The sequence below is a fragment of the Zoogloea oryzae genome (assembly GCF_030161255.1).
Lineage (GTDB): Bacteria > Pseudomonadota > Gammaproteobacteria > Burkholderiales > Rhodocyclaceae > Zoogloea > Zoogloea oryzae.
Genome location: NZ_BSPX01000007.1, coordinates 1 through 57,671 on the forward strand (window position 1 = coordinate 1; position 57,671 = coordinate 57,671).

The following is a 57,671-nucleotide window of genomic DNA, read 5'->3' on the forward strand; positions in this document are numbered from 1 at the left end:
GGCGGGCGACGTGCTCGCCGTCCAGCGCGTCGCGCGGCATCGGCTGGAGCGCGCCGACCTGCTCGCCCGCATCCCGCCCATGCTGGGCCTGATGGCCACCATCATTCCCCTCGGGCCGGGCCTCGCCGCGCTGGGGCAGGGCAACCCGGGCGAGCTGGCGAGCGCCGTCACCGTGGCCTTCGACGCCACCGTGCTGGGCCTGGTGGCCGGCATTGGCGGGCTGGTGGTGGGCAAGCTGCGCCGCCGCTGGTACGAGGAGCTGCTGGAAGGCATGGAGGAGGCGGAATGAAGGCCGCAAACGTCCCGCGCCGCCGCCTGCGCCTGTATTCCAGGCTCGACGCCCGCTTCGACGACCGGGACGAAGACCCGCGCGCAAGTTTGGTCAACCTTGTTGACGTAATGCTGGTGTTTGCCTGCGGCCTGCTGGCCGCCGTTGCCGCCAACACCCAGGGCGCCCTCAGCCAGCCCAAGCCGGTGGACAAGGGCCGCAGCATCGAACGGCCCGCCGACGGCGCCGGCCAGGCCGGCGCCGGCATGGACCGGGTCGGCGAGGTCTTCCGCGACCCGAAGACCGGCCAGCTGATCCTCATCGAGCCGGCCGCGCCGGCATCCCGCTAACGTTTTCCTGTGAGATTGCCCATGAAACACCCGTTTCGTCCGCGTACGCTGGCCGCCTGCCTGGCGGCCGCGCTGCCGAGCCTCGCCGCCGCCACCGAAACCACCTTGCCCGAAGTCACCGTCGGCAGCCGTCGGGGCGATCTCGTCGGCGTGGCCGATGCGGCCTCCGAAGGCACCATCGACGCCCGCCGGCTCGCCACCCGTCCGCTGCTGCGCCCGGCCGAGGCGCTGGAGACCGTGCCCGGGCTGGTCGTCACCCAGCACTCGGGCGACGGCAAGGCCAACCAGTATTTCCTGCGGGGTTTCAACCTCGACCACGGCAGCGACTTCGCCACCTTCGTGGCCGGCATGCCGGTGAACATGCCCAGCCACGCCCACGGCCAGGGCTACATGGACCTCAACTTCCTGATCCCCGAGCTCATCGCCGGCCTCCGCTTCCGCAAGGGCGTGTATGCCGCCGAGGACGGCGACTTTGCCACCGCCGGCGCGGCGCGCATCGACTACCAGCGCCAGCTGGCGGCCCCCTTCGTGGAGATTGGCGCGGGCCAGAACGGCTACCGCCGCCTGCTCGCCGCCGGTAGCCGGCCGGTGGGCGAGCTGCAGCTGCTGGCGGCGTTCGAGGCCTCGGGCAACGACGGCCCGTGGGAGCAGCCCGAGAACCTCGCCCGGCGCAACGCGGTGCTGCGCCTCTCCGAAGGCTCGGCCGCCAACGGCTTCGCCCTCACCGCGATGAGCTACACGGCGCGCTGGACGGCCACCGAGCACGTGCCGGCGCGAGCCATCGACAGCGGCGAGATCGGCCGTTTCGGCGCCCTGTCGCCCAACGATGGCGGCACCACCCATCGCCACAGCCTGTCGGCCGAGTGGGCGCGGCCCGATGCCGACGGGGCCAGCCGGGCTGGCGTTTACGTGATCGACTACGGGCTCAACCTGTTCTCGGCGCCGTCCGGTTTCATCAACGGGCCGGCCGGCGACCAGCACGAGCAGGCCGACCGGCGCCTCGTGTGGGGCGGCCAGGCCAGCCGCAGCTGGTTCCTCGGCCCGGCGCTGAAGGATTCGGAGCTCACCGCCGGCCTCCAGTGGCGCCAGGACCGCATCCGCAGCGTCGGCCTGTATTCCACGGAAGACCGCCAGCGCAGCGCCACCGTGCGCCAGGACAAGATCACCGAGACCGCCGCGGCGCTGTTCGTCGAGGCGCGCACCCAGTGGCAGCCCTGGCTGCGCAGCACCCTAGGCCTGCGGCACGACGAGGTGGATGCTCGCGTCACCGCCACCGGCGGCGAGTTCAACCTCGCCAACGGCGGCAAGGCCCGCGCCGGTCAGACCAGCCCCAAGCTGGGCGTGGTGCTGGGCCCCTTCGCGCTGCCCGCGCCCACCGAGTTCTACGCCAACTGGGGGCAGGGCTTCCACAGCAACGATGCCCGCGGCGCCACCAGCACCACCAATCCGGCCGACGGCAGCGCGATCAGCCGGGTGCCGCTGCTGGTGCGCGCCCGGGGCGCCGAGCTGGGCCTGCGCAGCACGCCGCTGCCGGGCTGGCAGACCAGCGTGTCGGTGTGGCAGATGGCGCTGGCCTCCGAGCTGGTGTTCATCGGCGACGAGGGCGTCACCGAGCCCAAGGGCGCGTCGCGCCGCCACGGGCTGGAGTGGTCCAACGAGCTGGCGCTGCCCGCCGGGATCAGCGTCGATACGTCGCTGGCCCTGTCGCAGGCGCGCTTCCGCGAGGCCAATCCGGACAACGGCGGCACCCGCGTGCCCAACGCGATCCCGGTGGTGGCGTCGGTGGGGGCGGCGCTGGACCCCGGCGGACGCTGGTTTGCCGGCGCGCGCCTGCGCTACCTGGGCGCCTATCCGCTCGAAGAGACCGGGCGCGAGAAATCCACGCCCTTCTGGATGGCCAACCTGCGGGTCGGCTATCGGCTGGCGCCCGGCAGCCAGCTCTCCCTCGACGTGCTCAACCTGTTCGACCGCAAGGCCAACGACATCGAATACTGGGGCGGCGCCTGCACCCGCAGCGAATCGGCCAGCGGCGCTTGCGGTGGCGGCATCGACGGCCGGCTGGTGCATCCGCTGGAGCCGCGCACCCTGCGGCTGGCGCTCAGGATCGGGTTCTGAGCGGGCGAACGAAAAAAATACAAATCGCCACACTTGAAATGCGCCACACCCGACCCTATTATTAGCACTCGTCGGCGGTGAGTGCTAACAGCCTTCCGCCACCCCGATGCCAGTACCCGATTGCTGGCCAAGTTTTTTTCTGGCGGGCTCCGGCCCGGATTGAACCAAGCAGGAGATCTCTACATGAAAATCCGTCCCTTGCATGATCGCGTGATCGTCAAGCGTGTTGAAGCTGAGCGCACCACCTCCAGCGGCATCGTCATCCCCGACTCCGCCGGCGAGAAGCCCGATCAGGGCGAAGTGCTGGCTGTCGGCAACGGCAAGATCCTCGAGAGCGGCGAAGTGCGCAAGATGGATGTCAAGGTTGGCGACCGCGTCCTGTTCGGCAAGTACGCTGGCCAGACCGTCAAGGTCGATGGTCAGGAACTGCTGGTGATGCGCGAAGAAGACATCATGGGCGTGCTGGAGGCCTGAGCCTCGCCGTCTGCGTCTTTCAACCTCATTTAAAGAATTCCGGAGAAACACACAATGGCAGCTAAAGAAGTCAAGTTTGGCGATTCCGCCCGTGCCCGCATGGTCGAAGGCATCAACGTCCTGGCCGACGCGGTCAAGGTGACCCTGGGCCCGAAGGGCCGCAACGTGGTGCTCGAGCGCTCCTTCGGCGCCCCGACCGTCACCAAGGACGGCGTCTCCGTCGCCAAGGAAATCGAACTGAAGGACAAGTTCGCCAACATGGGCGCCCAGATGGTCAAGGAAGTCGCTTCCAAGACCTCCGACATCGCCGGTGACGGCACCACCACCGCCACCGTGCTGGCCCAGTCCATCGTCCGCGAAGGCATGAAGTTCGTCGCCGCCGGCATGAACCCGATGGACCTGAAGCGCGGCATCGACAAGGCTGTCGTCGCCACCCTGGAAGAGCTGAAGAAGCTCTCCAAGCCCTGCTCCACCAACAAGGAAATCGCCCAGGTCGGCTCCATCTCCGCCAACAGCGATTCCTCCATCGGCGACATCATCGCCAACGCGATGGAAAAGGTCGGCAAGGAAGGCGTCATCACCGTTGAAGACGGCAAGTCCCTGCAGAACGAACTCGACGTCGTCGAAGGCATGCAGTTCGACCGCGGCTACCTGTCCCCGTACTTCATCAACAACCCCGACAAGCAGGTTGCCGTCCTCGACAACCCGTTCGTCCTGCTCTTCGACAAGAAGATCTCCAACATCCGTGACCTGCTGCCGGTGCTCGAGCAAGTCGCCAAGGCCGGCCGTCCGCTGCTGATCATCGCCGAAGACGTCGATGGCGAAGCCCTGGCCACCCTGGTTGTTAACAACATCCGCGGCATCCTCAAGACCTGCGCCGTCAAGGCTCCGGGCTTCGGCGACCGTCGCAAGGCCATGCTGGAAGACATCGCCGTCCTGACCGGCGGCCAGGTGATCGCCGAAGAAGTCGGCCTGACCCTCGAGAAGGCCACCCTGGAAGACCTGGGCCAGGCCAAGCGCATCGAAGTGGGCAAGGAAAACACCACCCTCATCGACGGCGCCGGCGTTGCCGAGCGCATCGAAGCCCGCGTCAAGCAGATCCGCGTCCAGATCGAGGAAGCCACCTCCGACTACGACCGCGAAAAGCTGCAGGAGCGTGTTGCCAAGCTGGCTGGCGGCGTTGCCGTCATCAAGGTTGGCGCCGCCACCGAAGTCGAAATGAAGGAAAAGAAGGCCCGTGTCGAAGACGCGCTGCACGCCACCCGTGCCGCCGTTGAAGAAGGCATCGTCCCCGGCGGCGGCGTCGCCCTGCTGCGTGCCCGCGCCAACCTGGCCGGCCTCAAGGGTGACAACCACGACCAGGACGCCGGCATCAAGATCGTGCTGCGCGCCATGGAGCAGCCCCTGCGTGAAATCGTCGCCAACGCTGGCGCCGAAGCTTCCGTGGTGGTGAACAAGGTCACCGAAGGCTCCGGCAACTTCGGCTACAACGCTGCTACCGATGTGTACGGCGACATGGTCGAAATGGGCGTGCTGGATCCGACCAAGGTCACCCGCACCGCGCTGCAGAACGCCGCCTCCGTGGCCGGCCTGATGCTCACCACCGACTGCATGGTTGCTGAACTGGCTGAAGACAAGCCGGCCGGCGGCATGCCCGACATGGGTGGCATGGGCGGTATGGGCGGCATGGGCATGGGCATGTAATTCGCCCCGCCCGGGCGCCTCGAATCCGGCCGGTCTCCGGCCGGAGCCGAACCCCGATCCCCGTCCTGCGGATTTCCGCAGGGCGGGGATTTGTATTTTGGGCGGCCGATCGGGCGCCTTGGGGCTGAGCCTGGTCAACGTGGGGCATCCTGCCCTGTGCTAGACTCGAACGGATTTGTATCGGAATTGGACGGCGGGAACGACTGGAGATGTCCGCAGGAGACGCGTGACAAACGCGTAAGCGGGCAATGGGAGGCCCGCGGTGCGCGGGTGCTGTGCCTTGCCCGTTGCGCATCAAAAAGACGGCGGGGGAGTGGCCCGTCGGGCGGCCCAATCCCCCGAGGCTTTGCCGCAGCTTGCGCCACGCCATCACCCCCGAGACCGAGTAAAAGGAGAACAGCGGTCGCACTATGCCGGTAGCCGCTTACTCAAAACTTACACCTCAGCTTCGAACAAAAAGACCATGCGGATTCTGTTGGCCGAGGACGACCTCATCATCGCGGACGGCCTGACCCGGGCGCTCAAGAAGGCCGGTTACGCCGTCGATCACGTGCCCAACGGCGCCGAAGCCGACGCCGCGCTGCTCGGGCAGAGCTTCGATCTGCTGATCCTTGATCTGGGGCTGCCCAAGCTGTCGGGCATCGAGGTGCTGCGGCGCCTGCGCAGCCGCAAATGCACGATGCCGGTGCTGATCCTCACCGCCCAGGACGGCGTCGAGGATCGCGTCCGCGGCCTGGATGCCGGCGCCGACGACTACCTCACCAAACCTTTCGCCCTGCCCGAACTCGAAGCCCGCGTGCGTGCACTCACCCGCCGCGGCACCGGCCAGGCCCGCTGCATCGAGTACGCCCGTCTTGCGTACGACCAGGCCGACCGGGTGGTGAAGATTGACGGTCAGGTGGTGGAGCTTTCCGCCCGCGAGGTCGGCCTGCTGGAGGTTCTGCTGCTGCGCGCCGGCCGGCTGGTGAGCAAGGAGCAGCTGGTGGATCACCTGTGCGGCTGGGGCGAGGAAGTCTCCAACAACGCCATCGAGGTGTACGTCCATCGCCTGCGCAAGAAGCTGGAGCACAGCGGCGTGCAGATCGTCACCGTGCGCGGCCTGGGGTACTGCCTGGAAAAGCCGGATGTGGTCGCCTAGGTGGCGCAAGGCGGCGGCCGACGATGCCGCCGCAGACGGCAAGGCCTTCAACTCGCTGTTCGGCGAGATCCTCGACTGGATGCTCGCACCGCTGCTGTTCCTGTGGCCGATCTCCATCATCGTCACCCACAACGTCGCCAACAGCATCGCCAACCAGCCCTACGACCAGGCCCTGGCAGTCAACGTGCGGGCCATCGCCCGGCTGGTGAAGGTGGAGGGCACGCTGGCTCGGGTCAATTTCCCCGCACCGGCGCGGCTGATCCTGCGCGCTGATGAGGACGACACGGTCTACTATCAGGTGCTCGGCTTCAAGGGCGAGCTGCTGGCGGGCGACAAGGACATCCCGCCCATCGCCGCGCCCGACAACGTCGAACCCGATCTGGTGATGTTCCGCGACGAGCAGATCGCCGGCGAGGAAGTGCGCGTCGCCTACCAGTTTCTCCAGCCTGTGGATGGTGTGCCCAGCCGGCTGGTGCTGCTGCAGGTGGCCGAAACCCGCAACAAGCGCAGCACCCTCGCGTCGCGGGTCGTCACAGGCGTGCTGTTGCCCCAGTTCGCGATCATCCCCATCGCGGTAATCCTGGTGTGGCTGGGCCTGTCCCGCGGCATTGCGCCGCTCAATCAGTTGCAGAGCCTGATCCGTCGTCGCCGCCCGTCGGATCTGTCGCCGATCTCCGTCTCCGGCGTGCCCGAGGAGGTCCGCCCGCTCATCATCGCCTTCAACGACATGATGGCGCGCCTTGAAGAAAACCTGCAGGCCCAGCAACGCTTCATTGCCGACGCCGCCCACCAGATGCGCACCCCGCTAACCGGCCTGCGCATGCAGACCGACCTGGCCTTGATGGAGACCGACCCGAAGCAGGTCCACCGCTCCCTCGTGCAGATATCCCAGAGCGCCGAGCGGGCCGGCCACCTGATCAATCAGCTGCTCTCCCTGGCCCGCGCCGAAGCCAGCTACGAGAAGATCTACGCCGTCGAGCGGGTCGATCTCGAATCCCTGCTGCGCAACATGCTCAGCGACTTCGTGCCCCGCGCCCGCCAGAAGGACATCGACTTCGGCCTCGAGACCACCGGCGAGCCGCTCATCATCGAAGGCAACCCGGTGCTGCTGGGCGAGCTGCTCAAGAACCTCATCGACAACGCCATCAAGTACACCCCCGAAGGCGGTTGCGTGACGGTGCGCACCCTCGCCACCGAGCGCGCCATCGTCGAGGTGGAAGACACCGGCATCGGCGTGCCCGAAGCCGACCGCGAACGCGTCTTCGAGCGCTTCTACCGCGTGCTGGGCAGCACCGAGAGCGGCTCCGGCCTCGGCCTGCCCATCGTCCGCGAGATCGCCGACCTCCACCGCGCCACCGTCAGCCTCATCCCCAACCCCAGCGGCAAGGGCACCATCGCCCAGGTCGTCTTCCCCCGCGCCCGAGGCGCCGAAGACGACACCACCCCGTCCCGCGCTACCGCCGGTCAGTTCCCCCCGGGCTGAATCCAGGTCGCACACAAATATTGGCGAAATTATTTGACAAGCTCCTGATAGGGGGCTATTATGCGCGCTCTCTCAGGCCAGTTAGCTCAGTTGGTAGAGCAGCGGATTGAAAATCCGCGTGTCCGTGGTTCGATTCCGCGACTGGCCACCAGAATACAAGGGCTTAGCTTCGGCTAAGCCCTTTTCCATTTCTGCGGGGTAACGCCGGGGTTACATTCGGAATGCATCTAGGTCAATCCAGGACGGCATTCAGCCCCGTCAGCACGTGGTCGCAGTGCTCGCCTAAAGCTCCGTAGGCTCTCGTCTTGCCCCTTCAGGTGGTCCAGGGCTAGGCGTGTTTGGTCGCCTGCTTTAGATCACTGTTCTCCGATCATCGCTCGAATGCCCCTGAAAGGGTACTAAACTTCGTGCGTGCAAGCCTGGTCCGCACGGGCGGCGCATTGAGACGAGGTTCAGTCCAAGAATTCGAGCCTATCGACATCATTGATCGTCGGGGCGCATGTGTCGCGATGCTTGTGGTTACGGCAACATGGCATCGACTGTCCGATTGATCAACGAGATAAAAGAGCAGAATTCAATCCACACGGAGTAAGCCGCTGCCTGCGGTAAGCCGAAGGGCGTCAAGTGCGTCTTAGTCGTCACTGATCGGCGCGATCTGAGTTGCCGAGCCTGGGCAGGAGCGGCTCCTTATGAGCTGTTTTGAGCATTCCTTAATCTGGCGGTCAGAGTCCCCGGGCGCTAAAACGTCTAAATTATTGATCCCAGCATTACTTGATCAGGTGGCCGATGAGAAAACTTATCAGTAGATCCTTTCGGATGGCTAGCGAAGTATTTAATCTCGATAGGTACAAACCGCTTTCCGAGTTTAGTGAGCTTCAGTGGTTCGGCCAAATAACAAAGCGCAAGGCCATATGGGATGCTCTTCGTGCCGGTGATCATGATATTGCTGGTCGACGGTTCAGAGATGTTCTGGCTGATCCTCTGTGCGAGTATATGAAAAACAGGGTTCTGATCGAAGAGATAAAGACAAGAATAGGATATGGTGCTGTAAAGCCATTGACGTTTGAAGAGATCGAAAGTCTTCATGTGCGGGCAAGTAGCCTTGTGCCTGTTTGTGGTTCGAGGAGCTTTCGGTCGTTTGATGAGGCGGTTTTAAGTCAGGGCACTACTATTGGGTTCTTGGTGGCGGACAGGACTTACTTAAGTATTTCACTGACTGCAAGCAATGAAGAAATTCTTTCTGGTGTAAAGGATTGGTTGAAGAAACGGCGAGCAATGTCTGGGGGTGTATTGGCAAGCCAGTATGCAAGAAATCTGATTGATGAGGCTGGGAAGTTAAAGGAATCCGCAGATTTAATTATGCGTTTTCTGGAGCACGAATTGTTTCATCAAAAAATGGACTTGTCGAACGCAAAAAATTCCCTACTTGAGATCAAACTGTTTCTTGACGACAATCCTGATATAACCGGTGAATATACTCGTATACCTTCTCTCCTTGCCGATCGGCTTGATGATGATGAGTCTGGTCCGCAATATTTTTCCGCTGTTGAGGGTTTAATCGAAGCCTTAGATGAACTTCTGCGCCAGAATGCCAGCGGTAGTCTCGAAATAGCTCATGGCAAAGAGGCTATCGCTAATCGTATTCTTGGTGATATTCAAGAAGGGTTGGATGTTAAGTGTCCGAAGAAATTGATAAAAAGTTGGGAGGCTAGTGGCGTTATTCCATATTTCGACCTTAGGGCTTGGGAGATGATTAATAACCTAGTCTTAACAGGTGACGAAAGAGCTGCGCTACTTTCGAAAAATGACCCGCGTTCGCTGAGCCAAACCACCGAGGTGCACTTCGAAAAGTTGTTCGAAACTTCATTTGTCCACAGCTTTTTACTCGCCTATCTTGGGTCCTAGCACTAAGCGCCACTGCTGTCAAGGATGGTTGGCCGGGGGAGACCGTGCCGTGATATGAGTTTATTAAATTGGTTCAATGGCGCTGCCAATCGGCAAATGTTCAAGCTATAAGGACCAATGGTATGACCACGACTTCCAGCAGTACTTTGCTTACTCGTTTGGAGGCAGCTCAGCTCCTTCGCATCCAGCCGCAAACTCTTGCCGTTTGGGCCTCGACCAAACGCTATCCCCTTCCGGTCGTGAAAGTCGGCCGTCTTGTCCGGTATCGGCTTGCTGATCTCGAGCAGTTCATGAAGGGAGGTGAATGATGAGCACCCCCAACGCCCACATCGCCCTGGGAGCTCTTCAAGAGCGGTCCCCTGGGGAAACCGAGATCCGCAAAACGCGGAAGGCGCGCGTCACCAAGGTGAAGCGGTCGGAGCGTGGTTTCCGGCCTAGCCTCAAGGCGACTCCCTTACCCGAAATTAAGTCCTTCACGACCTTCATTCGCTTTGAGATTCCCGCTCCCGGCCACCATATCGGCACAACGGAGCAGAGTGAAAAGCTCTACGGCTTCGCTGCACGGCTTGATGCTCAGGCTCAAACCGACGCCGTCGGTTCCGTGACAAAGTTCGGTGTTGATGAAAGCACTTGGGAGTGCGTGCTTGGCCTTCATGCCATCGAAGGCAAAGACATCAACGGGCTTGCCTCGAACGCCTTCGAGAAGCTGAACTCCTTTCTTTCAAACGAAGCAGACATCCTCACGGGGAAAGCCCCCAACCTCGGCCTTGCCACGTGGCAGATCAAGGTCAAGGACTACGTGGTTGACGAGGGGCAGTTCTAGGGCGTCATTCGGGAACTGAGGCCCAGAACACCGGGCTCCACTGCCGCGGGCACGAACTGCAACGTGCCTACGGCTACGCTCTAGCAACATCAAACTTCAAGCTGAAATTCAACTCTCGGACGGCTTACTCTGCCGGTTGCCGTTGGGACTTCTGCTGCCTAACGGAAATGCTAGGACGTTCAGACTCTGAAAAGATGGAATCGAAAATGGACAGCAAGAAACAATCTCTTACACCCTGGTGTGCGGCCAAGACCTTCACCATCAGCGCGTTCAAGAACGAAAAAGACAATGTGCCCAAATGTCGGGATCTGACGTGGAGCGAATTCGCAGCGATCTTCGGCAAGCACTGCATCACCCCTTCAAAAGCCGGTACATCAAGTTGGTCGCCGACCGCATACGAGGGTGGCGCCACTCGCAAAAATGAGAGCGTTACGCATCTCAGCATGGCGGTGATCGACGTTGACAACGGAACGCCGGTGGAGGATGTCGAGCACATGCTCGGCGGGATCACTTACTTGATCCACAGCACTTACAACCACACGGTGGAAAAGCCGAAGTACCGGGTCATCTTGCCCTTGGCTGAACCTGTTGAAGCTTCCGCTTGGCGCGGCGTCTGGGATCGGATCAATCACTGGTTGGGCGGTATTAACGACGCTGCGACCAAGGACCCTGCCCGGATTTACTACATTCCCTCATGCCATAAGGATGCCAAGGATCGTATCAATAGGGTCGGGCACGGAGCTTTGCTTTCTCTTGATATGCTGCCTCACATCCCCGCAGCCGCGACGTCTCAAACGCAAACGACGCCTCCGAGCCCTATTCAGCGCAGTACCAATGACCACGAGTTGGGAACCTTGGAGGAACTCGGCGAGGTCTTGAGTCGCTGTAACTTTATCAAGTGGGCTTCCCATCCCGATAACCAGGCTAACGTCTCCGAACCTCTCTGGAAAGCGATGCAGACGAACATGTGTCAGTTCGAGGAAGGAGATCAGGCAATCCATGCGGCCAGTCGCCGCCACCCTGACTATGACGAGACACAAACTGAGGCCAGGATTGAGCGATTCCGGGAGTCGTCGAAGCCGGAGACCTGCAAGCGCATACAGACTCTAGGATTCAAAGATTGCCCTCTTCGCGGGTGCGTGTTGCCATCCGGTGTCGTGACCAAGGCGCCTGCAGGGCTTGGTACGTGGGCAAGGCTCGGACAGGAGGACGAACGGCCGGAAATCCTGGACGCATTCCTTCGGAGGTGCTTCCCGCAAGGTCTCGTCTTTGTTGGAGGGTCATTCTACGGCTACCGTGATGGGTACTGGCCCCGCCTCGACGTGCAAGCAGAAGTCGTAAGGACCGTCGCTCAGTTTTACGGGAAGTTGGCCGAGAGGAAGAAGATTAGCGAACTTCTTGCGCTTCTTGAGGCGTTTCAAGCTGAGACGGAAGGAAACGTTCAGCCCGATCGCACTGTGCTCTGTCTTCGGAACGGTGCATTTGACACGAGTACATGCGAGTTGCTGCCCCATGACCCCGCATATCGACACAAAACGAAAATCGACATCAGCTGGACTCCGGATGCATCCTGCTTGCGTTGGCAACAGTTTCTCGAAGAAATATTTGCGCCGGACTCCGATAAGTCCGAGAAAATTAACTTTCTGCAGGAGTGGTTCGGCTACTGCCTCGTTCCGGACAACAGTCAGCACAAGTTTGTCTGGATGGTAGGAGGGGGAGGGAACGGAAAGAGCGTTCTGCTGAATACGCTGACTTACTTGGTTGGCAGCGAAAACATCAGCAATGCTCACATCGAAGCGCTGGACAAGACCTTTGTTCGAGCCGAGTTACAGGATAAGTTGCTGAATATTTCATCGGAAATGAGTGCCAGCGCTACTATGGCTGACAGCCACCTTAAGGCGATTGTTTCTGGTGATGTTCTTCAAGCGGAGCGAAAGTACCAAGACTCCTTCTCGTTTCGCCCCTTCGTGCGTCTCATTGCGGCTACCAACCACCTCCCTCGTTTGTTGGACCTGTCGACAGGGTTCTTTCGTCGCGCCATCATCCTCAACTTCAATCGACAGTTTGGCGAGCAGGACAGGGATGTCAATTTGGAGGGTAACCTTAAGGAAGAGCTGCCTGGCATCTTGAGATGGGCGCTGGATGGACTTGCGCGGTTGCGGCAACAGGGCCGGTTCACCACGGTACCTTCTTCGGAAAGTAGTTTGGCTACTTACAAGGCGGATTCCGATACCGAAGGTCTCTTTGCCAAAGATATGCTTACGATTAGTGAGGCAGATTATGGCTCGACGCCAAAAAGCGTCTACGACTGCTACACAAAATGGTGCGGGGACAACGGATTCAAAGCCAAGTCTATTGTGGGCCTAGGTCGTCGCTTATCTGGTCTGGGCTTCACGAAAATCCGACGATCTAAAGGCGATTGCTGGAATGTTGTCGTAAATGGCTACGCTGACGCTCCCCCTGAGACTGCAGCAACCAGTGGAATGGCTAAAACTACCGTTACCTCCCTCCAATTCGCTGCAAATAACACCTTTAAAGCAAAGTTCAAAATTTAACACGGGGCATGTTGAATGTGTGAGATAGAGTGGTAGATATCATTTCTATCTCACGCAATTCTATTCTTTCAGTGCTGGGAAAGCTGTTGCAACGTGTAGGATGTGGTCGATAATTTTATTAAAAAAAAGTAATATTGGATAGGTAGGTAAGGAGTAAGAGGAGAGTGAGAGTTTTTCTGGAAAGTTTTCCGAAAATTAGATTTCATCTCACATGGATCGTAGTAGCTTATGGAAGCGCTGGGAAGTTGGCGGGCTGGTTATATCGCTCATCTTACGCACCATCTTACATAAGCGGACTCCGACTCAATCAGCACGAGGCGTTGAGAATGGTTGTCGTGAGAACCCTGCGTAATTTCTGACGTTCTTGCAATCCCTCTTATTGACGCGGGCGCGTAGGCGAAAAACTCCAGAGGCCGCTCGCATTGCCGCTCAAGTGTTCAAAGATACAGCCATATGTGATATCGTCATGCAAGGTGCAAGAGAGGTGTGAAGCACTAATTAGATGCTATCTAGACTATGGAGGCAGCGTGCCACTATCTATGCTATTTCGGTCTGACCGATCCCGAGTTCGAATCCAAGCGCTATGGCTGCTGTTCCTCCCGCTACTTGTCGGCTGCAGCAGCCCCCCCGATGTCGAGTGCCCGGAGTCGATGAGTGCGGAGAGTTACACCATTGATGCGCTGAGAAAGTTAACACAGGTTCAGGTGCTTGAAACTCGTCTCGAAGAAGTGAACCGTCTATGCTCTGTCCCGCCTAATAGACATATGGACTTCAATGAGCTTCTTCTGAAGGTCGCCAAAGAGGGGACGCCTGCGCAAGCGATCTGGCTTTACGAGAAAATTCAATCTTATCCAGTGGATTTTAGAAAGAGTTATCTCGCGGCAAGTAGTTACTTGGGTATCAATAAAAGTGTGTCAGGTGCCGATGCAGCTCATTTGACCTTGATCTCTCCAGAGAAGGTTGGATTTGAGATTAAGTCGGCAAAGATTACTCCCGAACAAGCGGCTCTGGCTAAAACAAAGTATCTAGAGGGTGGGATCGGTCAGGACTCGGACGAAGGGCGGCGAGTCGTCTATTTGAGTGATCAGAGCGCACCAGTACTCATGCAACGCATTCTGGAGCCAAACGCGGCGGGGGAGACCTCGATCGTTAAGTTCAACTCCTTGTTAAATGGGAATGAGATTGCGCTGGAGCCCGTTGCCGGGGAAATTCCCGAGTGGGGGCCTGCCGGGCATAATAGCCGCGCTACAGGTATCGATCATGGGGATTTTCGGTTTGTGGTTGATCAGAATGGTCGTGTTAAGTATGCGATAGAGCATTGGATTTCTGTCGATCTTTCAGAGGTTGATTATAATATCGATGGAAGTGTACTCGATAGTACGCCCTGCGTTGCAGTGACCAATGTGATTGTGTTTTCAAAGAATGGACTAAAATACATTCCGGAGCTGGAGGTGCGTTCGAATATCACATATGGGGATTATATCAAGCTCACCAAACAAGACTCTGAGTATAATGGGTTCTCTGATGAGGCATTTAGTGCTTCGTTTAATAGATTGGCTCAGTACCGCCCGCTTCCTGATGTGGCTCGTTATATTAAGTTTGATCGAAACGACGATGCTGATCAGTTGCTAATGGGACAGCTCCGGGAAAAAGGTGCTCCTGGTCGCATGCAATTGCTGAATGCGATCTACGCTGCGTACCCTCTTCCTAGTGATGAGAATCCAAAATCGATGGCAGAGAGCCTGATTGCGAAGTTTGATGCAGCGGCAGGGGTCGTCGACGCAATTGACAGGGTGTTTTCTGGGATTGAGCCGCTGATGAGGGCAGCCTCGACTGGGCTCTTTGAAACTGCGCGGGCTTACAAGTCAGTCGCGAAGGATCTCAAAGATAACTTGCCGTCAGAGCCACTTCCAAATAATTCCTATAAGCTGACGACTTTGTTTATAAAGAATCAGCTTGAGATTGGCAACGCTACTCCGTATCGATTTACCTATGAGGCATATAGGATTCCGGATCGAAAGCCCTTTGCGGTGGTTGCAAACCATGCTGCTTTTTCAGAGCAGGGTATGGTGACATTCTATGGGAAGCCGCTGGATGGGGGGACGGTTCAGTTTAGAAGCAGCATCAGTGGATTCTCCGTTGAAGCTCCTGTAATTGAGGTGGCTTCCAAAGAGCAGATTGAAGAGATGAATGTCATCGCCAAGACGCAAAGAACTTATCAGCAATCCATCGAAAAGCTAAAACGCCTGGGTGGACGTGTAAATGAGGACTATTACAACAATTTTCGAAGTTTAAAAGCCGCTATTTTGGATAAAGGTTAGTTCTCTCTGTTTCGTCGTTGTGTCACGCAGGAGTGCTGAGATAGGGCCCCGCCCAGTCCGGGGCCTATCTCTCCGTTAGTCGCTGAATATCCACTTTATAAATTCAGAGACTGCCCATAGCCCGAGCCCACCTACTGCAATCAACAGCAGTGGAGCGCCAACTATCACGAGCATAAGAGTCTTCACGTAACCTCCTGTTGCCCAGCCTTTCTGGCTTTGGCTGTGAGTTTTTCGTTCAGCAGCGTTGTTCCCTCTGCCAATCCCGCTGGCTCTGATATTTCGCGATCTACGTGTCCGGCATCGCTGCCATCTGATTGGGGAAAGAATTCTTCAACAATCGCTGGCTCCTCATCCTCGTTTTCCTCGAAAGCACCATTCGCCAGTGCCATCCGGGCGGCCCGTTCCAGTGCGTCAATATTCACACCTACCTCTTGATGCCGTTTTGCCTTGTCCTTGGCTTGGGTGATGGCTTCAGTCAGGCTTACCCCGTCTCGCAATGAAATATCAACGTAGAACACCGGCGCTCGATGGGATTGAGTCGTGCTTTTTGCGCGCAACTTCAACTGGAGCGGTAAGTAGCGGGTCCGACCTCCGCTCACTGCCTCGAAGTAGGTCAGCCTTGCCGACAGGGTGCGGATCGAGTTGAAGCCCGTGGTCCGGAAGATGAAGCTGCCGAGTTCGTCGTCCTGTCCATCGATCTGGACGTTGAGCCTTCCGTAGGGCTTGCAACCGAATTTCCGACCCTTCTCGCAACCATCGGGAGCCGGGCAGGTAAATTCCTTGATGCCGTCTGGTGTCATGCCCTTAGCGGTTTCACCATTGCCAACACACATCGGGCGACCCGTTGTCCTGTCAAAGGCGTTGTACTCCGCTCTCAGATTTAGGTCTGGTGCGTTGAATAGCAGGGTGATCGGAATCGCCCGAATCTTGCCGCTTGGTATCTCCTCGAGCAGTTTTTGGTGAAGGGGATGCAACAACCAGCCGTCCCTGTTCTGCGCCTGCGTTGTTAGTGTGAAGCTGTCGTCCTTCTCCGGCAGTCGCTTCCCGTTCTTCTCGACGAGTTTGCCGATGCTGATTCGCCCGATGACGGGAGGGGTGATGGCGAGGCCTTTGATCATGGTGTTGCTCCTTGCAATGGACACGCCCCTTACCAGGCCGACACAGAAGCCATTCTGGCAAGGGGGCTTAACTCAGATGAAGATGAAGCGTCGGCTGCCGATCCGCTCAAGGGCATAGGACTGCAGTAGTTCAGGGTGGTCCTTCAGCAGTTTGATAACGTCAAGTACGGTGCTGTCCTTGGCTTTCTTCCAGCTGACTTCACCGGTTTCGAAGATCGCTCCGCTGGCATTGCCGATGGCTTGCTGTAACTGTTGTTTGAGCCTTGCTTCCAGCTTCTCTTGGGCGGACAACGTCTCGCGAACGGACACCAGGTCCGCGAAAATGGCGGACAAATTTCTGTCCTCGCGGAAGTCAATCTTGCTACCGTTGTCATTTGGATATAGGCAGCGCAAGGCTAAGTCAGCCGACTCGGAACCGTCCGCGGGCGGCTGAGTATCAGTTTCAACGAAATGCCAGAACACCCGTTCCAAGTGGATGAGATTTTGGATCAGGGCTTCGTCGCGCTCGATACGATGGACTTCAAGTTGCTGCCCCCCGATCAGCACGGCAACGTCTGCACACCGCTTGCCCGTTACCGCTAACTGGTGATGAACCTGAAGTTGGATGTACTCCGGCACGCCTTCCTTCCACAGCCTTGCGCCGTTGATGCCTGCGGTCTTGCATTCAAGGATCTGGACATCACCTGCACCGACAACTTCTCGATCGATGTTGGCAAGCATCCAGGCCTTGTCAGGGTCAGGATGCTGGAGAACGGCATTGATCCGTCTGACCCGGTTGCCAGTACGCCTGGTGTAATGCGCGGCAACGATGGGTTCGAGGATCGTTCCCCAGTACATCGGGCTCTCTTCGTCGTTTGGATCGACGACTGGTAGACTTTTATCTCTGCCTGTCTTCTCCATCCAGAGTTGGAGCTGAGACTTGTAAGGATTCAGGCCCACAGCTGCAGCGGCGTCCGAGCTGCCAATGCCATTCTTACGAACATCCAGCCATTCCTCGCGCGGCAGGTTCTCTGTCTTGACGAGGCGAAGTGCTGCTTTCGGCCTAGCGGTCTTGACCGTCGCGGTCGCGCCCGGCGCTTTCGGGATGATGTTGCTCATGTTGCTTCCTCCAAAGTGAAGAAGCCTGGCCAACCGAAGTTGAACCAGGCTTCCTTCCGTGATGTGGAAAGGGCGATCACGCAGCCAGCTTCATTGCCTCCTCAAACGCCCGTGACTTGAGGCTGGCCCCTTGCCCAAACCACGCGGAGTCGAGCCGATAGTCCGCACTACGCGCTCGTTTTTCATGGTCCACGTACTGGGTCACAGCATTGAGCAATCCCCAAGCGGTGCCAGAAGCTGCTGTCAGCTCCGAGCCTTTGCCGCTTCCTGCGAAGAGGGCGTAAACGTTGTTCAAGGCCTTCTCGTTTTTCTGCTCGGAAAGCGGTAGATCACGATCACCCAGCACGTTGACCAGGAAGTTCATTGCTTCAAACTTATGAACCTTCCTGTCAGCGAGCTGCTTGATGGACGTCATAAAGGCGTCCCAGGCCGAGACCCCAATCCCCAGTTCCCGTTTGACCAGCTCCGGATCAAAGGTGGTGGAGTGCGGAACCTTCACTGCCCCACCTCGTTCCCCGACCGCCATCTGCAGGGTGTTGTTGCACACCACGCGAATGGAGGTGAACTGCGCGGTCGTGCACAGCGTCCCATCACAACTTGTTGCCAGAAGCAGATAGCCCTTCACGTGGTCGTTGCCTTTCAGCATGACCTCTTGTCCCGTTCTCGCTAAGGCCCAGAGCTTCTTGCCGCCCTTCAGAACCCCGGCCGTTTCCAGCTCAAAGCCACCGGCAGAGACCAAATCCCTGTAGAACTCAAGAACTTCAGCAGGCTGAACCACCTTGTAGCGGTTCGATACCACGGACAAAGGCGCAAAGGTGTCTGACCGGTATAGAACCTTCGATTCGGGATGTGGTTTGACGTGGAAGCCGCTCTCCTCGGCCACATTGAAGAGGACGTCGGTTTCCTTGATGCTCCAATCGAAACCAGCTGCCTGCAGCCAAACCTCAAGCGGCTGCTTCGGCGGGAGCTGATTGCCAAGGCCATGCCAGGGCGTTTCATTGGCGTAGGCCATAGTGCTGACTAGGTGAGCCATAGTGTGTTCTCCAAATGCAAAAAGCCCCGAAACGCTCGTGGCGCTGCGGGGCAGAAGGACTTGATCATTCTATTTGAGCATCGGCCCGCCCTGGCTAATGCTTCTCTTCATTCATCTTGTCGAAGTGGGCGACTACGACTTTAGTGAGCGTTGCAAGTAGCACGATGAGAACTGAGCGTATCGCCTGAAAGATAGGGGTTGGCATCGCAATTCCTTGATATTTATTACATGATGCTTATACCAAGGGCGGTGCCGTTAATTGAAAAAATATTTCAACTGCCCTCATTCAAGTGTGGGCGGCGAAAGGCCAGCGAGTCAGGCCTTCTACCCATTTCTGCAGATCTGAGCTTGACTAGAAATGTTCAAAATTGAATTAAAATATAATATAGGAAATGACAAAAAATAATCACAAAAAAGGATTTAGATCATGATAATAATAAGAAACCCAGTCCGCGATGCGGTTGAACGAGTGGGTGGGCCGACGAAGGCTAGCAATCTGTTGAACGTGTCGAATGGAACTATCCATGCGTGGATAAAAGCACGTCGTGTGGCTGATATCGATTTGGCAAAGAGGCTCGCACAGTTCGCAAAGATGGATGTTCAGGAAATTCGCCCCGCGCCATGAAAAACTCAATTTCAACCAATAAAATAATGGAAAGGCTCGGCAGCAGTGTCGAGATCAATCCTGCCACCGGCAATCTACGCATCGCAGTGCAGTTCAACGACATTTACTGGGCAATCGATGCGCTAGGAGGGTCTGAGAAGGCGGCGTTGACCTTGAACGTTTCCCCGGAGGTTGTTGAGCGCTGGACCGAGGATTACTATATTCCCAATCGGTACGCCAAAATAATTTCCAGCTTGACAGGCTATAGTCTTGAGTCGCTGACAATTCCTGTCGTGGTCTATGAGGACAGAGACTCTGGAGAGTATTGGCCCATGACAGCACTCATCGCGATTCGAGAGCGCGAATTTCTAGACGAGGATGACATCATTGAGCTGATGGTCTGATCAAGGGGAAGCTAAGCATTTTCGATTTCAGCGTATTTGTAAAGGCTTGTCTCACTTCTCCCAAGAGGAAAAGGTGCGGCGCATGGGCGTAAAATATGAGGTCTCTGGCTCATACCCGACCACAGCCGCGGAATCATAATCCGTCGGTGCCGAGTTCGACTCTCGGGGGGCGCCAAATTTGAAAAAGCCCACCTTTCGGGGTTGGCTTTTTCGTAGATTTCGTCATGTCGTCAGGGCCGCGCCTCATTTTTTCCGATCCTGAGCGTCTTGCTTTGTCTCGTTGGACCGAGCACTGACCCTGCCCTCCAGCTCAGCAACTGTCGCAGCGAGTCGCTGCATTTCATTCCTGAACGACTGATTTTCAGTCTGGTTTGAGGTTCCACGCTCGTTCGATGTCTTCAGCTCGCTCAGCACTGCTGCTTGCCATTTGTCTCCAGAATCGTTGTTGGAAAGGTCTTGAACGAAGGAGGCCCCGGCCAGTAGGGCTGAAACAAGCACAGACCCAACGGCGATCCAAAGTTGAATTTTGGTGGTCCGCTTTGCGTCCGCATCCCGTTCATCGAGCTTTTCCAGCATCGTGCTTGCCGCATCAGCAAGCTCCTGAAGCGTCTTGGCTGACTTGGCCGATGTTTCTGCAGTCAGCCTCAGCATCTCACGGTCTTCGGCTCTTTCCTCCGCTATCCGTGCGGTGTGCTCAGCCATGTGGTTGCTGAACACTATCGATTTGGTTTCAAAAGCTGGGTCAAGATTTTTTTGTATTGTACTTGCCTTGGTCAGGCGTTCCAGTTGCCGCCAGCTATCACCAAGCTCCAAGCTGCTCTTTCGCACCTGATCGAAGATGCTCCGTGTCGAGCCCAAGGCGGATTCGATGATCTTGCGCCTCTGCTTCACCTGCTCCTCAATTTCATGCCGAAGCAGCCTGTCCAGGTAAGCCGTTGCAGCTTCTCCAGGCTTCCGAGCAACGGGGGCTCGATCTATCGAACCTTCCCGTGTCTCCCGGAATGCACTCGACAAGGCATAGGCCTCTGCAAGCGTTTCAATTTCGTCGTCCGACAGCTGTTCTAGCTGCTCCGCAGTAATCGCCACACGCTCTTTGTCGAGCGAGATATCCGCTGACAAGCTTGCGATGCAAGGCAGATAGCCTCGAATGCGCTCAGTGGAAGGTTGATCAGGCAGCTTGGCGTACTCACTGACATCAGACACCCGCAGAGGGAATAGAAAAATTGGCCCAATCGACGTATCGGCTTCCGCAACATGTTTGAAGCGGATGCTGAGGTCCAGCCCCTTTTTTTGGGGCTGGTCAGCATTCGATCCTTCTTTGCAGGTGTCCTCCGTCACTTCACCAGCTCCATCAGCTTGCCGAAGCTGTTCACCACGTCGTACTTCACGTTCTCAGGCGCGTATTTCTTGTTGATCTCGTCGAAGAATTTACGGGCACAGTCGATCTTTGTTTGCTCTATCGGCGTGAGATTCATCGACGACATGGAGCCCTTGGTTTCCGCCACGAAGTACACATGCTTGACGGCCCCTTCTTTGAAGGAAATGGCCCAGTCCGGGTTGTAGTCACCCACAGGGGTCGGGATCAGAAAGCCACGCGGCAGCTTGGCGTAAACGACCACATCGGTGCAGGTGTCCAGCTCCTTCACGAACTCACGTTCGATGTTGGAATCAGTCAGCACAAAGTCGTAGATGTGGCGCTGGAGCTTGTCCCCGGCCTTGCTGAAGTCCTGTTTGGTCTGCCCAGCCGTGAAGATGTCCAGGTCGAACTGCTCGGCCACGGGATCGTAGGTGAGGTGCTCGATGATCACCGTCGCCTTCTGCTCGTTGATCAGCCGGACGGCTTCGGTAATGAAGTGCTCGGGGTTGTATTTGAACTGAGCAAACACGGCCACGTTGATGCCGCGCAGGATGTCCGCCACGGTACGCCGCGTGAGCTGCGTACCTTCGGCCAGTTTGCCAATCAGGTCGTACTTCACGGCCGAATGGATCGAATGGGTGTTCCGCTCGGTTTCCGTGACCTTCAGGACGAAAGCGTCGCCATTCCTGATGCCGTCGTAAGTGACCTGTGCAGACTGCTCGCCACGCTGGATCGTGTACTGCAATGGCGCCACGTGCAGATGTTCATCCAAGGCCTTGACTGCCTTGGCGACAAGCTCATTGGAATCAAACTGAACGGTGTAGGCGGCCTTGCGGTTGATCCTGGCCCAAAGCGCCTTGAACTCCTGTTTCTCGAAGTTGGCGTTGGGCTCCAGCTTCTTCGCTTTGCGGCCATCCTCGGGCTGCATGATCTGGCTTTCGCTGAACACACTGTCGATCAGCTGGAAAACCTGCTCGGCATGAGGCAGCAGTTCGTCCGGCAACGCCGCCAGCGTGCCGTCCTTCCTGGCCTGATGGTATTTCTCGGTGATGTTGCGCTTCTTGTCGACGTAGCCGCTTTGGATCAGGTAGAACTCGATGTCCGTCGCCTGATCGTCGGAAACCGTGATCGGACCTTCCGTGGTGTTGAGAACCTTGCCGGTGAAGTAAGCCTTGTCAGCGATACGTGGGCGAGCTGACAGCGATTCGCTGATGTCCTTTTGCAGGGCTGCCACAAAGTCCTTGTAGCTCTCGCTCGCCACCACGGTCAGCACGTTGATGTCGTGGACGATGGAGGGGTGATCCATCCGATCGCCATGCTGGTTCACCGACAAGCGCAGACCACGCCCCACTTCCTGACGGCGGGAAATCGTGTTGTCACTGTGCTTGAGGGCGCAGATGACAAACACGTTCGGATTGTCCCAGCCTTCACGCAGGGCCGAATGCGAGAAGATGAACCGTACCGGCTCGCTCAGGGACAGCAGGCGCTCCTTATCCTTCAAAATCAGGTCATAGGCGTCCACATCGTCGGCTTCGGTGGCCTTCTTGCTCATCTCCGGGTCGACCAACTTCTTGGTCTTCTTGTCGATCGAGAAATAGCCGCTGTGGGTCTTCTCAACGGCAATACCCTTTAGGTGCTTGATGTAGGCCGTTTCGTCCAGGTCCAGCACTTCGTTAAGGTAGAGCTGGTATTCCTCTTCGAACACACGGGCGTACTCGCCCTTTTCATCGGCTGCAGTGTAGTCACGGTACTTGGCGACTTCGTCGATGAAGAACAGGGTCAGCACCTTGATGCCCTGCTGGAACAGCGCTTGTTCCTTGTCGAAGTGCGCCTTGATCGCCTCCCGAATCTGGATGCGGCGCAGCGCGGCTTCGTTTACGTCGCCATCTGCCTCGCCTACCTGCAGCTCGACACCGTTGGTGAAGCTCAAAGTGTCGGTGATGGCGTTGATGTCGGACACCACATAGCCACGGTACTGGACCAGCTCGTTCGACAACACAAAGAGGTTGTCACCCCTGGATAGCTTCTTGACTACGGGCTTAATGATCCCGCTCTCGAACTTCCGCTCGAACTCTACACGCACCTCGGGTGGCTTCTTGGTAAAAACGTCGATGCCTTGCACGTAGAGATAGGCGTTGGTACCCGCCAAGCCTTTGACCGAGATCCCACGCACGGCAATTTTCTTGACAAGCTTCTGGTTGTAGGCATCCAGGGCGTCCAGCCGGTGGACCTTGTTGTGTGTAGTCTTGTGGGTGGCCGAGTAGCGCAGCACCATCAATGGCTTGAAATTGGCCAGCGAATCCAGTGTCTTGCCGCCTTCCATCTTCTGGGGTTCGTCCAGGATGAGGATGGGCCGATTGGCGCTGATCACGTTAATCGGCTTACGCGTGTGGAAACCATCCAGCTCTTCGTAGATGCGGCGGGCGTCCTTGCCCGTTGCATTGAAGGCTTGCACGTTAATCACCATCACGTTGATGCCCGCATCGGACGAAAAGCTCTCCAGATGGTGCAGCGCCTTGGAGTTGTAGATAAAGAAGCGAGCCTTCTTCTGGTACGTCTCCAGGAAATGATCTGCCGTGATTTCCAGCGACTTCGCCACCCCTTCACGAATGGCGATGCTGGGCACCACGATAATGAACTTGCTCCAACCGTACTGCTTGTTCAGCTCGAAGATCGTCTTAATATAGCAGTAGGTCTTGCCCGTGCCGGTTTCCATCTCGATATCGAGATTGAGCTTGCTAACCTTGGTCTTAACCAACTCAGCAGATACCGGCAGATTCTGCAAGCGCTGCACCTGCTGGATATTGTCCAGTAGTGCAGACTCGGACAAGGTTACGTCGGCATTGCGGAAAGCAGCCTCCTGGTCGGCGACTGCTTCCACTTCGAGATCGAGAGCAGATTGAGGGCTCGCCGGTGCCGCCTTCTTCACGCCGGGGTCCAGGCGATAGCGAACCCCGCCATGCTGTGGTGTTTGTCCCTTGAAGCAATCCACTACTGCCTGCACGGCAGCTGTTTGGTAAGGCTGTGTCTTGAATTTAAGTTTCATCGCCTACCCCTTAGATGCATTTCACTTCGGTGGACGGCGAGAGCGACTTGAAAATCTGTTCCACATTGATCTTGACGGCACTGTCCTTGAAGCCCGCATCGCGGAACATCACGCGCAACGGCTGATGCTTCGCCAGCTCCTTGACGAAGCCTTCATCGATGCCACTGTGGGCATCGAAGCAAGCGACCAGTGCATTGCCATCGACGAAAAAGACTTCTTTTCCTTGGATGGTTTGCTTGATGATAGACAAAGACAAATCGACGCCCCAATCCAACATTACTTGGAACAACAGGTCTTCAGGAGTGCGATCAGGCTTGATGTTGTCAACGAACATATCGAGGTTGGAGTTCTCCAACGCATCGGGTGAATAGAAGATGTCGGCCATGTTCGATGAATCAATCTTCAACGCTCGAAAGCCGATGTCCCCGGCACCGATGACGCCGCCAGAGGTGATCTTCTTGCCGACCTCTCGCAGACGCTTTTTCGTGATGTCGGCAATCGTCGCGTAGCCCGTACGCCCTGTTTCCTCGGGAATCTGTACCAGGATGAATCGTCGTTTGGACCCGTGCGCCTGATTCACTTTCATGACCGCATGCCCTGTACTGCCTGAACCAGCAAAGAAGTCAAGAATGATGTCGTTGGGCTTGGTGACCAGCTCGATCAACTCGGTTAGGACATCGGTGTTCTTCGGGAAAGGAAACCAGCCTTTGCCGACAAGCTCTTCAACTTCCAGCGTCGCAGAACGTCCGTCCCGATAGAACACGGACGAGTATGGCTCGCTGTCGATTTCAAACAGGTAGCTTTTGCGGGTCGGGATCGTCGTCTCGTCAGGCCCAAAGTGAATGCGTGGAGGGGTCTGCGCAAGAGCCCATTTGGTCTTTTCCTCGTCCCACCGCCAACCTGTTGACGGCTTCTTGCACGACTTGCCGGTGACTGGGTGCAGGATGTCGTGGCGTGGCCGAGACTCACGGCCGTCATCCGGACCTGCAAAGTCAGCGGCGAAGTACAGCCCGCGGTCATCAGACCAGTTGTAGTGCTTGTGGGCCTTGCGAGGATCGTCGCTCGGAAGCTGCTTGTACCAAGCCTGCATTTCTGCCCGGATAGCCTCGTGGTTGGTTCCCAGGCTGGCTCGCAGCTCTGCATACTTTGCCAGCACTTGATCGGCACCTTCCTTCGGACGGCGCCAGGGTCCATTGACGAGTACCGAGTCCTTGTCACGGACGTAGCAGAGGATGTACTCGTGGACTTTGGCGATCAGCTTTGAATCGCCCTTCTTGGACCGCTGCCAGACAATCTGGCCCACGAAGTTTTCTTCCCCAAAGACTTCGTCGCATATCTTGCGAAGGTTATCGGCCTCGTTGTCGTCGATTGAGATCAGGATCGCGCCGTCGTCTCGCAGCAGATTGCGTGCGAGCTTCAATCGCGGGTAGATCATGCTCAGCCAGTCAGAGTGAAAGCGACCGTTTGCCTCGGTGTTGGCGACCAAACGACCGCCTTCTGAATCGGTTTGACTGGACTGCTGCAGGTAGTCACCAACGTCGGTGCTGAAGTCGTCCTTGTAGATGAAATCTTTTCCGGTGTTGTACGGAGGGTCGATATAGACCAGCTTGACCTTTCCAAGGTAGGTCTCTTGCAGTAGCTTCAGTGCGTCCAGGTTGTCGCCTTCGATGAAGAGGTTCCTGGTAGAGTCGTAGTCGACGCTTTCGTTGCGGCTGGGTCGCAGCGTCTTGGCAATCGGCGCATTGGCCGTCAGCAGGGCTTCCCGCTTGCCCGGCCAATTCAGGTGATAGCGTTCCTGCGGCCCTTCAACGACTGATCCCGATAGCTCTTGTCGCAGCTGATCAAAATCCACGGCCAACTTCACGCTTCCGTCTTCGGATTTTGCCTCGGTCACGCAACCGGGAAACAGCTCACGAAGGCGAGCGATGTTGTCCTGCGTCAGATCAGGCGAATGCATTTTCAGTTTTTCCATATCAATTCTCTTGAACCGGTTTTGGCAGTTTGCCGGATTGTTTTTCGATTTTCTTTTCGTCCGACTTCACTCGCCGCTCCAGCTTTTTGATGTCTTCTTCTGCGGGTAGTTGTTCGGGCTTGATGCCGCGTTGACCGAGCATGTCGCGCACGCTCTGGTTATTCTGTACATGCTCACGGGTAATGGCGCGCTCACCCTGCAAGTCAGCCTGCATGACGTTGTGGTTGGTCATTTCCGTGGCCAGGTTCTTGGCCGCAATGGTGAGCGTGGGCAGAAAATCCGCCAGGGGGCGTGTCTGCACAATGCCGTATTTGTTCTTCATCATTTGCGTGGTGTTGCCGCCGAACAAGGCTGAATCGCCTTGTGCACGGATTCGGCCAAATCCGGCGTCGTCGACGCCTCGCTCGTAGATGTTTTGCGAGAGGGTTTTCTCCGACTCACGTAAGCGGTCACGCGCTTCCAGCCTCGCCTGCAGGCGCATGCGGTCTTCGATCAGCTCCTGCTTGCGCGTCTGCACGGCGAAATAGCTCTGGGCGAAGGCGATGGCCTGCTTGCGCGGATCACCGTTCTGGGCGACGAGGTAGCAGGCGTAGCGGGTCAGCATGAAATCGTCCACCGACCGCTCTGCGCCGCTGCCGAGCCTGACCATTTTCGTGACGCCACGAAAATGGTCAGATTCGTCATAACCCGTTGATTTGCAAGATTCAATCGCTCGCCTGATGGCGGTGATGAAGTTCTCCCAGCGGGCATAACCCAAAGCTTCCATGAGGTCGCGCGCAAACCAGAACTCGATGCCTTCATCCGGCAGGCGCTGACTGAGTTCGTCAAAGCGGGCGGTAAGCTGTGGAACGATCGCATCGCTCATACGGTAAGCTCCTGAAGTTCGTTGTTCAGCTGTCGCAAAATGGCGTTGATCTCTACTTTGCGATTAAATTGCTTTTCCTTCGCCAGCCTTGCGCGTACCTTCTCGATTTCGCGCTGTTTGGCCTTCACGCCCTCCAGGCGTTCGACCAAGGCGGTAAAGCTTTCGTGGTCACGGAGGGACAGCGGAATCAGCCTTTGTAGCAAGGCCTCGTAGAGCCCTGCCAGGTCCAGCACCATGGGCATATCACCGCGCGGGTTGTTGGCTGGTATCCAAGCCGTCGAAAAATAGTCGCCGAGCACCCATCTGCTGGCATCCGCCTCGCTGGGCCGCTTGTGGGCAGCGATGACCTTGATCTTTCCCCCGTACTCCAGTTCAAAGACGATGGGAAACTGCACGGCACCGTCGATGCACTTCAGTACATCCACGGATAGTTCGCCCGTTTTCAGCACGATGCGAAAAACCTGTACTTCCGGCACGCCGGGCCTGGCGGGGAGGTTGATGGTTTCTGGCGCAAGCTTGTACTGCCACACAATCTGTTCGACCTGCTCTACGAACAGATCCTTCAGGCGTGTGTTGGCCCCGCTGTGCTCGTAAATTTTGTTCTTGGGCAGTACGCGCCCGAACGTGGCTTGCCTGGGGTAGTTGATCAGCGCTGGATGCGGGGCTGGAGATTCGCTCATGCGGCCTCCTGAATCACAAGGAAGGTGATGAGTTCGAAGTCTTCCAGGCCGCCGATGGTATTGGTCAGGGCGGTGGTCTTGCCGCCGCTGAAGAGGCTGTCCAGGTCCTTCTCTTCCTTCACCGCGATCATCGAGCTGATGGCCTTGCTCAACAGCTCCGAGTAGCTTTCCATGTTCCTTCCATCGCTCGTTTCCTTATTGAAGGATTGGCAGGCGATGGGAATGGGTTCTGTGTGACCCTTGCAGCCGCTGCGCACGAGGTCCAGCAGGCGCTTGACTTCCGTGTGATCATTGATGACAGTGCCGTCGCACCCGATGTAAACGAGGTAGTACGGGTGCAGCCGGTTGTGCTGATTGACGTTGACCTCGGGGTTGCGGTTGCGCAAGGCAAAGATCACCCCCGGCTCCAGACCCAAGGCAGGATTTGCAGGCACGGCGGCGTGCATACCGTTAGGTACATGGCTGGGTTCGCCATGTGCCTTCACGTAGTTCAGCAAGTCCATGCGGAAGTCGTTGAGCCCGAGATCGGTGATCGATACGCCGGTTTTGAGGTCTTCCAGCTCGATCACTTCTTCCTGCAGGCGGCGCAGCTGTTCCTTGCGGTAGGTGACATCGTTGGCCTGCGCGGAAAGCACGTTGTCGTCGCCGGTCGCCGTCACGTCGGCAATCATCATCCGGTTCTCAACCCGCTCTTTCAGATTGATGTATTCGTCGAGCGAGATGTCGGGCCAGTAGTTCACCAACTGGATGCTGGCATTGGGCGAGCCAATGCGGTCTACACGCCCGAAGCGCTGAATGATGCGGACCGGGTTCCAGTGGATGTCGTAATTGATCAGGTAGTCGCAGTCCTGAAGGTTCTGGCCTTCGGATATGCAGTCCGTACCGACCAACAAGTCGATCTCTGCGGGCTCTTGTGGGAGAACAAGCGCTTTCTCTTTCGAGCGTGGCGAGAAAAGCGTCAAAAGTTCCTGGAAGTCGTAGCTCTTCTTGAGCGTGGACTTGGGGGCGCCGCTTCCCGTGACTTTGGCACTGTGGAGTTGCCGTTGCGCCAGCAGCTCCGGCGCAAGGTTGGCGTAGAGGTAATCGGCGGTGTCGGCGAAAGCCGTAAAGATTATGATTTTCTTGTTGCCGGGGTTGATCGGGCTGGCGATCTTGTCGAGCACCTGCGCTTTCAGGTGCTGCAGTTTTGCGTCGTCCTCGGGGGTGATCTTGTCCATCGAGGCCAGCAGGTCATCGATGATCTGCAGATCAACGCTCAGATCATGCTCCCAGGAGGGCAAGTCCATGTCGGCCAGGCTGATCTTGACCTTGCCACCAATCTCCCCACCGTTCAGGATCGACAGATCGTCATCCTCGGCGTCCAGGTTTTCCAGGACTTCGGAGAGGTCGGCTACCTCAGAAGAACCAGCGGCGACACCTCCACCTTCATTGAAGCTGCGGATGGTTGCCAGTGTGTTGGCGTGATTGCCACGCAGGGATCGCAAGGTCAGCCGGAACGATTCGATCGAGCTTTCCAGACGCTTGAGCAGGTTTGTGGTCATCAGTGCCTGCAGGCCCTTCTCGCGACCGTACAGGCTGAGGTTTTCCTTCTTGTCACCCGACTGGGCGTTGTAAAGGTCGATGTACTTCCTGACCCGGCTTTGAAGGATGTAGGCTGCTGGCGTATAGACGCAGAGCTTCAGCAGTGAAAGCTGCTCGAAAATCTCGTTGAAACCCAACACGTCCGAGCGCTGGGTAAGCGGGCAATGGAAGGAAAGCGGCTTGCGGCGCTCGGGGAATTGGCCGATGTCCTTCGTGTCGTAGAAGGTCTGGATGTGCCTTCGTGAGCGTGCGATGGTCACGCTGTCCAGCAGTTCGAAAAAATCAAAATCCAGTGAGTCCAGAATGGCGCGGGCTGTGCGCTCCTCTGGCGGCAGCTTTGACCATACGGTGAAGGCGGCCTGTGCGCCTCGGAAGATATCCTCCACGCTCTTGCTGGTTTTAAGCAGTCTGCTGAGGTTTTCCGATTCGCCTTCGTAGGCCAAGGCCAACTGGTTGCGCAGATCGTTGAAGCGGTTGTTAACCGGGGTGGCCGAGAGCATCAGCACTTTGGTCTTGACGCCTTCCCGGATGACCTTGTTCATCAGCTTCTGGTATCTCGTCTCCTTGTCCTTGTAGGCATCGTTGTTGCGGAAGTTGTGCGACTCATCGATGACCACGAGGTCGTAGTTGCCCCAGTTGATGCGGTTGAGCGGTGTGCCAAACGATTCACCGCTGGTGCGACTCAGATCGGTATGGCACAGCACGTCGTAGCTGAACCGATCCTTGGCGAAGATGTTCGTCTTCAGGTTGCGGTTGTAGTTGAGCCAGTTATCCGCGAGCTTCTTCGGGCAAAGAACCAACACTGAACGGTTGCGCAGTTCGTAATACTTGATCACCGCCAGCGCCGTGAAGGTCTTGCCCAAGCCCACGCTGTCGGCCAGGATGCAGCCGCTGTAGGTTTCGAGCTTGTTGATGATGCCGGTGGCCGCATCCTTCTGGTAATTGAATAGCTTCTGCCAGATCTGTGTGTCCTGGTAGCCCGTGCGATCGTTGGGCAGTACGTCCTCGTCAATGTCGTCGAGGAACTCGCTGAAGATGTTGTAGAGCATCAGGAAGTAGATGCTCTCGGGTGAATTCTCCTGATAGACAGAGGCGATGTGATCGCAGATCTGCTGCGTTACATCCTCCAACCTTTCGGGGTTGTTCCAGATCTGGTCGAACAGGCTAAGGTAGGTTGCGGCAAAAGTCGGCTCGTTCATCTTGTTCACGAGGTTCGACACTGCGTTGCCTTGCTGGTATCCCAGATCGACGGCCGTAAAGCCATGCAGCGGCATGTAGGCAGTGTTGTCGCTGCCGCCAGCCTTAGACTGCACGCATGCGAATTGCTGCATGGGAGCCTTCGTCCGGTTGCTCTTGAACCGGGCCTTGCGACGCATCCAGTCGGCGCACTCCTTGGCAATCGCACGCTGGGTAAGTTTGTTACGCAACTGAATTTCAAACTCACTGCCGTACAGGCTTCGCTCTCGATCGACCTTGGGGATGTGGAATTCCCGGCGTTCTTTGCGGATCTTGTCGGTCACTTCATCGGCGACGAAAGTGGGTGAGGTGAAGATGAAATTCAGCTCCTCTATCTTCTCCAGTTCGGGCTTCAGTGCCTCAAACGCATACATCGAAAAACAGGAGGCGGCGATCTTCAATCGCGCTCCGGGCTTGAGGGTTTGCTTCAGGTCGTCACCGAGAAGGCGACTGATGTTGTCAATGAGCTCCATCGCGTCCCTTTTTCATTTCCGTGAACCGCTCGTCCACCTTCAAGCCATGCTTGTGCGCGTTGTTCAGGGCCAATACTTCCATCATTGATGCGATGGAGCGGCGTCCTTTTCTGCACTCATCCGCGGTAGTTGCTTGATGTCCGCCAAGGTGCGGATGGACAGGGTTTCGTCCTTTGGGCGCTGTGAGTGAGCTCATCCTGGGTTTTGCGCTCTTTGGGGGCTGAAGATGATCTCGTAGAAGACGCACATCTCGGTCAAGTCGTGCAGAACGCCTGAGCAATGAGGTCCTAGATCAGTCATCTCGGCGTCTCTACGCTGGAAGCGGTGCTCTAGGAGGTTCGCTTCCTTGCTAGGCTCTAACCCACAGTCCAAGCGGCGAAGGATGAACATCGGGAGGATGACGTCGCGGTACTTGCCGCGCACGAAGACATCCCTGAGGCAGTCGTCCGCGATGGACCAGATGAAACTGACGATCTTGTTGTGCGCTGTGTGATCCATGAGAAGACCGATATGCGTTGCGAGTCTAAAGCCCGCCAAGGATACCGCAGCGTATGGATACTGGCCGAGAGGGAGTGAGGGACAAAGCCCACTCGGGGGCTTACTTGGCTGCTTTCTTCCCCGCCTGGAGCATGGCTTCCGTTGCTTTCTCGACTGAATCCCGCACAGGGTCCATGTCCAAGCGTGCGTAAATTGTCGTGGTGAGGTGGCTCTTGTGGTTCAGGCTCTTGCCGATCACCGTGAGCGATGCGCCCGTTTTCGCCTGCCAACTGCCAAGCGTGCGGCGAAGGTCGTGGATTCGCAGGTTCTGGAGTCCCGCGCGTTCAAGCACGCGCTCCCAGCCCTTTCGCGGCTCGACCAGATGTCCGGTCTTGCCTGTGCCCGGAAAGACAAATTCGGCTTCCGATGCGGTTGAGTTGGCTTTACGTTCCTTGAGGATTCGTAGCACTTCGCCCGTCAGGGGGACGTTCTGCGGTGTGTTGTTCTTCGTGTTGGGGACTCTCCAAACGCCTTCCGAAAGGCTGACTTCGTCCCACCGCATGGCCAGGACGTTGGCACGCCTTGCGCCGGTAAGAAGGGCGACGAGAAAGAAGTCACGGAGCATCGGGTTCGTCTCTTCTTCAAGGGCGGCAAAAAATCTTGGCAGCTCGTCGGTCTGAAGGAAGCGATCCCTGCTCTTCTCAGGATTGCGCCGAATTCCCAAGGCGGGGTTGACCTGCGTGATACCCCACTCCACGCCGCGCCCGAAGATAGACGACACGAGAGCCAGCACCCGGTTTGCCACCGCCGGATGCCCATCGCGCGTGATGTCGGAATGGATTGTAGCTATCTGCTGGCGCGTGACCTGAGAGAGTCGCTTCGACCCCAAGGGCTTCAAGAGGTACTGGGTGTAGCGCTGTTCGTCTTCATTCGCGGTGGCCTTACGCGGTCGGGCATGACGCTCCATGTACTGCTGGAACAAATCCCCGAAGGTGTGTTCTGCCCTCAAAGCTCGCTTCGTCTCGGCTGGGTTGGCCCCTGACGCAATCGTTGCGAGCACCTTCGCTGCCTCCTTGCGTGCAAGCTCGACCGTGAGTTCAGGGAAGCGGCCGAGGGTGATCCGCTCCGGCTGTCCGCACTTGGTTCGCTTGAAAATGCAGAACGTCTTAACGCCTGACGACGTTACGCGCAGCCTGAGTCCAGGTGTCTTCGAGTCCTGGTACTCGACCCTGGCCCCGGCGGCGGGAAGGGGTAGCGCTTCAAGAGCAGTCTTGGTGAAGTTCAGCGTGGCGGTCATCGTTTCGTCCCCGGTCGAATGCGTGAGCAATCATACTACGGGGTAACGCTGGGGTTACATTGTGGGGCGAAAATGAGGTATGGAGGTCAATCTTGTTGGGGTGATTGCCGAGTGTAAGTGACTGATAAAAAGGTTTATTGTGTATTGTGATCAGTCTGGGTGTGGTGTAGAGCAGCGGATTGAAAATCCGCGTGTCCGTGGTTCGATTCCGCGACTGGCCACCAAGAAATGCCAAGTAAAAACGCCGATCCATGTGGTCGGCGTTTTTACGTTCACGCGAGTCAAACTCCGCGGGCCGGGGCATTGTCGGGTCCGACCTTTTTTGCGAGCGAGGATCTTGTCAGGAGATCGGTTTTGTGCTTGACAAAGCGATCAAATTAATTTATACTTAATATAACTTAAAGCTTCGGGGGTGAGGGCGGTTCGAATCCGTCGCTGCTGAACCGATCTGCTGTCCTTTTTGTGATCTGTTGGATTCTCACGCTGGTTGTTGGTGAGTTCTCGGTTGTTCAAACAGTTATCTCAAGTTTAGTGAAGGGAGCAGGTATGGATAATATTATTACTTTTTCGGCAGTCATGTTCGCAGTAGGTAAAGCAGTTGTAGGTACTCTGGCAGCAGTAACAGCGGGTCTTGCAGCGAACGGTGTCTCCTCTCACCTACATCAATAAGCCCTCGAACTGAGGGCTTTTTTTTGATCAACTCTGGTTTGCTCCCACCTTTGGCTCCTTGCGCGTCAAAGGTGGCGTCTGTTGCCCGAGGTTGTCACTTGGCTGGCACTGGGCAGCCGCCAAACCATGCCAGAAGGTTAAGATGTCGCCCTTTGGTTCTAGGTGACACGGCGGTGGCAGAAGCAGACAACGGGATCGACCTCTTCCTCAAGCGCTGGAGCGCCGCTGGCGGCAGCGAGCGTGCGAACTACCAGCTCTTTCTGACCGAGCTGTGCGCGTTGCTTGGCCTGCCCACGCCCGACCCCGCAGGCGACGACACCCGCGACAACGCCTACGTGTTCGAGCGCCGCGTCGTCATCCGCCAGCCTGACGGCACCAGCAACAACGGCTTCATCGACCTCTACCGCCGCGGCTCCTTCGTGCTGGAGGCGAAGCAGACCGGCAAGACCCTCGACACCAGCGGCTGGGACAAGGCGATGCTGCGCGCCCACAACCAGGCCGACCAGTACGTCCGCGCGCTGCCCGCCGACGAGGGACGCCCGCCCTTCATCCTCGTCGTGGACGTCGGCCGCAACATCGAGCTCTACGCCGAGTTCAGCCGCTCCGGCGCCACCTACACGCCGTTCCCCGACCCCCAGAGCCACCGCATCCGGCTGGAAGACCTGCGCAAGGAAGACGTCCGCCAGCGCCTGCGCGCGGTCTGGCTCGACCCCCTGACCCTCGACCCCTCGCGCCAGTCTGCGCGGGTCACCCGCCAGATCGCCGACCAGCTCGCGTCGCTGGCGAAGTCCCTGGAGGCCGCAGACCACCCCGCCGAGAAGGTCGCCAGCTTCCTGATGCGGGCGCTTTTCACGATGTTCGCGGAGGACGTCGGCCTGCTGCCCGACCGAGCTTTCACGCAGTTGCTGGAGCGCCTGCAGACCAAGCCCGCCAACTTCGCGCCGATGCTCGAAAGCCTGTGGCAGAGCATGAACGCAGGCGGCTTTTCGCCGATCCTCGAAGAGAAGGTACTGCGCTTCAACGGCGGTCTCTTCGCCGACGCCAGCGCCATCCCGCTCGACCGCGACCAGCTTGAGCTACTGCTGAACGCCTCGCGGGCCGACTGGCGCTTCGTGGAGCCGGCGATCTTCGGCACCCTGCTCGAACGCGCCCTCGACCCGCGCGAGCGCCACAAGTTGGGCGCCCACTACACCCCGCGTGCCTACGTCGAACGTCTTGTGCTGCCCACCGTCGTTGAGCCCCTGCGGGCCGAGTGGCGCGAGGTGCAGGTCGCAGCGCTCGCCTACGAGCAGCAGGGCAAGCACAAGGAGGCCGTGGAGGAAGTGCGGGCTTTCCACCGCAACCTGTGCGAATTGCGTGTGCTTGACCCGGCTTGCGGCAGCGGCAACTTCCTCTACGTCACCCTGGAGCACCTGAAGCGCCTCGAAGGCGAAGTGCTCAACCTGCTGCACGACCTGGGCGAATCCCAAGGTTTGCTGGCCCTGGAAGGGGTCACGGTGGACCCGCACCAGTTCCTCGGCCTCGAGATCAACCCGCGGGCAGCGCGCATCGCCGAACTCGTGCTGTGGATCGGCTACCTGCAGTGGCACTTCCGCACCCACGGCAGCGTGAACCCGCCGGAGCCGGTGCTGCGCGACTTCAAGAACATCGAGAACCGAGATGCCCTCATTGCGTACGATGGCGTCGAGGTGGTCACGGGCGACGACGGCAAGCCGCTGACGTGCTGGGATGGCGTGACCTACAAGGTTAGCCCGGTGACCGGCGAGCCCGTTCCGGACGAGGCCGCCCGGGTCGAGCAGGTGCGCTACCTCAACTCCCGCAAGGCCGAGTGGCCGAAGGCGGACTACATCGTGGGCAATCCGCCGTTCATCGGTGCGGCCACCATGCGCCGCGCCCTTGGGGACGGTTACGTGGACGCGGTGCGCGGCACCTGGAAGCAAGTGCCCGAGTCGGCCGACTTTGTCATGTACTGGTGGCACATGGCTGGTGACGCGGTGCGTGCCGGGCAAGCCCAGCGCTTCGGTTTCATCACCACCAACAGCATCCGCCAGACGTTTAACCGACGTGTGGTGCAGGCCCAACTCGACGCCAAGCCGCCGCTGTCGTTGGCCTTCGCGATCCCCGATCACCCCTGGGTGGATGCCGCAGACGGGGCGGCGGTGCGTATTGCGATGACAGTTGGGCAGGCTGGTGTCGAGGAAGGGCGTCGTTTAACGGTAACGGACGAGACGGAAACGCGGCAGGACGAAGTCGAGGTGACCCTGCAGGAGCGCCGCGGGCGGATTTTCGCTGACCTGACGATCGGTGCGGACATTGCCAGCGCGCGAGCGCTCAAGGCCAACGCGGGCGTAAGTTCGCCCGGAGTGAAGCTGCATGGGGCTGGCTTCATTGTCACGCCTGCCGAGGGGCTGCAACTTGGGTTAGGTGTTGTGCCGGGCCTTGATCAACACATTCGTGAGTACCGCAATGGCCGAGACCTTACCAACCGGCCGCGCGGAGTCATGGTGATTGACTTTTATGGGCTATCGGCTGAAAGGGTTAGAGCGGAGTACCCAGCTGCGTACCAGTGGGTGCTAGAACGGGTGAAACCGGAGCGCGACCAGAACAACCGAGCGACTTACCGCGAGAATTGGTGGCTGTTCGGCGAGGCCCGCAAGGACTGGAGGGTTATGGCGCATGGCGCGGCACGCTACATCTCCACGGTTGAAACGTCGAAGCATCGGCTCTTCCAGTTTCTTGACGCCGATATTCTGCCGGACAACAAGCTAATCAACCTTGCAGTTCAAGACGCAGTTGTACTGGGCGTACTGAGCAGCCGTCTGCATGTTCTCTGGTCGTTCAGGGCCGGTAGTTGGCTCGGAGTGGGCAACGACTCGGTTTACGTCAAGACGATGTGCTTGGAGAAGTTCCCTTTCCCGCGGCCCACCAACACCCAGGCTGACGGCATCCGCCAGCTCGCCGAGCAGATCGACGCCCACCGCAAGCGCCAGCAGGCCGCCCACGCCGACGTGACACTGACGGGCATGTACAACGTCCTCGAAAAGCTGCGCAGCGGCGAGGCGCTGACCGCCAAGGAAAAGCTCATCCACGAGCACGGGCTGGTGTCGGTGCTGCGCGAGCTGCACGACGAGCTGGATCGCGCGGTGTTCGCCGCCTACGGCTGGGACGATCTGGCCGCCAAGCTCGTGGGCAAGCCCGGCGCCACCACGCCGCTACCGGACAAGCCCGACGAGCAGGCGGAGGCTGAGGAAGAACTGCTTTTCCGCCTTGTCGCCCTCAATGCCACCCGCGCAGCGGAAGAAGCCAAGGGACAGGTGCGCTGGCTGCGGCCGGACTACCAGAACCCCGCCCACGGCGCAGGCACGGTCAGCCCGGTGGAGCAGGTCGAGATCGAGGTGGGCGAGGAAGAGGCCGCGCCCCCCGACGCCAAGGCCAAGCCGGTCGGCAAGGCCGCGTGGCCGAAGAGCATGCGCGAGCAGGTCGCCGCCGTGCTCGCCAGCCTGCAGGGCGGCGCGCGTTCCGCCGAGGCCATCGCGACGCAGTTCAAGCGCTCGCCCACGGTCAGCGTTCAGTCGGTGCTGGGGGCGCTGGAAGAGTTGGGTCGGGTGCAGCAGGAGGCCGGTCTGTTCCGCCTGACAGCCGGAGGGATGTAGCGTTCCTGCAGCCTCGGCCGGGGCATGAGGCAGACCAAGACCCCCAACGGCCGCGATGCCGTTCGGGGTTCTTGCTGTCAGGAGATCGTCAAGGGCGTGTCGCTGCCCGGCTCCGTCAGGACGACGACACGCGCACGTCCTGGCGCCGACCACACCAGCACCAGCCCGTGCCCCCTGAGCAGGCGCAGCGCATCGCCGCAGGCGTCCCGCGACAGCGACCACAAGGCCATGTGTCGGCGGGTCACCCTGACGTCTGGCCTGCCCCGGTGCGCAGCGAGCCAGGCGAGAAGGACTGCAACGTGGAGCGCCTTCGACCGCCCCGCGATCTGGACGACAGCCTGCAGCCAGTCGAAACGGACTGGTCCGGTGGTCGTGGGGGGCGAAGTGAAGGTGCGCAAGGAGAGGTCGAGGTCAGGCGGGAACATGGTCGGGCTACCGGAGGGGAAGACAATGGCCTGTTGCCGACAGGGGTGGCTGCCAGCCGCCCCCCGGCGGAGGTCTGGGAAAACTGGGGTGAGAGGGGAAAGCCCAGGCGTGCCAACGCGTGGCCGGCGCAGGTGCAGGGGGAAGTGGTGGGGGAGCGCGGTAGCCCGGTGGGGGAAAGCCGACCCCGAGTGCGCCGGAGGTCGCGGCGCGGCGCAGCCCCGCGCGACGACGTCGCTGTACGGCCCTCCACGAACCGGCGGCCGCGCGTCGTGTCGTTCCCGCGGTGCAGTCTCTTCCCGCCACGGCAGACAGGCGGTTTTTCGCCTCGTCTAGCCCGCTTGCCCGGTGCAGGTGATCCGACCCCAGGCGTCGGTGGGGGATCGCCCTTGTTGCGCCTTTTACGCGCAGCGGCGGGGGTAGTTGCGACTCCAGCGGCGGGACGGCGAGTCGTGCCGAGAAAAAAATCCAGCGCGAACCCCCGAACGGCTGTGGGGCCGTTCGGGGTTCTTGTTGCCGCAGGGGTGGTCAGGCCGCCTTGTCTTCCTCGTCACCCGCCGCCTGCCGCACGGCCGCGGTGACGACCGCGCCGACCTTGCCCACGACCCGTTTACGTCCGGCGTCTGCTAGATGAGCATATCTCATTGTCATAGCGCTGGAGCTGTGGCCAAGCAGGTCCTGCACCTCGTAGAGGGTCGCGCCGGCATTGACCGCGAGGCTCGCGAACGAGTGGCGCAGGTCGTGGATGCGCAGGTGCTCGACCCCGGCGGCAGCCAGCACCCGGCAGAAGGTCTTGCGCGGGTTGTTGAGCGGCTTGTCGCCGAAGCGTCCCGGGAAGACCCACGGCGAGGTGCCGAGGCTGGACTGCGAGGTGAGCAGCGCCTTGGCCTCGTCCGACAAGGCGATGTAGCGCCCTCGGCCGCTCTTGGTTTTGGGCAGCCACCACTGACCGCCATGAAGATCAACGTGCTCCCAGCGGGCCTGCAGGACTTCCTCGCGCCGAGCCCCTGAGTACAGGGCCAGCTTCAGCGCCGACACGGCGGTCTGGTTCGGCTCGGCCTCCATCGCTGCGAAGAGGCGGCCGATCTCGTCGGACGTCAGGAAGCGCTGGCGCTGGTTTTCCTCGCGGAACGCCTTGACGCCCGCGGCCGGGTTGCGGTCCACCCGGCCCCACTCCAGCGCCTTGCGGAAGGTCGCCGAGATGAGGGCGAGGTGGCGGTTGGCCGTGCCCGCGCTGTGGCTCTGGCGCATCGCCGCGTGGTGCATCTGCACGTCGCGGGTGCCGATGTCGCACAGGCGCAGGGCGCCCCACTTGGGTTCGAGGTGGAGCCGGAACTTCGACTCGTCGTCGTGGGCAGAGCCGGGCTTGGCCTGGTAGGCGTAGGGGAGGTACTCCTGGCGCACGAACTCGCGGAACGTCGGCATCGCCTTCACGCGGTCGCGGTCTTCCAGCGGGTCACCGCCGCGATCGACGATGGCGCGCATCTCCAGCGCGAGCCGGCGGGCTTCGGCCACGTCGATGGCCGGGAAGGTGCCCAGCGGTGCGTAGCGCTTGCGCCCGCCCACGGTCTGGTACCTGAAGGCGAAGCGCTTGCTGCCGGTGCCGACGATCATCTTCAGGCCGGCGACGGTCTGGTCGGAGTACTCGGTCGCCTTGGAGGCCGAGTTCGGGTCGTGGGTGGCCAGGGCGTGGAGGTTGCGGTTGGTGAAGACGAATTTCTTCTGGGTCATGGTGGGCCTCTTTGAAGACGGGAAAAAAGAAAGCCGCGCCCGGCAGGGAACCGGGGCGGCTGGTGGAGGCGGGTGGCGCACGGCCGAACTCGCTACGGGGCTGTTTGGAAGTCGTCTTTTTTTCGCTAAGTCGGCACGCGGACTGATGAAACCGGCCGCAATGGCACACGCCGCTCAAGGCAAGGGATGCGGCTGGAAAGCGCCGCGCCGTTGAAATCCGCGTGTCCGGCGCCAGCGCAGCTACGCGGGTGTGGCCGAAACCCGGGCCGAGGCTGGCGATGGCTCAAGGACGAGGCCTGTTCCCGGTGCAGGCCAGACGGCCGCCCGGTCGATTGCCGGTTCTCGCTGCAGAACTCGGCGCCGGACGACGCCGGCAGGCGGGCTACGGGAAGAGCGCCAGCACTGCGAGGCCGCCGAACTGGCTGTGCAGCGTGTTCGCGAGATCGACCTCGACGACTTCGCCGGCCCCTCGGGCGGCCAGCACGCGGCGGGCGGCGATCTCGTTGCCGGACAGCAGCCACTGGGTGGCGCCGCCGACTTCGACCTGCAGCAGGCGGACGTCCGGCGAGCCGGGGAAGCCGTAACGGGCCAAGGTCTGCACGAGGGCCTGCCGCTCGGCTTCCAGGCGGGGCAGCTTGGCGTCGAACTCGAGGATGCCGGCGCGCTCCTCGAAGGCTTCTCGGCGGTCGTCGTCCAGTTGCTGGACGAGGCGGGCGACCCCCGCGTCGAGGGGAACGGGATAGCGTGAGGCGGGCATGGTCAGTACTCGCTGGGCAGCAGAAAGGTCGTCACCGACCGGTCCGCATCGGTGATGACCCACACTGTCTGGTCGCCCACGGGGTAGCTGGAGAGGACGTAGCCACCCTCGCTCAAGGCTGTCTCGTTGGCCTGGGCATCGTTGGCCGACACCTGGCCCCAGTCGCCGGACAGATGCTTGGCCAGCAGGGGGGCGAAAGCGACGTTGTGCTCGCGCAGGAGGGCGCTGGCGCCGGGTGTGGTGACGACCGTGCCAGAGGGAAAGCGACAGGAAGAAGACATCTCGGGCTCCAAAAAGAAGAACGCCCAAGACAGGGAGGTCTTGGGCGTCGGCGGGGAAGGGAGGAAAGAAGGGCGTGGCCCTTAGGGACGGAGCGGGCCGCGGGCTAGACCTGGGCCGACTCGGTGACGGCATACTCGGCGCACAGCGCCAGCAGGCGCGGCTCGATGTCCCGGCGGCGGGGCACAAAAAGGATCACCCCGAAGTCACCGTCGCCGGGCACGACCACGACCTCGTACCACTGCGCGTGCCGGCCGATGTACTCGGCCACCGGCTGGAAGTCCGGGTGGCCGTACTCCAGGCCCGTCACGGGGTTCCTCAGCAGCGGTGCGCCGATGGCCGCCTCGGCGGCGGCGACGCTGTCGCCAGGCTCCATGATGACGACAAAGCCCTGCACGTCCGGATCGCAGATGTCTTCCTGGCACAGGTCGGCCAGGCGGTGGGTGACCAGCGCCCGCAGCCCCGCGTCTGCCACCTGGGCCATGTCCGCCTCGTCACGGATGGTCAGCATGGTCGCTTTCCTCGTGCTGGTCAGCGGCAGGGGCCGCGTTGGTCGCGCTGCGCTTGCCCTTCTTCAGCGGCTTGCCGGCGGTTGTCGCGGGGCTGGTCGAAGGTTCGGCCGTGTGCGCACTGGCGGGCGTGCCGGGCGGGAAGAGGACGGGCTCGCCCTCGTGCGCGAGCATGCCGTCTGCCCACGCCGCGCAGTCTCCCGTGCGCACCAACTTGTGCTTGACGCCCTCAGCGGGCGCCAGCAGGCCGGCGTGGACCAGCGCGGCGGCCAGGAACGGCGGGTTGTTGTTGCTGCGCCCGACGAAGGCCAGCCGCAGCAGCTTCGAGCCGAAGGGCTCCCCCGCCGGCACGTCGGCGAGGGCCGTTTCGATGTCCGCAAGGCTGACGACCTCGCGGTTCCAGTTGCCGCCGCCCCGGTTCCCGACGATGGTCAGGAAGACCTGGCTGCGGTCGGGGCTGGCGAAGACCGCGTAGCGAATCGCCGAGCTGCCGCTGAGGGTGGGGGCGTCCGCTTCGAGCAGGCGCAGGTAGCTTGTTTGCGGGCCGGGGCTGGTGGGGTTAGTGGGGTTGGCGGGGTGGGACATGGCAATACTCCAGAAAGACGAAGCCCCCGGCGACACAGGGCCGCGGGGGCTTCAAGGACGTGAGAAAAAGTAGCGAGGTCAGCCGATCGACACGTGGATGTCGATCTTGCGCTGGGCGATGGCGGTCACGACGGCCTCGGCCAGCACGGGCACGAGGATGGCGACGATCGGCCCGGCCCCAGGAATGGCGGCCAGCCCCACGCGGGAAAGCACGGAAGTGAGCATGTCAGGGGACTCCACGAGGTTGAGGGTGTAACGGGGTCAGAGCAGACCGCGCTCGGAGAACGCGAGGGGCGTGGCGTTGCCGGCCACGATGAAGTGGTCCAGCACACGCACGTCGACAAGGGCGAGTGCCTTCTTCAGCGTGTCGGTGAGGGCGACATCGGCGGTGCTGGGCTCCAGGCTGCCGGACGGGTGGTTGTGGACGAGGATGACGGCGGCCGCGTTGGCTTCGAGGGCCAGCTTGACCACCTCGCGCGGGTAGACGGACGTCTGCGACAGCGTGCCCCGGAAAAGCTCGGCGACGTCCAGGACGCGGTGCTGGGCGTCCAGCAGCACCACGGCGAAGACCTCGTGGGGCAGGTCGGCGAAGCGCAGGCGCAGCAGATCGCGAACCTTCTCGGGGCTGTCGAGGCAGTCGCCCGACTGGACGGTTTCCGCCAGTGCCCGCGTCAGCAACTCCTTGGCTGCACCGAGGATGCGCACGGCGCGGTAGTCGGCTTCGGTTTCGCAGACCTTCGGCTGGCGGGCGTGGAGGTGGAAGAGGTCGGCGAGGGGGCGACCGGCGAGGGTCTCGGCGGCGACATCACCCACCAGCAGCCCGAGCAGGGCCGAAGTGGGGAGGGAGCGAACGGTGACGGTGGGTTCAAACATGGTGCCTCCAGAAGGCCGATGCCCGGGAAGGCATCGGCGGCGTGGACGGAAAAAGCCCCGGGCACCTTGCGGTGACCGGGGAGGGCGAGCCTTGCGGATCAAAGAAATGACATGTGTTCGACGCAAGGGGCTCCTGCGCTTGCGGCAAGAGGGGGCGCGTAGCTGACCTGGGTGATCCAGCCTCCAGTCGTGCCACCGCGCGGCGGGCGTCACCGGGGCATGACGGACGGCAGCGCGGAGCGGACGAGAGGGCGCCCGTTGGTCGCTGGCCGGTTCTGGCGAGACGCGATGGTTCGTCATCGGTGTGTTCCTGCGCCTTCGACGCCAAAGGACGGCAGGTGGTCGTGCCGAACGCAATCCCGTGACTGCGGTGCGTGGGGCTGCGGGGTCGCGGGGTAGGTGGGGTCAGGGGGCTGGCTCAGCAGCGCCGGCACCCCTCGGGCGAGGCCAAAAAACCACCCCCCCTAAAGGGGGTGGTTTTTGCCCCGGTGGGGTGACCGTGCGGTCGGGGGAGGGCGAGGCTGCCGGCTCCCCGGCGAGTCGTCTGGGAAGGCATCCCCTGCGTCACCCAGAAAGCGAAACCCGAAGGCAGCCCCTTGTCACCAGACGGCAGTGCGTCGCGACGCGCTACGCGCTGCAACCTGGCCTCCGTCGTGAGCTGGCTTGGTCTGCCCCAGGGCTGCTGCTCCAAGGCCCCGTCTCGGGGACGCTAGGCGCTACGGTGGGGCTCGCGACAGCCGGCGCGGGGGTGGGCGTGCGGGGGTACGACCGGCAGAAGGGGGGGGCGACCCCGCCAGCCCCACGACCCCGCAGCCGCCGGCCAGGGGCAGGCCGTAGCTCCTGCTGCTCACCCTGTCGCCAGCGGCGTGTCGGTCCCCGGTTCGGTCAGGATCACGATCCTGGCGCGTCCCGGTGCTGACCAGACGATGACCAGGCGGTGGGCCTCAAGCAAGCGCAGCGTGTCGCCGGCCGCATCCCGAGACAGCGACCAGCGGGCCATGCTGCGACGGGTCAATGGAACGTCTGGTCGGCCGTGCATGGCGGAGAGCCAGGCGAGGAGCGCCGCAGTGTGAAGGGCTTTGGAGCGACCCGCGATGCGAGCCGCGGCCTGAAGCCAGTCGTAGCGGATGGGGCCGGTCGTGTGCCGCGAGGCGGAGACGGTGCGGATGGAGTGGTCGTCAGGAAGGTCGGGCATGGTCGAGGTGGCGGGAGGGGGACAATGCCCTGTTGGGAACAGGGGCGGCTGCCAGCCTCCAGGAGGCCCGCAAAGTGTGGGGCGTTGGCAGGGACAAGCCGGTGAGCCCCGGGGCGCCGGATTGCGCCCGGGAAGCGCCTCTCAGAGGGTTTCGTGACCGTACCGGGCGACACTCGAGGTGCGCAGGGGCATGAAATCGCCGACTTTGAAAGCAATGCTGTGTCGTGATCTTGGCCTCAAGATCGTTCAACTTGCAGCCAACGTCGATCATTTTTCAGTTGTTGACGCTGCGTTGGTTTCGTGTTTTTCTATAAAAAGATCGTGGAAACGCGATCTGCTGGAAGGCCAGCCCAATGCCCGTCGAAGTCCAACTAGAAAGTGCCGCCAGCGGAGTCAAGCACTCCGCCGGAGGTGGCAGGCGAGTACGGTTATGGCCCGCAAGACGGTGTCCCCGAAGCCCATTGTGGGCGTAGACGGGAGCGAGTCGTTTTCGCTCTTCTACACACCAACAGGTGGTCGGCGACATGACGGTGGCGCAAAAAATTCCTGAATCACATGGTCCCTGCACCGCTGTGCAGTCAATGGCATGCGCGATGTCGTGCATGCGTGTTTCCAAGGAGTTTTTAATGCGTTCATCCATGTTTGTGCCCCGCCTTTCTGACGTCAGTCCCGAGATTCGTCCTGCCAGCGGTCCGTCCCGTGCGGACACGGAAGGCGGCGGCGCCACGAATGCCGTGAAGCGTTTTGAGCAGCGTGACGATGCGCTGACGCCCGCCGCTACGCCTCGTGGTGAGTTCGGGACGGGGAGTTACGTCGAGGTCGACGAAGCGCTGTACCAGGCGCGACTGGCCGTGGCCGATATTTTTACCCGAGCTTCCGCCGGCTACGATGCACGCCCGTGCAAGGGCGAGCCGCCGGAGATTGCCTGCTACCGCCAAGAGGCGGCGTGGCTCGACAGAAAAGTTAAGGCGTGCCGCGAGGCCGAGCGCGACGATGCGCAGCAGGATGCCGGTCAGGGCATCCTCGACGAAGACATCGAAGACGTGCAGGCGGTCGAGAACGAGACACCCGAGTCGGACGACGGCGAGGCACATCAGCCGGGTGAGAAGGTGCTTGGATCGCCTGATCCGGCGTTCGCCGACGAGGTGCTCGAATGCGAGATTAAGGCGTGCCGCGAGACAGAGCGCGACGATGTGCAGCAGGATGCCGGTGAGGGCATCCTCGACGAAGACATCGAAGACGTGCAGGCGGTCGAGAACGAGACGCCAGAGTCGGACGACGGCGAGGCACATCAGCCGGGTGAGCAGGTGCTTGGGTCGCCTGATCCGGCGTTCGCCGACGATGTGTTCGAATGCGAGTGCACGCCTGCGACCCCAGTCGTCGTTGTGCGCCAGCCCGGTGCCAGCCGGAATGAAGCGGACGACATCATCGATGCGTGCCTCGCGGTGGATGACGAGTTCCTGGCCGTGGTCGGGCTGGGCGAAGACGCCGACGACGAGATCATCGATGCAGCCCTGGGTGCGCTTCACGGGGGCGACGATGCGGAAGGCGCCGCGGCGTACCGTGCGCTGGTTCAGTCCGCCCTTGAGGCCCTGAAGGTCGCGGCGCAGCACGAGGCCGAGTGCCTGGCGACACAGGCGGCCGTGAAAACGTCTCTCCCCGGGTTTCTCCAGGCCTCCGTGTTCGACTCGCCGTGGGTGAAGGCGCGCATTCCGGCAGGATTCGATCTGAAGGCCGATGGTGTCGTGAAGATTCCGGACGACGACAAGCCGCCCGTCAGACTGACAATGGCGCCGGTCTACGTGGATGGGCTCGTGCGAAGCGGGATCAGTTCGGGGTGGGCGGTCCGGGTCCGTGCCCTCAACCGGGAAAAAAAGGTGGTCGAGGTGTTCGTGTCGAACGCGGACCTTCAGGGCGGCAAGACGGCCGTCGCAAGCGAATTCGCCAATCTCGGCGTGGTCGTGCTGAAGCCTGTGGAGTTCAGCCAGTACCTCATGCTCGCCCAGGCAAGCACCGAACTGCCTTACCTGCTCGGCGTTGACAGCATGGGCTTCACGCAAGCGCCCGCCGACGATGGCGGGACGACGCTGTGTTTCGTGCTGCCCGGTGAGACGCTCTACGCCGACAGTGTCACGATGGCCGAAGACGTGGTCCTGCTGCCGAGGGCGCAGGCGGCGATTCATCGCGCATACCGGTGCCGTGGTTCTCTGGTCGAGTGGCAGGCGCTTGTGGCCCAGACCCGCGGCAACGCACTGCAGACAGTTGGTCTCGCGCTTGCCTTTGCCGCGCCTCTCCTGCCCTTCGGCAACGTCGAGGACGGCGGTGTGCACATCTACGGTCACACGTCCCGGGGAAAAACGATCGTGCTGCAACTCGCTGCAACGGTGTTCGGCAACGGTGCTGCCCGCGTGGATGGGGTCGCAGACCCCGTGCCCACCTTGGTGCGCTCGTGGCACGGAACCCAGAATGCGGTGGAGGCGATGACCGCCGAGGTCAGCGGCACGCTGGCGATCTTCGACGAGATCGGCGTGCATCGTGGACCGGTCTCGCCGTACAGCCAGACTGGCGGGCAGGGAAAGGGGCGTGCGAACAGCGCCGGACGCCTGCAGGAAGGCCAGTCCTGGCGTTCGCTGATCCTGTCCAGCGGTGAGGTGCCCACTTCGCACCACGTCGAGTCTCACGGCGGAAAGCCGATGATGGGGGGCGAGGCTGCGCGCTTGGTCGATGTGCCGGGAGACGATCTGCTGGTCGAGGGCGATGCCCAGGCGATGGAGCTGCTCAAGCGCGCCTGCGGCCGAATCTACGGCACGGCAGGGCCGGCTTTCGTGCGCTGGGTCTTGAACCGTTTCGAGGGTGACGCGGCTACGCTCACGGAAACCCTGACCGACGCGGTCGACTCCATGCGCGATGGCTTGTGCGACGAAGCCGTGCAGGCCGGTTACAAACTCCAGTCTCCGCACCTCCGGGCGATGCGCCGTCTGGCTCTGGCGGCGGTGGCAGGCCAGTGGGCGGTCGAGGCGGGCGTCCTGCCGCACAGCGCGGACGAGGTGCTGGATGCCGTTCGTTGTGTGCGGGATGCATGGCTCGGTGCCCAGGTTTTCGCGTCGCAGGCGGACCGCGCCGTAACCAAGGTTCGCGACTACGTCAGTTGCTTCCGCGGGGGGATGGCCGACACGGCGGCCTCCCGCGGCCGCCCGATGCTGCCGAGCAACTGCCGCGGCATCCTTCACGACGGTCATGTCCTGCTGACCAAGAGCAACTTCGAGGATGCATGTGGCGGATTCGATGTCGAGTCGGTCGCGCGTGCGCTGAAGGAGGCAGGCATCCTGCACACCAACGAGCCGCGGCACTTCACGGTAAAGACCTCGATCGCCGCCTTGGGTATCACCAGCGCGCGTTACTACAAGCTGAGTTTTGAGCGGCTGTTTGGCGCCGACGATGCGGGCGGGCAGAGCGACGAAGAAGTGGCTGTCGATGCAGATGTCGGCAGTGCGATGTAGGTTCCGGTGTGTTCCCGGCCCGTTTCCCTGGGCCGGGCCACAGGCACGTGTTACTTCTCCAACTTTGCCAACTCCTTCGCGAACCAGCCCGTCCAGTCCTGGTTGGGCAGCAGTCGGCCGGTGTCCTTCAGGCGTTGGAGAATCACTTGGCCACGGCGTAGGTAGTCGCGGCGAGCGTCAATGCCAAGCTCCGGGTGAGTGCCCAGGTTGGCGCAAAAGACGGCCACGTCGGTCTGCCACTGATTGTTGGCCGAGTCGCGGGTGGCCAGGGCCTCGTGGATGGCGAGGCCCTTGCGGAAGGCGTCCAGTGCCCCCGGCCCGTCGCCCTGGGCGCGGAGGACGTTGCCGATCTTGTAGTGGCTGACCGACAGGTTGCGTTGCCACTCTGTGTTGGCCGGGTCGCGGGCGGCGAGGGCATTGGCGATAGCGAGGTTCTTGCGGTAGGCGACCAGCGCCCCCGGCCCGTCGCCCTGGGTGATGAGGCTGTCGCCGATCTTTGCGTGGCTGACCGACAGGTCGTGTTGCCACTCGGTGTTAGCCGGGTCGAGGGTGGCGAGGGCCTCGGCGATAGCGAGGCCCTTGCGGTAGGGGGCCAGCGCCCCGGGCCCGTCGCCCTGGGCGCGGAGGACGTTGCCGATCCTGCTGTAGCTGATCGACAGGTCGCGTTGCCACTCGGTGTTGGCCGGGTCGAGAGTGGCGAGGGGCTCCCTGATGGCGAGGCCCTTGCGGTAGGCGTCCAGCGCCCCCGGCCCGTCGCCCTGGGCGAGGAGGACGTCGCCGATCCTTTCGTGGCTGATCGACAGGTCGCGTTGCCACTCGGTGTTGGCCGGGTCGAGAGTGGCGAGGGGCTCCCTGATGGCGAGGCCCTTGCGGTAGGCGTCCAGCGCCCCCGGCCCGTCGCCCTGGGCGAGGAGGACGTCGCCGATCTTTTCGTGGCTGACCGACAGGGCGCGTTGCCACTCGGTGTTGGCCGGGTCGAGAGTGGCGAGGGCCTCCCTGATGGCGAGGCTCTTGCGGTAGGCCTCCAGCGCCCCCGGCCCGTCGCCCTGGGCGATCAGGACGATGCCGATCCTTTCGTGACTGGCCGACAGGTCGTGCTGTGCATCGCCGTCCCGTGGGTTGTCGGCGCTGCGCGTCTTGGCTAAAGTGGCGCCGTGGCGATATGCCTTCAGGGCGGCATCCAGATTTCCAAGGGCGCGCTGCAGGTCGCCGATGTGGTAATAGGTCGAGATGTCGTCGGGGGCGTGGCGGGCGGCGCGCTCGTAGGCGGCCAAGGCAGCCCGGGCGTCCTGTCCGGACAGCAGGGCACCCTGCTGGCGAGCCAGGGCCGCGGCTTCAAGACGTGCTTCGCGGGCCTCGACTTCGCTGCGCTGGGCCCGTTCGGCGGCCGCATGCTCCCGCTCGGCGAGCAGTGCCCCGGCTGGGTGGGCGTCACCTTTTTCCAGTCCTGCGACTGCGGCTTTGGAAGCAGGCGTTGCGTTGGGCTCCCGGCTCGCGGCAACGGTGGTACGGACTGCCTCTGCCAGTTGGCGCTTTAGGGCTTCGTTTTCGCGCTTCAGGGCGTCGGCTTCAGCCTGGCTGCGGTTGATCTGGCCTTTGAGAAAATCATCCCCCTTCTGCCGTTTGAGCAATTCGGCGAGCAGGCGCTGAACTTGGGGGTCGTCGAGGCGAACGGTATTGTGGTCGCCAATGATGTTGATGGCCGTGCCGCCGCCCGTTGCGCTTGCCTTCTGTTGGGCGCTGGCGCCGGTCGAGATCAGCGCGAGCAGGACCGACAGGAGGATCGAAGTGGCACGCATGGCGGCTAGCGCTTGGCGGGGAGGGAAACGTTGTTTCCATCGCCCTTGATGTTCACCGCAGTGCCACCGGAGCTGGCTTCAGCGCGCTGAGACGCTTCCGGTACAGAGGGTGGTGGAGCTTGAGCAGGTGTCGGTGTAGGGGCGGCGGGGTGGCTGGCGGCAGGAGCGGTTGCCGGCAGAACTTCCTTTTTGCCGAGCACACCTAGCTGTACCAGGAGCGCGACGGCTCCGGCGATGCCCGCGCCCACAAACGCTAGGGTCTTCTGGTTGTCCGTGTTGCTGAGCCATCGCCACAATGCCATCGGATACTCCCCGGGAGACCTGATCTACTTCAGCTTAGAGCATGCTAGCACTGTAGCCAAAATGAGTTGTGTGATCCCAAGAGTAAAACGCCGCCCGATGTGTGCGTGGCGGGGGCGAGTCGGCACTGTTGGGGGACTGGCCCGGTCGTTCTCCGGTTGTCGCCATTGGATTTTTTGGTGTTTGGAAGGCGGATGGGGCCTCTACTCTCGTTCGCGCTGAACGGGATTACCCCGACGACCGGGAGCCGGAATGCCGGTCTTTCGCCGGAGAACGGGGCGAAAATCGCCTTCCTCGGTGCGTCGAGCCGACTTGGTCGATGCCGCCCGCGGGCAGTAGCGCTTGGCTTCCCCGGCACGCCCCGGGGATGGGCTTAAGGATGATGGCGATTCCGGCGTGAGCCGGGGAGTGCATCTAGGGCAGGATCGAAACCGGTGCTGACGCCGGAGATTGTGCCAATGGCATGTGTGCGTTGTCTTGAAAATCCGCGTGTCCGTGGTTCGATTCCGCGACTGGCCACCAAAGATTCAAGTAAAAACGCCGACCCAAGTGGTCGGCGTTTTTGCGTTCACGCGGCTGAAATGCTGGGGCCAGTGGGCGCCGGGGGCGGTCGTGCCGCTGGCGCCCCGGGAACCGCGTCTCAATATTGCAGCAGCAGATTCAGATTGCTCGTGAAGTCCACGTCCGATACGAGTACCGGGGTCAGCTGGTTCGAGGTGTTGATGCGGTATTGCCTGGAGACGGTCCGGGTGTGGGCGCCGGAGGCGCTGTAGTAGAGGCTGGTGACCGATACGAGGGCAGTGGTGGCAGTGTCGGCGGCGAGGCTGTAGGTGGTGCGCATGGTGCCGATGAGGCCGGTCCTGGTGCTGTCGGCGTAGCGGGTGGCGGTGAAGAGGGTGCCGAGGTCGCCGACGCGGGCGGCGGTCGGGATGGTGGGGGTGCCCTGGATCACCGTGTATTCGCTGGTGCTGGCGCTGCCCTTGGGGACGTAGTTGGTGTCGGTCCAGTCGGTGGCGGAGGATGCGAGAGGCAGCGTGATGCCATTGACCACGACGCTGCCGCTGACGGTGGTGGTGCGCTGCAGGGCTGCGGTGCCTTCGAAAGTGCCCGCGGTGACGCTGCCGGCAGTTTCGATGCCGCTGCCGGTGACGGCGAAGCCGTTCGAGGTGCCGCTCACGCTGAAATTGCGTACGGAAGGCGTGACGAACTCGCTGCGCTGGGCGCTCTGCAGATTGAAGCTGGCATCGGATGCCACCGGTGCGGGGGTGTTGCCGCCTCCGCCCCCGCAGGCGGTGAGCGTCAGGGCGCAGGAGAAGGATACGAGGAGGGTTTTGTGCTGCGTGTTCATGATGTTAGGGCCGCCGGTGAGTGATTGGGTCAATCCAAAATGATACTTTCCAAATGGGATTTATGGCGAAACGCATATGCATTTCGAGGTATTTGCGCTGCCCGAACTGGTCGCCCTGATGGATGTGGGCAGGGTGACCAGCGGCGCCCGCCCGATCCTGCCAAATCCGGTCGGCCGCGCCCGGTTTTCTTCCCTTTGTAGCGGCGGTTGCCGGACGGCTTGCGCCGGTGGCTGTGTTGCCTTGCCCCCTGATCTGGTGCGGATATCCGGCCTGCCTGCGGCTGCCGGAGCGCTCTCCGACGCTCGGCGGGGCCGCTCAAGTTGCTCCCGATTTTGCCGTACAGGCAGATGGACCAGAAATGGCGCAATGGCAGTGAGTTGCCGTTCCGGGAGGTCACTGCCGTTCCGGGACTGAGAGGGGTAAAGGTAGGGATCGTGTTTTGTGGAAAGTTGAAGGCGCAGCTCGAGGCAGCGGAGGCGAGGCTGGTCGAGCAGATGGCGGTCAGCCGCGCGCTGGATCGTTCTTCGGCGGTCGTCGAGCTGAGCCCGGACGGCCTGGTGCTCTCGGCCAACGACAACTTCTGCGCGGTGATGGGCGTCCGCCGGGACGACATCGTCGGCCAGAAACACGCCAGCCTGTGCGACGACGACTATGCGCGCAGCGCGGCCTACCAGCAGTTCTGGGCCGATCTGCGCGCTGGCAAGTATTTTCAGGGACGTTTCCGGCGGCGCCACGGCTCGGGCCGCGTCGTCTGGCTGGAGGCGACCTACAACCCGGTGGCCGACGAGAAGACCGGGCAGATCGTGAAGGTGATCAAGTTTGCCGCCGATGTGACCCGGAGCGTCGAGGAGGCGGCCCGGATGACGGCGCTGGTGAAGGCGATCGAACGGTCGATGGCGGTGATCGAGTTCGCCCCGGATGGCACCATCCTGCGCGCCAACGATAACTTCCTGGGCACCATGGGTTACACCGAGCGCGAGGTCGTCGGGCGCCCGCACCGGATGTTCTGCCTGCCGGATCTGGCCGACAGCGTCGGCTACGAGAACTTCTGGCGCGACCTGCGGGCCGGGCGCTTCTTCACCGGGCAGTTCTGTCGGCTCAACAAGCGCGGCGATCAGGTCTGGCTGGAGGCGAGCTACAACCCGGTGTTCGACGAAGACGGGCGGGTGGTGCGGATCGTCAAGACGGCGTCCGACGTCACCGCCCAGGTGCAGCGCTATCACGCCGAAAAGGAAAGCACGGCGATGGCCTCGGCCGCCGCGCTGGAGACCGAGAAGATTTCCGCCGACGGCGAGGCGATCATCCTCGAGACGGTGGCCAAGATCCTGCAGATATCCCGGTCCGTGGATGACGCGGCGGTGCAGGTGGCGGCGCTGGGGCAGCGGACTTCCGAGATCTCGCTGATCACCAGGACGATCAAGGAGATCGCCGACCAGACCAACCTGCTGGCCCTCAACGCCGCCATCGAGGCGGCGAGGGCGGGCGAATCGGGGCGCGGCTTCGCGGTGGTGGCCGATGAAGTGCGCAAGCTGGCCGAGCGCACGGCCAAGTCCACCGAGGAGATCACCGGCATGGTCGTGGCGATCCAGACCGAGAACAACGCGGTGACGGCGAACATGAACGCCAACCTCACCGAGGTGGCGGCCGGCGTCGCCCTCGCCAACCGGGCCGGCGAGGCCATCAAGCTGATCCGCCAGGATGCCCGTCGGGTGGTGGATGTGATCCGCGACCTTTCGGAGACCGTCGGCGCCGATGCGCGTCCGGGGTGATGCGGGAGGTGCGTTGAGGCGCGTCGTCGGCGGACGGCGTGGTTTGAAGCCAGAACGCCGGCCTGCGGGTCGGCGTTCTGGCGTTTAGGCGGGTGAAGCCCGGGCGCTTGTCGGCGGCGCCCGTCGTGTCGAGGACGTTGCTGCCTGATCGGCGGCCGAGGCCCGCGGCGCCGGCGAGCGGCATGAGCAGGGTGGTTGCCGGCGCGCCCTGCGGGTCATATCCTTCAGCCCCTCGCGTTGCCCCGGCTCCCGGCGGCAGGGCCGAGGCCGTAACGTGTGGAGTGAATCTGAATGGCTGCCCCCGGTTTTTTCAATGTGGACGTGGATCGTCTGGATACCTGGACCCGTTATCGCAGCGGCTTGTGCAATGACTGCGCGGCCAACTGCTGCACGATGCCGGTGGAGGTGCGGCTGGCGGATCTGGTGCGTCTGGAGGTGGTGGATGCCTTCGAGGCGGAGCACGAGGCGCCCAAGCAGATCGCCCGGCGGCTCACCAAGGCCGGGCTGGTGGGGCATTTCAATTTCCGCAACAGCATCTTCACCCTGGCCCGGCGGGCCAGCGGGGATTGCCTGTTTCTGGATGCGACCACCCGCCGTTGCACGGTGTACGAGCGGCGCCCCGACACCTGCCGCAAGCACCCGCAGGTGGGGCCGCGGCCGGGTTACTGCGCCTACGGGCCGCGGGCGAAGGGCGTGTGAGGATCTGCGGTGGGCGCGGCGGGACGGCAGGCCCCGCCCGCGCAGGATGAGCGCCGCGTCGAGCCGGCCCATGACTCAGGCCTTCCTGCAGGCAGGCCTGCCGGCTCGGGCCGGCTGCGCGCGACCCATCGCCGTACCAAGACGCTGGCCTGATCGGTAGCCCGGCTCAGCGGCCGGGGCGCGAGGGGGCTGCGCTCGGTCCATGCCGCGGCAACAAGGCTTGCTGGCACGGCGGGCGCTGCGCTTTGGGGATGTCCGGGAAGTGGACTTGGGCGAAGGGGCTGTCGGAAGCCCCGCCGGGGCTTTGGATCCTTGGCAGCGCCCCGATTCGAGGGCCTGTCCCGGCGCGGAGCGGTAGCGCACCGCGCCGATTGTGGCTGGCGTGGGCTCAGAAGGAATACGTGGCCATGAACCACAGCCTCGGGCTGCGGTCGCTGGTGTCGGCGGATGCCGGGCCGCCACGGGTGCGCCAGGCCAGGGTGCTGTCGATGCTCCACTGCTTGTAGTCGACCCGGACGCCCGCGCCGCCGCCGGCGATGCTGCGGCTGGTGCTGGAGGCGCTATCCCACGGGCGGGCGTTGGTGTCGCTGCGGCCGGCGTCGTAGAAGACGAAGGGGGTGTAGGGGCCGGCGAGATAGCGCAGCTCGACCTGACCCAGCCAGCCGCGGTCGCCCATGCCCTCGCCGAGCGGGTAGGCGCGCACGCCGTAGATGCCGCCGAGGCCGAAGCGCTCGGAGGAATCCAGGTTCTGGCTGGTCCATTGGGCCGAGTAGCGGCCGTACAGCGCGAAGTCGCCGGGCAGCTTCTGGATGCGGGCGATGTCGAGGTTGTACTTGTTGAAGTGGCCGGCGGTCTGGGCGGTGGTGGCGTCGGTGGTAGCGAAGGCGCCGTTCAGGTTGAGGTTGCCGCTCGTCCAGGTGGCCATGCCGTAGGTGATGCCGCCGCCGCCAAAACGGTCGCGGTGGTCGAACTGCACGGCTACCGGCCAGCTGTTGCTGGATTTCTCGTTGACGGTGCCGGTGGCGCCGTAGCGGTCTTCGAGCTTTTTGTTCTGGTAGGCGCCGGACACCGTGACGTTGGAGGCCTGGGAGCGCAGCAGCGGGTAGCTCAGGCGCGCGGTGGCGGTCTTGGCGAAGCCGGTGGCGTCGAGGGCGGCAAACTGCCCGCCGAGCTGGTAGTAGTTGTCGCCGTAGCCGATCTGGCCGCGCAGGCCGGAGCCGCCGATGGGGGCCTCGTAATCCACCGAGCCGAGCCACATGCTGTGGTCGCTGACCATGCCGCGCAGGGTCAGGCGGTCGCCGAAGAGCATCCGGCTGTTGGCGTTGAGGGTGGCCTGGAAACGGTGCTCGCCGGTGTAGCGGCTGCCGGCGTTGTCGATGCCGATCTGGCCGGAGTAGTTGGATTCACGCTCGACCTTGACATTCAGGTCGCCGGCGCCGGTCTGCTGGCCCGGGCTGATGACGGGCATGATCTTGATCCCCGGCTGGTTGCCGAGGATGAGCATGGCGCGTTCGAGCTCGGTGCTCTCGATCATCTCGCCGGTACGCAGGGGGCCGAGGAACTTCTGGCTGCCGCTGGCGAGCCAGGGGTCGGATGAAGTGGTCGTCGCGGTGCCGTAGCGCCCTTCGAGCACCTGAATGCGCAGCACGCGGTCCTTCATGTCCTGGGGCGGGATGACGCTGCGGGTGAAGGGGTAGCCCTTGCTGCGGTAATGGGTGGTGATGCGGTCGGCCAGCTCGCGCAGGCCGGCGAGGTCGAAGTGCTTGCCGGAGACGTCGCCGATGGCGGCGGTGAGGGTGGGCTGGTCGAACAGCGTGTTGCCGGTGATCGCGACGGTGTTCAGCGTCACCTGGGCGCCGCCGGGCAGGGTGACGGCGGCGCTGGCCGGCATCCGGATCTCGGGCACCTTGCTGGCGTCGGGCTGGGCCGCCGGGCGCTTCACCTCCTGGAGGATCTGGCCGGCGTCCGGCGCGGTCTGCGCGAAGGCGGGCAGGGACAGCAGGGCAAGGCTTAGGCTCGAGGGCAGGAGTCTGGTGGTCATTTTTTTCATGGCATCAATGGGGTTGCAGTGGCGCGTGATGGACGGGCCCGGATCAGCTGGCGCCTTGCGGCGCGCGGCAGTCCGGGGCGGGGCTCGCGTTATTGCAGGCTGCTGAGTCCGTTGGTGTTCACGCCGCCGTTGATGACGAAGATGTCGGTGGGCTTGAAGGTGCCCCCGCTGAAGTTGTTGACGTTGATATCGTCGGCCGCGCGGCCGTTCGATGCGCCGCCGCTGCGGTTGTCCCGCGGGGCTTCGCCAGCGCTGGCCGTGGTGCCGTTGCCGTACTGGCCGCCGGTGGTCGGGGCGACGGAGACGTAGTTCACCGTGTTTGGCGTGCCCGGCGGAACGGCGTTGCTGCCAAGGGCGGGCGTGCCCTGACCGGTCGGGCCGTTGCCGACCGCTACGTAGTTGAGGCTGTCAGGCGTGGCGACCGGCGGCGTGCCGGCCGGCAGGGCCGCGGTGTTGGTCAGGAACTGCTGCACCTGCACCGGCTTGGGCAGGTACTGCTGCGGATCGGACGGCAGGCTGTTGTTGATCGTCAGCACGCCGTCGGTGAAGGTGATGGCGTAGTTGCTGGCAGTCAGGCCCTGGGGCGTGATCGCGTAGCGACCGGCGCTGGTGGCGCCCTGGCTGTTGCCGCCGTAGCCGAGCGTGCCGCCCAGCACGGTGGCCGATTCGCCATTCACGAAGCCGCTGAAGACGACCCCGTTGCCGCCAGCGTACGGCACGCCGTTGGCGTCCTTGCTGGCGTTGTTGGCGGTGACGCTGAGCGGGGCCGGGGTGATGGTCAGCGCGGTGCCGTTGCCGGGCGCCTGGACGAACACGTAGTTGCCGTTGTTGGCGCTGAGGCCACCGCCGCTGATCCCGTGCCCGCCGGCATTGCTGGCCACGTTGGCGGCAGTGCTGAAGGCGAGGCTGCCGGTGGTGGCGCTGGCCAGCGTCTCGCCGCCCACGAAGCCGCTGACCGTGCCGGTGAAGGCCGGGTTGTCGGCGCCGTAGCTGCGGGATGTGGCTGCGGCGGTCAGGGTCAGCTGGGCCGGGGTGATGTTGGCGGTGAGGGGCGAGGTGACGCCGGTGATCTCGTAGTTGCCGGCATCCGTGCTGCCGAGGCTGAGGCCGCCGAGGTTGGCGGCGACGGCCTTGCCGGTGCCGACGTTCTTGGTGTCGAAGCTGCCGGTGGTGGCCGAGCCGTCGAGGCTGACCGCGTCGCTGCCCAGCACGCCGTCGAGGCTGGCGGTGCCGCTGAGGGTGGCGGCAGTCGTGGCGTCGTAGGTCTTGCTGTTGGCGGAGAGGCCGGAGATCGTCAGCGCGGCTTTGGTGATGGCGGCGGTGAGTGGCGCGGTGACGCCGGTGATCTCGTAGTTGCCGGCATCCGTGCTGCCGAGGGACAGGCCAGCAAGGTTGGCGGTGACGGCCTTGCCGGTGCCGACGTTCTTGGTGTCGAAGCTGCCGGAGGTGGCTGATCCGCCGAGGCTGACCGCATCGCTGCCCAGCACGCCGTCGAGGCTGGCGGTGCCGCTGAGGGTGGCGGCAGTCGTGGCGTCGTAGGTCTTGCTGTTGGCGGTAAGGCCGGAGATCGTCAGCGCGGCCTTGGTGATGTCGGCGGTGAGCGGTGCGGTGACGCCGGTGATCTCGTAGTTGCCGGCATCCGTGCTGCCGAGGGACAGGCCAGCAAGGTTGGCGGTGACGGCCTTGCCGGTGCCGACGTTTTTGGTGTCGAAGCTGCCGGAGGTGGCCGAGCCGGTGAGGCTGACGGCGTCGCTCCCGAGCACGCCGTCGAGGCTGGCGGTGCCAGTGAGCGTTGCGTCGGTGGTCGCGTCGTACACCTTGTTGTTGGCGGACAGGCCGGAGATCGTCAGCGCCGCCTTGGTGATGTTGGCGGTGAGGGGCGAGGTGACGCCGGTGATCTCGTAGTTGCCGGCATCCGTGCTGCCGAGGCTGAGACCACCGAGGTTGGCGGCGACGGCCTTGCCGGTGCCGGCATCCTTGGTGTTGAAGGTGCCGGTGGTTGCCGAGCCGGTGAGGCTGACGACGTCGGTCAGCAGCACGCCGCTGAGGCTGGCGGTGCCGGTGAGCGTTGCAGCCGTCGTGGTGTCGTAGGCCTTGTTGTTGGCGCTGAGGCCGGAGATCGTCAGCGCTGCCTTGGTGATGTTGGCGGTGAGGGGCGAGGTGACGCCGGTGATCTCGTAGTTGCCGGCATCCGTGCTGCCGAGGCTGAGGCCGCCGAGGTTGGCGGTGACGGGCTTGGCGGTGCCGACGTTCTTGGTGTTGAAGGTGCCGGTTGCGGTACCGCTGACGGAGACCGAATCGGTCAGCAGCACGCCGTTCAGGGTCGGGGTGCCGGTGAGGGTGGCGGCGGTGGTGGCGTCGTAGGTCTTGTTGCTGGCGCTGAGGCCGGAGACGGTGAGCGTGGCCTTGGTGATGTCGGCGGTACCGCTCGCCAGGCTGTAGTTGCTGGCGATGCCGTTGCTGCCGTCGCCGAGGGCGAGGGTGCCGAGGGTGACCGCCTTGCCCGTGCCGACGTTCTTGTTGGCGACGGTGCCGCTGCCGGTGAGGGCGAGGTCTTCGCCGACGACCACGTTGTTCAGCGTGAAGATGCCCGAGGCGACGGTGTTGGTGGCGTCGTAGGTGCGCGAGCCGCTGAGGGTGACCGGGCGCTGGGTGATGCTGGCGCTGCCGGTGAGGGAGGTGCTGCCCGACAGGCTGTAGTTGCCGGCGTCGGTGCCGCCGAGGGTGATGCCCGAGACGTTGACGCTCCAGGTGCCGACGTTGGTGCCGGAGAAGGTGCCGGCGGTGTAGCTGAACACAAGGTTGTCGCCGCCGACGACGCCGCTCGCCGAGACGGAGGCGGTGTTGTTGCCGTCATAGACCTTGTTGCTGATGACCGCGCTCAGGGGCTTGGGGGTGATGCTGTAGCTGCCGTTGCTGAAGTAGCCGACCGCGTAGGTGGTGCCGCCCGAGGTGTAGTTGAGCGGATCGCTTGCGGTGGGGCTGACCGACGGGTAGCTGCCGACGTTCTTGCTGGCGGTGACGAAGCCGAGGGCGCCCAGGTCGCCGGTGGCAAAACCGACCGGGCCGCCGAGGGAACTCAGGGTGAGGCCGGTGGCCGTGGTGTTGCCGTCGTATTCCTTGGTGCCGCTGCTGGTGAAGATGTAGAGGGGCA

The 57,671-nt window shown here is 61.7% G+C and carries 41 protein-coding genes, 2 tRNA genes and 1 pseudogene (1 of these 44 running past the window's edge); 20 read left to right on the forward strand and 24 right to left on the reverse strand.

The genetic code is table 11. From position 1 onward, the window contains the following. The 13 genes from QQK25_RS04055 to QQK25_RS04115 form a co-directional block, all read left to right on the forward strand. On the forward strand, positions 1-289 hold a 289-nt coding region (locus QQK25_RS04055; RefSeq protein ID WP_284186787.1), incomplete at its 5' end, for a MotA/TolQ/ExbB proton channel family protein. Beyond that, a complete protein-coding gene (locus QQK25_RS04060) occupies positions 286-618 on the forward strand; it encodes a hypothetical protein (protein ID WP_284186788.1) in 333 nt (110 codons plus the stop codon). The genes QQK25_RS04055 and QQK25_RS04060, both read left to right, overlap by 4 nt. Positions 619-639: 21 nt before the next feature. Beyond that, positions 640-2,733: a TonB-dependent receptor gene (locus QQK25_RS04065; protein WP_284186789.1), complete on the forward strand. Its 2,094-nt coding sequence runs from the start codon at positions 640-642 to the stop codon at positions 2,731-2,733. A gap of 183 nt (positions 2,734-2,916) precedes the next feature. Then, positions 2,917-3,207 (forward strand): co-chaperone GroES, encoded by a 291-nt coding sequence (locus tag QQK25_RS04070; protein WP_153163176.1) that lies wholly within the window; start codon positions 2,917-2,919, stop codon positions 3,205-3,207. 54 nt (positions 3,208-3,261) lie between these two features. Continuing rightward, positions 3,262-4,911: a chaperonin GroEL gene (gene groL, locus QQK25_RS04075; protein WP_284186790.1), complete on the forward strand. Its 1,650-nt coding sequence runs from the start codon at positions 3,262-3,264 to the stop codon at positions 4,909-4,911. A 463-nt stretch (positions 4,912-5,374) separates the two neighbouring features. After that, positions 5,375-6,049, forward strand: coding sequence for a response regulator transcription factor (locus QQK25_RS04080; protein WP_153163178.1), 675 nt, complete (start codon positions 5,375-5,377; stop codon positions 6,047-6,049). Continuing rightward, positions 6,036-7,532, forward strand: coding sequence for a sensor histidine kinase (locus QQK25_RS04085; protein WP_284186791.1), 1,497 nt, complete (start codon positions 6,036-6,038; stop codon positions 7,530-7,532). Before QQK25_RS04080 ends, QQK25_RS04085 begins: the two co-directional genes overlap by 14 nt. Before the next feature lie 75 nt (positions 7,533-7,607). Continuing rightward, positions 7,608-7,683 (forward strand) — tRNA-Phe (locus QQK25_RS04090). A gap of 665 nt (positions 7,684-8,348) precedes the next feature. Then, complete coding sequence (locus QQK25_RS04095; RefSeq protein WP_284186792.1) at positions 8,349-9,437, forward strand: DUF6387 family protein; 1,089 nt, start codon at positions 8,349-8,351, stop codon at positions 9,435-9,437. A gap of 122 nt (positions 9,438-9,559) precedes the next feature. Beyond that, positions 9,560-9,745 carry a helix-turn-helix domain-containing protein gene (locus QQK25_RS04100; RefSeq protein ID WP_284186793.1) on the forward strand — a complete coding sequence of 62 codons (186 nt, stop codon included), beginning with the start codon at positions 9,560-9,562 and terminating at the stop codon, positions 9,743-9,745. After that, positions 9,745-10,260, forward strand: coding sequence for a hypothetical protein (locus QQK25_RS04105; RefSeq protein WP_284186794.1), 516 nt, complete (start codon positions 9,745-9,747; stop codon positions 10,258-10,260). The genes QQK25_RS04100 and QQK25_RS04105 overlap by 1 nt, the downstream gene beginning before the upstream one ends. Positions 10,261-10,466: 206 nt before the next feature. Then, the gene (locus QQK25_RS04110) at positions 10,467-12,815 is read left to right on the forward strand and encodes a DNA primase family protein (protein ID WP_284186795.1); all 2,349 of its coding nucleotides are present in this window, start codon (positions 10,467-10,469) and stop codon (positions 12,813-12,815) included. Positions 12,816-13,465: 650 nt separating this feature from the next. Continuing rightward, entirely contained in the window at positions 13,466-15,136 is a 1,671-nt protein-coding gene (locus QQK25_RS04115) for a hypothetical protein (RefSeq protein ID WP_284186796.1), read from the forward strand. Positions 15,137-15,318: 182 nt separating this feature from the next. On the opposite strand, the gene QQK25_RS04120 is transcribed toward QQK25_RS04115, so the two are convergent. The 3 genes from QQK25_RS04120 to QQK25_RS04130 form a co-directional block, all read right to left on the reverse strand. Further along, the gene (locus QQK25_RS04120; RefSeq protein WP_284186797.1) at positions 15,319-16,254 is read right to left on the reverse strand and encodes a recombination directionality factor; all 936 of its coding nucleotides are present in this window, start codon (positions 16,252-16,254) and stop codon (positions 15,319-15,321) included. Between the two features lie 72 nt (positions 16,255-16,326). Further along, positions 16,327-17,352: a YqaJ viral recombinase family nuclease gene (locus QQK25_RS04125; RefSeq protein ID WP_284186798.1), complete on the reverse strand. Its 1,026-nt coding sequence runs from the start codon at positions 17,350-17,352 to the stop codon at positions 16,327-16,329. 76 nt (positions 17,353-17,428) lie between these two features. Further along, positions 17,429-18,385, reverse strand: coding sequence for a DUF932 domain-containing protein (locus QQK25_RS04130; RefSeq protein WP_284186799.1), 957 nt, complete (start codon positions 18,383-18,385; stop codon positions 17,429-17,431). A gap of 621 nt (positions 18,386-19,006) precedes the next feature. On the opposite strand from QQK25_RS04130, the gene QQK25_RS04135 reads away from it, so the two are divergent. Next, positions 19,007-19,393 carry a hypothetical protein gene (locus QQK25_RS04135; RefSeq protein ID WP_284186800.1) on the forward strand — a complete coding sequence of 129 codons (387 nt, stop codon included), beginning with the start codon at positions 19,007-19,009 and terminating at the stop codon, positions 19,391-19,393. 243 nt (positions 19,394-19,636) lie between these two features. Here QQK25_RS04135 and QQK25_RS04140 read toward each other — a convergent pair whose 3' ends face one another. From QQK25_RS04140 to QQK25_RS04175, 8 genes are all read right to left on the reverse strand, one after another. Continuing rightward, complete coding sequence (locus QQK25_RS04140) at positions 19,637-20,731, reverse strand: hypothetical protein (RefSeq protein WP_284186801.1); 1,095 nt, start codon at positions 20,729-20,731, stop codon at positions 19,637-19,639. After that, positions 20,728-23,796 (reverse strand): type III restriction-modification system endonuclease, encoded by a 3,069-nt coding sequence (locus tag QQK25_RS04145; protein WP_284186802.1) that lies wholly within the window; start codon positions 23,794-23,796, stop codon positions 20,728-20,730. Before QQK25_RS04145 ends, QQK25_RS04140 begins: the two co-directional genes overlap by 4 nt. 10 nt (positions 23,797-23,806) lie before the next feature. Then, complete coding sequence (locus QQK25_RS04150) at positions 23,807-25,768, reverse strand: site-specific DNA-methyltransferase (RefSeq protein ID WP_284186803.1); 1,962 nt, start codon at positions 25,766-25,768, stop codon at positions 23,807-23,809. Between the two features lies 1 nt (position 25,769). Then, positions 25,770-26,633, reverse strand: coding sequence for a DNA damage-inducible protein D (dinD, locus tag QQK25_RS04155; RefSeq protein WP_284186804.1), 864 nt, complete (start codon positions 26,631-26,633; stop codon positions 25,770-25,772). Continuing rightward, a complete protein-coding gene (locus QQK25_RS04160) occupies positions 26,630-27,313 on the reverse strand; it encodes a DUF4391 domain-containing protein (protein WP_284186805.1) in 684 nt (227 codons plus the stop codon). The genes dinD and QQK25_RS04160 overlap by 4 nt, the downstream gene beginning before the upstream one ends. Then, complete coding sequence (locus QQK25_RS04165) at positions 27,310-30,603, reverse strand: helicase-related protein (protein WP_284186806.1); 3,294 nt, start codon at positions 30,601-30,603, stop codon at positions 27,310-27,312. The genes QQK25_RS04160 and QQK25_RS04165 overlap by 4 nt, the downstream gene beginning before the upstream one ends. A gap of 192 nt (positions 30,604-30,795) precedes the next feature. Then, complete coding sequence (locus tag QQK25_RS04170; RefSeq protein ID WP_284186807.1) at positions 30,796-31,101, reverse strand: type I restriction-modification system subunit M N-terminal domain-containing protein; 306 nt, start codon at positions 31,099-31,101, stop codon at positions 30,796-30,798. Between the two features lie 100 nt (positions 31,102-31,201). After that, positions 31,202-32,377 carry a tyrosine-type recombinase/integrase gene (locus QQK25_RS04175; RefSeq protein ID WP_284186808.1) on the reverse strand — a complete coding sequence of 392 codons (1,176 nt, stop codon included), beginning with the start codon at positions 32,375-32,377 and terminating at the stop codon, positions 31,202-31,204. 842 nt (positions 32,378-33,219) lie between these two features. Here QQK25_RS04175 and QQK25_RS04180 point away from each other — a divergent pair. Then, entirely contained in the window at positions 33,220-36,699 is a 3,480-nt protein-coding gene (locus QQK25_RS04180; RefSeq protein ID WP_284186809.1) for a class I SAM-dependent DNA methyltransferase, read from the forward strand. Positions 36,700-36,776: 77 nt separating this feature from the next. Here QQK25_RS04180 and QQK25_RS04185 read toward each other — a convergent pair whose 3' ends face one another. The 9 genes from QQK25_RS04185 to QQK25_RS04225 form a co-directional block, all read right to left on the reverse strand. Then, positions 36,777-36,944 carry a hypothetical protein gene (locus QQK25_RS04185; RefSeq protein WP_284186810.1) on the reverse strand — a complete coding sequence of 56 codons (168 nt, stop codon included), beginning with the start codon at positions 36,942-36,944 and terminating at the stop codon, positions 36,777-36,779. A 706-nt stretch (positions 36,945-37,650) separates the two neighbouring features. Next, positions 37,651-38,853 carry a tyrosine-type recombinase/integrase gene (locus QQK25_RS04190; RefSeq protein WP_284186811.1) on the reverse strand — a complete coding sequence of 401 codons (1,203 nt, stop codon included), beginning with the start codon at positions 38,851-38,853 and terminating at the stop codon, positions 37,651-37,653. Between the two features lie 382 nt (positions 38,854-39,235). Beyond that, positions 39,236-39,610 (reverse strand): hypothetical protein, encoded by a 375-nt coding sequence (locus QQK25_RS04195; RefSeq protein WP_284186812.1) that lies wholly within the window; start codon positions 39,608-39,610, stop codon positions 39,236-39,238. A gap of 2 nt (positions 39,611-39,612) precedes the next feature. Further along, positions 39,613-39,891 (reverse strand): hypothetical protein, encoded by a 279-nt coding sequence (locus QQK25_RS04200; protein ID WP_284186813.1) that lies wholly within the window; start codon positions 39,889-39,891, stop codon positions 39,613-39,615. Positions 39,892-39,995: 104 nt separating this feature from the next. Then, positions 39,996-40,400, reverse strand: a complete 405-nt coding sequence (locus QQK25_RS04205) for a hypothetical protein (protein ID WP_284186814.1) — start codon at positions 40,398-40,400, stop codon at positions 39,996-39,998. Then, complete coding sequence (locus QQK25_RS04210; RefSeq protein WP_284186815.1) at positions 40,384-40,983, reverse strand: hypothetical protein; 600 nt, start codon at positions 40,981-40,983, stop codon at positions 40,384-40,386. Before QQK25_RS04210 ends, QQK25_RS04205 begins: the two co-directional genes overlap by 17 nt. Positions 40,984-41,061: 78 nt before the next feature. Beyond that, a complete protein-coding gene (locus QQK25_RS04215) occupies positions 41,062-41,208 on the reverse strand; it encodes a hypothetical protein (RefSeq protein ID WP_284186816.1) in 147 nt (48 codons plus the stop codon). 36 nt (positions 41,209-41,244) lie between these two features. Then, the gene (locus tag QQK25_RS04220) at positions 41,245-41,856 is read right to left on the reverse strand and encodes a JAB domain-containing protein (RefSeq protein ID WP_438696421.1); all 612 of its coding nucleotides are present in this window, start codon (positions 41,854-41,856) and stop codon (positions 41,245-41,247) included. Positions 41,857-42,703: 847 nt separating this feature from the next. After that, positions 42,704-43,051 carry a hypothetical protein gene (locus QQK25_RS04225; RefSeq protein ID WP_284186817.1) on the reverse strand — a complete coding sequence of 116 codons (348 nt, stop codon included), beginning with the start codon at positions 43,049-43,051 and terminating at the stop codon, positions 42,704-42,706. Positions 43,052-43,677: 626 nt separating this feature from the next. Between QQK25_RS04225 and QQK25_RS04230 the strand changes: the two genes are divergently transcribed. Then, entirely contained in the window at positions 43,678-46,551 is a 2,874-nt protein-coding gene (locus QQK25_RS04230) for a DUF927 domain-containing protein (RefSeq protein WP_284186818.1), read from the forward strand. Between the two features lie 50 nt (positions 46,552-46,601). Here the strand turns inward: QQK25_RS04230 and QQK25_RS04235 are convergent, their stop codons facing one another. Then, a complete protein-coding gene (locus QQK25_RS04235) occupies positions 46,602-48,350 on the reverse strand; it encodes a tetratricopeptide repeat protein (RefSeq protein WP_284186819.1) in 1,749 nt (582 codons plus the stop codon). Positions 48,351-49,100: 750 nt separating this feature from the next. Between QQK25_RS04235 and QQK25_RS04240 the strand changes: the two genes are divergently transcribed. Further along, positions 49,101-49,172, forward strand: a tRNA-Ser gene (locus QQK25_RS04240). Between the two features lie 118 nt (positions 49,173-49,290). Here QQK25_RS04240 and QQK25_RS04245 read toward each other — a convergent pair. Further along, a complete protein-coding gene (locus tag QQK25_RS04245; RefSeq protein ID WP_284186820.1) occupies positions 49,291-49,998 on the reverse strand; it encodes a hypothetical protein in 708 nt (235 codons plus the stop codon). Between the two features lie 495 nt (positions 49,999-50,493). Here QQK25_RS04245 and QQK25_RS24300 point away from each other — a divergent pair. The 3 genes and pseudogenes from QQK25_RS24300 to QQK25_RS04255 all read left to right on the forward strand — a co-directional run. Beyond that, positions 50,494-51,201: pseudogene (locus tag QQK25_RS24300) on the forward strand (PAS domain-containing protein); the annotation flags it as partial. 42 nt (positions 51,202-51,243) lie between these two features. Further along, positions 51,244-51,768: a methyl-accepting chemotaxis protein gene (locus QQK25_RS24305; protein WP_438696422.1), complete on the forward strand. Its 525-nt coding sequence runs from the start codon at positions 51,244-51,246 to the stop codon at positions 51,766-51,768. Positions 51,769-52,059: 291 nt separating this feature from the next. Continuing rightward, entirely contained in the window at positions 52,060-52,467 is a 408-nt protein-coding gene (locus QQK25_RS04255) for a YkgJ family cysteine cluster protein (RefSeq protein ID WP_153162705.1), read from the forward strand. A 388-nt stretch (positions 52,468-52,855) separates the two neighbouring features. Here QQK25_RS04255 and QQK25_RS04260 read toward each other — a convergent pair whose 3' ends face one another. Both QQK25_RS04260 and QQK25_RS04265 read right to left on the reverse strand, forming a co-directional pair. After that, positions 52,856-54,508, reverse strand: a complete 1,653-nt coding sequence (locus QQK25_RS04260) for a ShlB/FhaC/HecB family hemolysin secretion/activation protein (protein ID WP_284186822.1) — start codon at positions 54,506-54,508, stop codon at positions 52,856-52,858. A gap of 98 nt (positions 54,509-54,606) precedes the next feature. Beyond that, positions 54,607-57,671, reverse strand: partial view of a beta strand repeat-containing protein gene (locus QQK25_RS04265; protein ID WP_284186823.1) — the 3' portion only. Its footprint extends 1,999 nt past the window's final position; only the last 3,065 of its 5,064 coding nucleotides appear in the window; its start codon lies beyond the right edge, outside the window — the gene reads right to left on this strand; the stop codon is at positions 54,607-54,609.

Bases quoted from the DNA above. Each gene is read 5' to 3' on its own strand.
- QQK25_RS04060 (WP_284186788.1), top strand. From the start codon at position 286: ATGAAGGCCGCAAACGTCCCGCGCCGCCGCCTGCGCCTGTATTCCAGG.
- QQK25_RS04065 (WP_284186789.1), top strand. From the start codon at position 640: ATGAAACACCCGTTTCGTCCGCGTACGCTGGCCGCCTGCCTGGCGGCC.
- QQK25_RS04070 (WP_153163176.1), top strand. From the start codon at position 2,917: ATGAAAATCCGTCCCTTGCATGATCGCGTGATCGTCAAGCGTGTTGAA.
- groL (WP_284186790.1), top strand. From the start codon at position 3,262: ATGGCAGCTAAAGAAGTCAAGTTTGGCGATTCCGCCCGTGCCCGCATG.
- QQK25_RS04080 (WP_153163178.1), top strand. From the start codon at position 5,375: ATGCGGATTCTGTTGGCCGAGGACGACCTCATCATCGCGGACGGCCTG.
- QQK25_RS04085 (WP_284186791.1), top strand. From the start codon at position 6,036: ATGTGGTCGCCTAGGTGGCGCAAGGCGGCGGCCGACGATGCCGCCGCA.
- QQK25_RS04095 (WP_284186792.1), top strand. From the start codon at position 8,349: ATGGCTAGCGAAGTATTTAATCTCGATAGGTACAAACCGCTTTCCGAG.
- QQK25_RS04100 (WP_284186793.1), top strand. From the start codon at position 9,560: ATGACCACGACTTCCAGCAGTACTTTGCTTACTCGTTTGGAGGCAGCT.
- QQK25_RS04105 (WP_284186794.1), top strand. From the start codon at position 9,745: ATGAGCACCCCCAACGCCCACATCGCCCTGGGAGCTCTTCAAGAGCGG.
- QQK25_RS04110 (WP_284186795.1), top strand. From the start codon at position 10,467: ATGGACAGCAAGAAACAATCTCTTACACCCTGGTGTGCGGCCAAGACC.
- QQK25_RS04115 (WP_284186796.1), top strand. From the start codon at position 13,466: ATGAGTGCGGAGAGTTACACCATTGATGCGCTGAGAAAGTTAACACAG.
- QQK25_RS04120 (WP_284186797.1), bottom strand. From the start codon at position 16,254: ATGATCAAAGGCCTCGCCATCACCCCTCCCGTCATCGGGCGAATCAGC.
- QQK25_RS04125 (WP_284186798.1), bottom strand. From the start codon at position 17,352: ATGAGCAACATCATCCCGAAAGCGCCGGGCGCGACCGCGACGGTCAAG.
- QQK25_RS04130 (WP_284186799.1), bottom strand. From the start codon at position 18,385: ATGGCTCACCTAGTCAGCACTATGGCCTACGCCAATGAAACGCCCTGG.
- QQK25_RS04135 (WP_284186800.1), top strand. From the start codon at position 19,007: ATGAAAAACTCAATTTCAACCAATAAAATAATGGAAAGGCTCGGCAGC.
- QQK25_RS04145 (WP_284186802.1), bottom strand. From the start codon at position 23,796: ATGAAACTTAAATTCAAGACACAGCCTTACCAAACAGCTGCCGTGCAG.
- QQK25_RS04150 (WP_284186803.1), bottom strand. From the start codon at position 25,768: ATGGAAAAACTGAAAATGCATTCGCCTGATCTGACGCAGGACAACATC.
- dinD (WP_284186804.1), bottom strand. From the start codon at position 26,633: ATGAGCGATGCGATCGTTCCACAGCTTACCGCCCGCTTTGACGAACTC.
- QQK25_RS04160 (WP_284186805.1), bottom strand. From the start codon at position 27,313: ATGAGCGAATCTCCAGCCCCGCATCCAGCGCTGATCAACTACCCCAGG.
- QQK25_RS04165 (WP_284186806.1), bottom strand. From the start codon at position 30,603: ATGGAGCTCATTGACAACATCAGTCGCCTTCTCGGTGACGACCTGAAG.
- QQK25_RS04170 (WP_284186807.1), bottom strand. From the start codon at position 31,101: ATGGATCACACAGCGCACAACAAGATCGTCAGTTTCATCTGGTCCATC.
- QQK25_RS04175 (WP_284186808.1), bottom strand. From the start codon at position 32,377: ATGACCGCCACGCTGAACTTCACCAAGACTGCTCTTGAAGCGCTACCC.
- QQK25_RS04190 (WP_284186811.1), bottom strand. From the start codon at position 38,853: ATGACCCAGAAGAAATTCGTCTTCACCAACCGCAACCTCCACGCCCTG.
- QQK25_RS04195 (WP_284186812.1), bottom strand. From the start codon at position 39,610: ATGCCCGCCTCACGCTATCCCGTTCCCCTCGACGCGGGGGTCGCCCGC.
- QQK25_RS04200 (WP_284186813.1), bottom strand. From the start codon at position 39,891: ATGTCTTCTTCCTGTCGCTTTCCCTCTGGCACGGTCGTCACCACACCC.
- QQK25_RS04205 (WP_284186814.1), bottom strand. From the start codon at position 40,400: ATGCTGACCATCCGTGACGAGGCGGACATGGCCCAGGTGGCAGACGCG.
- QQK25_RS04210 (WP_284186815.1), bottom strand. From the start codon at position 40,983: ATGTCCCACCCCGCCAACCCCACTAACCCCACCAGCCCCGGCCCGCAA.
- QQK25_RS04215 (WP_284186816.1), bottom strand. From the start codon at position 41,208: ATGCTCACTTCCGTGCTTTCCCGCGTGGGGCTGGCCGCCATTCCTGGG.
- QQK25_RS04220 (WP_438696421.1), bottom strand. From the start codon at position 41,856: ATGTTTGAACCCACCGTCACCGTTCGCTCCCTCCCCACTTCGGCCCTG.
- QQK25_RS04225 (WP_284186817.1), bottom strand. From the start codon at position 43,051: ATGCCCGACCTTCCTGACGACCACTCCATCCGCACCGTCTCCGCCTCG.
- QQK25_RS04230 (WP_284186818.1), top strand. From the start codon at position 43,678: ATGCGTTCATCCATGTTTGTGCCCCGCCTTTCTGACGTCAGTCCCGAG.
- QQK25_RS04235 (WP_284186819.1), bottom strand. From the start codon at position 48,350: ATGCGTGCCACTTCGATCCTCCTGTCGGTCCTGCTCGCGCTGATCTCG.
- QQK25_RS04245 (WP_284186820.1), bottom strand. From the start codon at position 49,998: ATGAACACGCAGCACAAAACCCTCCTCGTATCCTTCTCCTGCGCCCTG.
- QQK25_RS24305 (WP_438696422.1), top strand. From the start codon at position 51,244: ATGGCCTCGGCCGCCGCGCTGGAGACCGAGAAGATTTCCGCCGACGGC.
- QQK25_RS04255 (WP_153162705.1), top strand. From the start codon at position 52,060: ATGGCTGCCCCCGGTTTTTTCAATGTGGACGTGGATCGTCTGGATACC.
- QQK25_RS04260 (WP_284186822.1), bottom strand. From the start codon at position 54,508: ATGACCACCAGACTCCTGCCCTCGAGCCTAAGCCTTGCCCTGCTGTCC.